This window comes from Ruegeria sp. H8 (genome assembly GCF_056532905.1).
In genome coordinates, this window is the sequence record NZ_JBQFNY010000003.1 from 279,405 (window position 1) to 336,178 (window position 56,774).

Annotated in this window: 56 protein-coding genes (2 of these 56 cut by a window edge); 26 read left to right on the top strand and 30 right to left on the bottom strand. The window is 57.5% G+C overall.

Annotated features, from left to right (window positions below; genetic code table 11):
• Positions 1-675, bottom strand: the 5' portion of a protein-coding gene (locus tag ACR0A2_RS10895) for an FkbM family methyltransferase (RefSeq protein ID WP_480835004.1). 78 nt of this gene lie to the left of the window's left edge; only the first 675 of its 753 coding nucleotides appear in the window; the start codon lies at positions 673-675; its stop codon lies beyond the left edge, outside the window.
• 153 nt (positions 676-828) lie between these two features.
• Positions 829-2,736, bottom strand: a complete 1,908-nt coding sequence (dnaK, locus tag ACR0A2_RS10900) for a molecular chaperone DnaK (protein ID WP_152459576.1) — start codon at positions 2,734-2,736, stop codon at positions 829-831.
• Positions 2,737-2,948: 212 nt separating this feature from the next.
• Here dnaK and ACR0A2_RS10905 point away from each other — a divergent pair, with 212 nt between their 5' ends.
• Positions 2,949-3,551: an alpha-ketoglutarate-dependent dioxygenase AlkB family protein gene (locus ACR0A2_RS10905; RefSeq protein ID WP_480835005.1), complete on the top strand. Its 603-nt coding sequence runs from the start codon at positions 2,949-2,951 to the stop codon at positions 3,549-3,551.
• Here the strand turns inward: ACR0A2_RS10905 and ACR0A2_RS10910 are convergent.
• Positions 3,548-4,372 carry an ABC transporter permease gene (locus ACR0A2_RS10910; RefSeq protein ID WP_152459578.1) on the bottom strand — a complete coding sequence of 275 codons (825 nt, stop codon included), beginning with the start codon at positions 4,370-4,372 and terminating at the stop codon, positions 3,548-3,550. The genes ACR0A2_RS10905 and ACR0A2_RS10910 overlap by 4 nt on opposite strands.
• Before the next feature lie 122 nt (positions 4,373-4,494).
• Here ACR0A2_RS10910 and cysQ point away from each other — a divergent pair, with 122 nt between their 5' ends.
• The 7 genes from cysQ (at position 4,495) to ACR0A2_RS10945 (ending at position 12,511) form a co-directional block, all read left to right on the top strand.
• Positions 4,495-5,292 (top strand): 3'(2'),5'-bisphosphate nucleotidase CysQ, encoded by a 798-nt coding sequence (gene cysQ / locus ACR0A2_RS10915; RefSeq protein ID WP_480835006.1) that lies wholly within the window; start codon positions 4,495-4,497, stop codon positions 5,290-5,292.
• Positions 5,292-6,092 carry a 3-deoxy-manno-octulosonate cytidylyltransferase gene (locus tag ACR0A2_RS10920; protein WP_152459580.1) on the top strand — a complete coding sequence of 267 codons (801 nt, stop codon included), beginning with the start codon at positions 5,292-5,294 and terminating at the stop codon, positions 6,090-6,092. The genes cysQ and ACR0A2_RS10920 overlap by 1 nt, the downstream gene beginning before the upstream one ends.
• A 70-nt stretch (positions 6,093-6,162) precedes the next feature.
• Positions 6,163-7,146: a UDP-glucose 4-epimerase GalE gene (galE, locus tag ACR0A2_RS10925; protein ID WP_171330630.1), complete on the top strand. Its 984-nt coding sequence runs from the start codon at positions 6,163-6,165 to the stop codon at positions 7,144-7,146.
• A 7-nt stretch (positions 7,147-7,153) separates the two neighbouring features.
• The gene (locus ACR0A2_RS10930; protein WP_480835007.1) at positions 7,154-8,197 is read left to right on the top strand and encodes a glycosyltransferase family 2 protein; all 1,044 of its coding nucleotides are present in this window, start codon (positions 7,154-7,156) and stop codon (positions 8,195-8,197) included.
• 184 nt (positions 8,198-8,381) lie between these two features.
• Positions 8,382-9,368: a glycosyltransferase family 2 protein gene (locus ACR0A2_RS10935; protein WP_480835008.1), complete on the top strand. Its 987-nt coding sequence runs from the start codon at positions 8,382-8,384 to the stop codon at positions 9,366-9,368.
• Positions 9,365-11,065 (top strand): DUF5927 domain-containing protein, encoded by a 1,701-nt coding sequence (locus ACR0A2_RS10940; protein ID WP_480835009.1) that lies wholly within the window; start codon positions 9,365-9,367, stop codon positions 11,063-11,065. The genes ACR0A2_RS10935 and ACR0A2_RS10940 overlap by 4 nt, the downstream gene beginning before the upstream one ends.
• A 6-nt stretch (positions 11,066-11,071) precedes the next feature.
• Positions 11,072-12,511 carry a nodulation protein NodH gene (locus ACR0A2_RS10945; protein ID WP_480835010.1) on the top strand — a complete coding sequence of 480 codons (1,440 nt, stop codon included), beginning with the start codon at positions 11,072-11,074 and terminating at the stop codon, positions 12,509-12,511.
• Here the strand turns inward: ACR0A2_RS10945 and ACR0A2_RS10950 are convergent.
• The 8 genes from ACR0A2_RS10950 to hslO all read right to left on the bottom strand — a co-directional run bounded on the left by ACR0A2_RS10950 (position 12,508) and on the right by hslO (position 21,747).
• The gene (locus ACR0A2_RS10950) at positions 12,508-13,026 is read right to left on the bottom strand and encodes a L,D-transpeptidase family protein (RefSeq protein WP_171230125.1); all 519 of its coding nucleotides are present in this window, start codon (positions 13,024-13,026) and stop codon (positions 12,508-12,510) included. The genes ACR0A2_RS10945 and ACR0A2_RS10950 overlap by 4 nt on opposite strands.
• 59 nt (positions 13,027-13,085) lie before the next feature.
• Complete coding sequence (locus tag ACR0A2_RS10955) at positions 13,086-13,871, bottom strand: ion transporter (RefSeq protein ID WP_152459586.1); 786 nt, start codon at positions 13,869-13,871, stop codon at positions 13,086-13,088.
• A gap of 21 nt (positions 13,872-13,892) precedes the next feature.
• Positions 13,893-15,122 (bottom strand): class I SAM-dependent RNA methyltransferase, encoded by a 1,230-nt coding sequence (locus tag ACR0A2_RS10960; protein ID WP_480835011.1) that lies wholly within the window; start codon positions 15,120-15,122, stop codon positions 13,893-13,895.
• Between the two features lie 39 nt (positions 15,123-15,161).
• Positions 15,162-16,994 carry an ABC transporter ATP-binding protein gene (locus tag ACR0A2_RS10965; protein ID WP_480835012.1) on the bottom strand — a complete coding sequence of 611 codons (1,833 nt, stop codon included), beginning with the start codon at positions 16,992-16,994 and terminating at the stop codon, positions 15,162-15,164.
• Complete coding sequence (locus tag ACR0A2_RS10970; protein ID WP_480620412.1) at positions 16,991-18,829, bottom strand: ABC transporter ATP-binding protein; 1,839 nt, start codon at positions 18,827-18,829, stop codon at positions 16,991-16,993. Before ACR0A2_RS10970 ends, ACR0A2_RS10965 begins: the two co-directional genes overlap by 4 nt.
• A 191-nt stretch (positions 18,830-19,020) precedes the next feature.
• Positions 19,021-20,175: a CCA tRNA nucleotidyltransferase gene (locus ACR0A2_RS10975; RefSeq protein ID WP_480446516.1), complete on the bottom strand. Its 1,155-nt coding sequence runs from the start codon at positions 20,173-20,175 to the stop codon at positions 19,021-19,023.
• Positions 20,172-20,786 carry a CoA pyrophosphatase gene (locus tag ACR0A2_RS10980; protein WP_480446515.1) on the bottom strand — a complete coding sequence of 205 codons (615 nt, stop codon included), beginning with the start codon at positions 20,784-20,786 and terminating at the stop codon, positions 20,172-20,174. The genes ACR0A2_RS10975 and ACR0A2_RS10980 overlap by 4 nt, the downstream gene beginning before the upstream one ends.
• Positions 20,761-21,747 carry an Hsp33 family molecular chaperone HslO gene (gene hslO, locus ACR0A2_RS10985; RefSeq protein ID WP_480835013.1) on the bottom strand — a complete coding sequence of 329 codons (987 nt, stop codon included), beginning with the start codon at positions 21,745-21,747 and terminating at the stop codon, positions 20,761-20,763. The genes ACR0A2_RS10980 and hslO overlap by 26 nt, the downstream gene beginning before the upstream one ends.
• A gap of 76 nt (positions 21,748-21,823) precedes the next feature.
• Here hslO and ACR0A2_RS10990 point away from each other — a divergent pair, with 76 nt between their 5' ends.
• On the top strand, positions 21,824-22,267 hold the full coding sequence (locus ACR0A2_RS10990) for an NUDIX hydrolase (protein WP_152459593.1): 444 nt from the start codon (positions 21,824-21,826) through the stop codon (positions 22,265-22,267).
• Here ACR0A2_RS10990 and ACR0A2_RS10995 read toward each other — a convergent pair.
• A complete protein-coding gene (locus tag ACR0A2_RS10995; protein ID WP_480835014.1) occupies positions 22,264-23,538 on the bottom strand; it encodes a PP2C family protein-serine/threonine phosphatase in 1,275 nt (424 codons plus the stop codon). The genes ACR0A2_RS10990 and ACR0A2_RS10995 overlap by 4 nt on opposite strands.
• A gap of 163 nt (positions 23,539-23,701) precedes the next feature.
• Here ACR0A2_RS10995 and ACR0A2_RS11000 point away from each other — a divergent pair, with 163 nt between their 5' ends.
• Entirely contained in the window at positions 23,702-24,031 is a 330-nt protein-coding gene (locus tag ACR0A2_RS11000) for an Hpt domain-containing protein (RefSeq protein ID WP_480835015.1), read from the top strand.
• On the opposite strand, the gene ilvA is transcribed toward ACR0A2_RS11000, so the two are convergent.
• Complete coding sequence (gene ilvA, locus ACR0A2_RS11005) at positions 24,028-25,254, bottom strand: threonine ammonia-lyase IlvA (protein ID WP_480835016.1); 1,227 nt, start codon at positions 25,252-25,254, stop codon at positions 24,028-24,030. The two genes, ACR0A2_RS11000 and ilvA, sit on opposite strands and share 4 nt — an antisense overlap.
• Positions 25,255-25,312: 58 nt before the next feature.
• Positions 25,313-26,020, bottom strand: a complete 708-nt coding sequence (locus ACR0A2_RS11010; RefSeq protein WP_480835017.1) for a hypothetical protein — start codon at positions 26,018-26,020, stop codon at positions 25,313-25,315.
• A 201-nt stretch (positions 26,021-26,221) separates the two neighbouring features.
• Here ACR0A2_RS11010 and ACR0A2_RS11015 point away from each other — a divergent pair, with 201 nt between their 5' ends.
• From ACR0A2_RS11015 to msrA, 4 genes are all read left to right on the top strand, one after another.
• On the top strand, positions 26,222-27,448 hold the full coding sequence (locus tag ACR0A2_RS11015) for an argininosuccinate synthase (RefSeq protein ID WP_171171502.1): 1,227 nt from the start codon (positions 26,222-26,224) through the stop codon (positions 27,446-27,448).
• Between the two features lie 32 nt (positions 27,449-27,480).
• On the top strand, positions 27,481-27,885 hold the full coding sequence (locus tag ACR0A2_RS11020) for a DUF1810 domain-containing protein (protein ID WP_480835072.1): 405 nt from the start codon (positions 27,481-27,483) through the stop codon (positions 27,883-27,885).
• Positions 27,886-27,964: 79 nt separating this feature from the next.
• Complete coding sequence (locus tag ACR0A2_RS11025) at positions 27,965-28,246, top strand: SCP2 sterol-binding domain-containing protein (protein ID WP_152459599.1); 282 nt, start codon at positions 27,965-27,967, stop codon at positions 28,244-28,246.
• Positions 28,247-28,505: 259 nt separating this feature from the next.
• The gene (gene msrA, locus ACR0A2_RS11030) at positions 28,506-29,108 is read left to right on the top strand and encodes a peptide-methionine (S)-S-oxide reductase MsrA (RefSeq protein ID WP_412103349.1); all 603 of its coding nucleotides are present in this window, start codon (positions 28,506-28,508) and stop codon (positions 29,106-29,108) included.
• On the opposite strand, the gene ACR0A2_RS11035 is transcribed toward msrA, so the two are convergent.
• Complete coding sequence (locus ACR0A2_RS11035) at positions 29,105-29,977, bottom strand: ribokinase (RefSeq protein ID WP_480835018.1); 873 nt, start codon at positions 29,975-29,977, stop codon at positions 29,105-29,107. The genes msrA and ACR0A2_RS11035 overlap by 4 nt on opposite strands.
• Positions 29,978-29,980: 3 nt before the next feature.
• Positions 29,981-32,236, bottom strand: coding sequence for an NADP-dependent malic enzyme (locus tag ACR0A2_RS11040; RefSeq protein ID WP_171230141.1), 2,256 nt, complete (start codon positions 32,234-32,236; stop codon positions 29,981-29,983).
• A gap of 161 nt (positions 32,237-32,397) precedes the next feature.
• Between ACR0A2_RS11040 and mutS the strand changes: the two genes are divergently transcribed.
• Positions 32,398-35,010, top strand: coding sequence for a DNA mismatch repair protein MutS (mutS, locus tag ACR0A2_RS11045; RefSeq protein WP_480835073.1), 2,613 nt, complete (start codon positions 32,398-32,400; stop codon positions 35,008-35,010).
• Positions 35,011-35,068: 58 nt separating this feature from the next.
• Here the strand turns inward: mutS and ACR0A2_RS11050 are convergent, their stop codons facing one another.
• Positions 35,069-35,632, bottom strand: coding sequence for a nucleotide exchange factor GrpE (locus ACR0A2_RS11050; RefSeq protein ID WP_171116719.1), 564 nt, complete (start codon positions 35,630-35,632; stop codon positions 35,069-35,071).
• A 10-nt stretch (positions 35,633-35,642) separates the two neighbouring features.
• Complete coding sequence (hrcA, locus tag ACR0A2_RS11055; protein WP_152459604.1) at positions 35,643-36,707, bottom strand: heat-inducible transcriptional repressor HrcA; 1,065 nt, start codon at positions 36,705-36,707, stop codon at positions 35,643-35,645.
• Between the two features lie 112 nt (positions 36,708-36,819).
• On the opposite strand from hrcA, the gene rph reads away from it, so the two are divergent.
• The 4 genes from rph to ACR0A2_RS11075 are packed head-to-tail and all read left to right on the top strand — an operon-like array spanning position 36,820 to position 39,644.
• Entirely contained in the window at positions 36,820-37,533 is a 714-nt protein-coding gene (gene rph / locus ACR0A2_RS11060; RefSeq protein WP_425079459.1) for a ribonuclease PH, read from the top strand.
• Positions 37,530-38,144: an RdgB/HAM1 family non-canonical purine NTP pyrophosphatase gene (gene rdgB / locus ACR0A2_RS11065; protein WP_480835019.1), complete on the top strand. Its 615-nt coding sequence runs from the start codon at positions 37,530-37,532 to the stop codon at positions 38,142-38,144. Before rph ends, rdgB begins: the two co-directional genes overlap by 4 nt.
• Positions 38,134-39,288: a radical SAM family heme chaperone HemW gene (gene hemW, locus ACR0A2_RS11070; protein WP_480835020.1), complete on the top strand. Its 1,155-nt coding sequence runs from the start codon at positions 38,134-38,136 to the stop codon at positions 39,286-39,288. Before rdgB ends, hemW begins: the two co-directional genes overlap by 11 nt.
• 2 nt (positions 39,289-39,290) lie before the next feature.
• The gene (locus tag ACR0A2_RS11075; RefSeq protein ID WP_152459608.1) at positions 39,291-39,644 is read left to right on the top strand and encodes a YbaN family protein; all 354 of its coding nucleotides are present in this window, start codon (positions 39,291-39,293) and stop codon (positions 39,642-39,644) included.
• Here the strand turns inward: ACR0A2_RS11075 and ACR0A2_RS11080 are convergent.
• From ACR0A2_RS11080 to ACR0A2_RS11110, 7 genes are all read right to left on the bottom strand, one after another.
• Positions 39,634-40,530 carry a ParB/RepB/Spo0J family partition protein gene (locus tag ACR0A2_RS11080; RefSeq protein ID WP_480835021.1) on the bottom strand — a complete coding sequence of 299 codons (897 nt, stop codon included), beginning with the start codon at positions 40,528-40,530 and terminating at the stop codon, positions 39,634-39,636. The genes ACR0A2_RS11075 and ACR0A2_RS11080 overlap by 11 nt on opposite strands.
• Before the next feature lie 20 nt (positions 40,531-40,550).
• A complete protein-coding gene (locus ACR0A2_RS11085) occupies positions 40,551-41,354 on the bottom strand; it encodes a ParA family protein (RefSeq protein ID WP_480835074.1) in 804 nt (267 codons plus the stop codon).
• On the bottom strand, positions 41,347-41,967 hold the full coding sequence (gene rsmG, locus ACR0A2_RS11090) for a 16S rRNA (guanine(527)-N(7))-methyltransferase RsmG (RefSeq protein ID WP_480835022.1): 621 nt from the start codon (positions 41,965-41,967) through the stop codon (positions 41,347-41,349). Before rsmG ends, ACR0A2_RS11085 begins: the two co-directional genes overlap by 8 nt.
• Positions 41,964-43,832: a tRNA uridine-5-carboxymethylaminomethyl(34) synthesis enzyme MnmG gene (gene mnmG / locus ACR0A2_RS11095; RefSeq protein WP_480835023.1), complete on the bottom strand. Its 1,869-nt coding sequence runs from the start codon at positions 43,830-43,832 to the stop codon at positions 41,964-41,966. The genes rsmG and mnmG overlap by 4 nt, the downstream gene beginning before the upstream one ends.
• 12 nt (positions 43,833-43,844) lie before the next feature.
• The gene (gene mnmE / locus ACR0A2_RS11100) at positions 43,845-45,131 is read right to left on the bottom strand and encodes a tRNA uridine-5-carboxymethylaminomethyl(34) synthesis GTPase MnmE (protein WP_480835024.1); all 1,287 of its coding nucleotides are present in this window, start codon (positions 45,129-45,131) and stop codon (positions 43,845-43,847) included.
• Positions 45,132-45,162: 31 nt separating this feature from the next.
• The gene (gene rho, locus ACR0A2_RS11105; protein ID WP_152459614.1) at positions 45,163-46,434 is read right to left on the bottom strand and encodes a transcription termination factor Rho; all 1,272 of its coding nucleotides are present in this window, start codon (positions 46,432-46,434) and stop codon (positions 45,163-45,165) included.
• 122 nt (positions 46,435-46,556) lie between these two features.
• Positions 46,557-47,006 carry a CopD family protein gene (locus ACR0A2_RS11110; protein ID WP_480835025.1) on the bottom strand — a complete coding sequence of 150 codons (450 nt, stop codon included), beginning with the start codon at positions 47,004-47,006 and terminating at the stop codon, positions 46,557-46,559.
• Between the two features lie 404 nt (positions 47,007-47,410).
• Here ACR0A2_RS11110 and ACR0A2_RS11115 point away from each other — a divergent pair, with 404 nt between their 5' ends.
• The 4 genes from ACR0A2_RS11115 to dnaQ are packed head-to-tail and all read left to right on the top strand — an operon-like array spanning position 47,411 to position 50,145.
• The gene (locus tag ACR0A2_RS11115) at positions 47,411-48,010 is read left to right on the top strand and encodes a Maf family protein (protein ID WP_171230149.1); all 600 of its coding nucleotides are present in this window, start codon (positions 47,411-47,413) and stop codon (positions 48,008-48,010) included.
• Complete coding sequence (locus ACR0A2_RS11120; protein WP_171640446.1) at positions 48,007-48,840, top strand: shikimate dehydrogenase; 834 nt, start codon at positions 48,007-48,009, stop codon at positions 48,838-48,840. The genes ACR0A2_RS11115 and ACR0A2_RS11120 overlap by 4 nt, the downstream gene beginning before the upstream one ends.
• On the top strand, positions 48,837-49,430 hold the full coding sequence (gene coaE, locus ACR0A2_RS11125; RefSeq protein ID WP_480835026.1) for a dephospho-CoA kinase: 594 nt from the start codon (positions 48,837-48,839) through the stop codon (positions 49,428-49,430). The genes ACR0A2_RS11120 and coaE overlap by 4 nt, the downstream gene beginning before the upstream one ends.
• Entirely contained in the window at positions 49,423-50,145 is a 723-nt protein-coding gene (gene dnaQ / locus ACR0A2_RS11130; RefSeq protein WP_152459619.1) for a DNA polymerase III subunit epsilon, read from the top strand. Before coaE ends, dnaQ begins: the two co-directional genes overlap by 8 nt.
• A gap of 24 nt (positions 50,146-50,169) precedes the next feature.
• On the opposite strand, the gene secB is transcribed toward dnaQ, so the two are convergent.
• A complete protein-coding gene (gene secB / locus ACR0A2_RS11135; RefSeq protein ID WP_152459620.1) occupies positions 50,170-50,670 on the bottom strand; it encodes a protein-export chaperone SecB in 501 nt (166 codons plus the stop codon).
• Between the two features lie 54 nt (positions 50,671-50,724).
• Complete coding sequence (locus ACR0A2_RS11140) at positions 50,725-51,225, bottom strand: FxsA family protein (RefSeq protein WP_480835027.1); 501 nt, start codon at positions 51,223-51,225, stop codon at positions 50,725-50,727.
• Between the two features lie 108 nt (positions 51,226-51,333).
• On the opposite strand from ACR0A2_RS11140, the gene ACR0A2_RS11145 reads away from it, so the two are divergent.
• The 3 genes from ACR0A2_RS11145 to ACR0A2_RS11155 are packed head-to-tail and all read left to right on the top strand — an operon-like array spanning position 51,334 to position 53,617.
• Positions 51,334-51,993 carry a Tim44/TimA family putative adaptor protein gene (locus ACR0A2_RS11145; RefSeq protein WP_152459622.1) on the top strand — a complete coding sequence of 220 codons (660 nt, stop codon included), beginning with the start codon at positions 51,334-51,336 and terminating at the stop codon, positions 51,991-51,993.
• The gene (gene mltA, locus ACR0A2_RS11150) at positions 51,990-53,030 is read left to right on the top strand and encodes a murein transglycosylase A (RefSeq protein ID WP_480835028.1); all 1,041 of its coding nucleotides are present in this window, start codon (positions 51,990-51,992) and stop codon (positions 53,028-53,030) included. The genes ACR0A2_RS11145 and mltA overlap by 4 nt, the downstream gene beginning before the upstream one ends.
• Entirely contained in the window at positions 53,030-53,617 is a 588-nt protein-coding gene (locus ACR0A2_RS11155) for a Smr/MutS family protein (protein ID WP_171230156.1), read from the top strand. The genes mltA and ACR0A2_RS11155 overlap by 1 nt, the downstream gene beginning before the upstream one ends.
• Here ACR0A2_RS11155 and ACR0A2_RS11160 read toward each other — a convergent pair.
• The 3 genes from ACR0A2_RS11160 to hslU all read right to left on the bottom strand — a co-directional run.
• Complete coding sequence (locus ACR0A2_RS11160; RefSeq protein WP_480835029.1) at positions 53,614-54,834, bottom strand: MFS transporter; 1,221 nt, start codon at positions 54,832-54,834, stop codon at positions 53,614-53,616. The two genes, ACR0A2_RS11155 and ACR0A2_RS11160, sit on opposite strands and share 4 nt — an antisense overlap.
• Positions 54,831-55,931 carry an alpha/beta hydrolase gene (locus ACR0A2_RS11165; protein WP_480835030.1) on the bottom strand — a complete coding sequence of 367 codons (1,101 nt, stop codon included), beginning with the start codon at positions 55,929-55,931 and terminating at the stop codon, positions 54,831-54,833. The genes ACR0A2_RS11160 and ACR0A2_RS11165 overlap by 4 nt, the downstream gene beginning before the upstream one ends.
• A gap of 98 nt (positions 55,932-56,029) precedes the next feature.
• Positions 56,030-56,774: the 3' portion of an ATP-dependent protease ATPase subunit HslU gene (gene hslU, locus ACR0A2_RS11170; protein WP_480835031.1), read on the bottom strand. It continues 563 nt past the right edge of the window; the window shows 745 of its 1,308 coding nt (coding positions 564-1,308); its start codon lies beyond the right edge, outside the window; its stop codon occupies positions 56,030-56,032.

Here is a 56,774-nt window from a genome sequence, read left to right on the forward strand (position 1 = left end):
GTAACCTGCCTTATTCAAGACCTCGTCAAGCCCGTCATCCGAATGCTTGATTTCTATCAGCAGCACTTCGGGCCAAATCTCTCGCGGTGCGTCTTCGAAAAAAGCGCGCAATACGCGGGTTTCCTGACCTTCGATATCCATTTTCATTGCATCAACCTTGGTCAGCCCGGCATCGCGTATAGCGTCCAACAACGGAATCGCCTGAACGCACAGATCGCCCGACTCGGCAACTTTGGCATGACCCCGATCGCCAAGGTTCGCGGATTCGAACCACACCTCACCCGGTTTGTCAGACAAGGCCTTGTCGCAATGGATGACTTCACTGGCTTGATTGGCAGCCAGATTGGTACCAAGGCGAGCCTTGTTGACCGGATCCGGTTCAACAGCCAGGGCTTTCAGGTTGCGCCCCAACTTCTGCGCAACTGATCTGACCCACAGGGTGTACAGCCCGACATTTGCACCGGCGTCGACAAAGACATAATCGCCAGAGCCCTGCGAAATATGGTTGGCCAGCGATTGACGCTCATCCAGATCAAAGAACTGCGAGCCGGTTATGACGCGACGTTCGGCCCAGTTGTCAGATGGGTGCAATCGGCATTTCTGTCCGCCAAACACCTCAACATCGTAAGGCTCTCGCTGAGAGGCCATTACTATCCTGCGAATTCCGGACGACATCCATTGACGCGGCATGCCCTCAGACCACCGGCGCAATATTTCCATCCGATGTGAGAGAGCGTAGGTGCCAAAAGAAGGTTTCGGAGACGCGTGCTGCATGGTGAAGACCGTTCCGGCAGGCCCGAACCAGGCCTGCCGGAACCGAGTAACACGTTAGGCGCGCTTGTCGTCGTCGAGGTCTTCGAACTCGGCGTCAACGATGTCATCGTCGCCTGGTGCAGCGTCTGCGGCAGCAGGTTCCTCTTCGCCTTCTTCGGCTTGCGCCTTATAGATGGCTTCGCCCAACTTCATCGCGGCTTCGGTGACGTTCTGGATGCCCGACTTGATCTTGTCGGCATTTTCGGTTTCCAGCTCGTCCTTCAGCGCGGCGATCGCCAACTCGATGGCTTCGATCGTGGTCGGGTCGACCTTGTCGGAATGCTCTTCCATCGACTTCTCGGTCGAATGGATGAGGCTTTCCGCCTGGTTCTTCGCCTCGATCAGCTCGCGGCGTTCCTTGTCGGCTTCCGCGTTCTCTTCGGCGTCCTTGACCATCTTTTCGATATCCTCGTCGGACAGTCCGCCCGATGCCTGGATGGTGATCTTCTGTTCTTTGCCAGTGCCTTTGTCTTTGGCCGAAACCGAGACGATGCCGTTGGCGTCGATGTCAAAAGTCACCTCGATCTGAGGCATGCCGCGCGGTGCCGGCGGGATGTCTTCAAGGTTGAACTGACCCAGGATCTTGTTGTCCGCAGCCATTTCACGCTCACCCTGGAACACGCGGATGGTAACGGCGTTCTGGTTGTCCTCGGCGGTCGAGAAGACCTGAGACTTCTTGGTCGGGATCGTGGTGTTGCGGTCGATCAGGCGGGTGAACACGCCACCCAGCGTTTCGATACCGAGCGACAGCGGGGTCACGTCCAGCAGAACCACGTCTTTGACGTCGCCCTGAAGAACACCTGCCTGGATGGCGGCGCCCATGGCAACCACTTCGTCCGGGTTCACGCCCTTGTGCGGCTCTTTGCCGAAGAACTTGGTGACCTCTTCGATCACTTTCGGCATCCGGGTCATACCACCGACCAGAACAACCTCGTCCACGTCAGCAGCCGACAGACCCGCGTCTTTCAGAGCGGCCTGGCAGGGCTTCAGCGACTTCTTGATCAGGTCCGACACCAGCGATTCCAGCTTGGCACGGGTCAGTTTCATGACCATGTGCAGCGGCTGACCGTTGGCGCCCATCGAGATGAAGGGTTGGTTGATCTCGGTCTGCGAGGTCGAAGACAGTTCGATCTTGGCTTTTTCAGCGGCTTCTTTCAGACGCTGCAGGGCCATCTTGTCCTGAGACAGATCGACACCGTGTTCCTTTTTGAACTCATCCGCCAGGTAGTTGACGATGCGCATGTCAAAGTCTTCACCACCCAGGAAGGTGTCACCATTGGTCGATTTGACCTCGAACAGGCCATCGTCGATTTCCAGGATGGTCACGTCGAAGGTACCACCACCAAGGTCATAGACCGCGATGGTTTGGGTTTCTTCCTTGTCCAGACCATAGGCCAGCGCAGCAGCTGTCGGTTCGTTGATGATCCGCAGCACTTCCAGACCGGCGATTTTGCCGGCGTCTTTGGTGGCCTGACGCTGGGCGTCGTTGAAATATGCCGGAACGGTGATGACCGCCTGGGTGACATCTTCGCCCAGATAGCTCTCGGCGGTTTCCTTCATCTTGCCTAGAATGAAAGCGGAAATCTGGCTGGGGGAGTATTTTTCGCCGCGGGCTTCAACCCACGCGTCACCATTGCCGCCATTCACGATGGAGTACGGCACCATTTTCTTGTCTTTTTCTACTTCGGCATCATCCACGCGACGACCGATCAGACGTTTGACGCCAAAGATCGTGTTGTCGGGGTTGGTGACCGCCTGACGTTTTGCAGGCTGACCGACCAGTCGCTCATCTTCGGTGAAGGCGACGATCGAAGGCGTGGTCCGCGCCCCTTCGGCGTTTTCGATGACCTTCGGCTGCGAGCCCTCCATAATGGCTACGCAGGAGTTCGTGGTTCCGAGGTCAATCCCGATTACTTTTCCCATTTTTGCAATCCCTTTCTCTTCAAGGCGATGTCCCGAGGGTCGGACCCTTTATGGCATCCCACCCCCGATCTGATGTGCGCGACAGCACTACCATCGCGCGTCCCGGCGTATATAAGGGCGAGGCAAGAGGCCTGCAAGCACCGTAGAGTGCAGGTTTTCGGGAATTTGAGGTCTTTTTTGGCAAGAAATTGGAAAGGTTTGGGGTTTCCGGAATGACGCGGGTGGTCTTGCGAGGGTTCGAAATCAGAAAAGGCTATATTGACCCTGCTGCCCAGGCACGGCTGATCGCGGCCCTTCGACCGATTCTGAAAGCGGCACCCTTGTTTCGACCCGTCACGCCTTCGGGCAAAGAGATGTCGGTAAGAATGACCTCGGCCGGGGATCTGGGATGGGTGACCGACAAGGCAGGCTATCGCTATCAGGATAAGCACCCGAAAGGCGGGGTCTGGCCTGAAATCCCCCCGGTCATTCTTGATATCTGGAATGATCTGGTCAGCACCGAGCGCGCGCCGGACTGCTGTTTGATCAACTACTACGGGGAAGGCGCCAAAATGGGCCTGCATCAGGACAAGGACGAGGCAGATTTTTCCTGGCCCGTTCTGTCGGTTTCCCTGGGCGATGACGCCCTGTTCCGAATTGGGAACACAACCCGTGGCGGCAAGACCGAGTCGATCTGGCTCGGCTCGGGCGACGTGGTGATCATGGGCGGTCCGGCACGATTGGCCTATCACGGGATCGACCGGATCAGATACGGATCATCCCGGCTGTTGCCAAAAGGCGGACGGATCAACTTGACGCTGCGGGTCGCATGTTAGCGGCGCGCGTTCCAGCTTTGTGAAACATGCTGGCGCGTGAAAAACTCAGCCATCAAACCGATCATCAACAAGGCTATCCCGACCCATAGCGCGTATTCCCAACTTGTGTTTCGCGGAAAGTAGTTTCGGAAGATGAAGCCCCGGCACTGGTCGATAATATGAAACAGCGGGTTCCAGGCGAACATCATCAGCAATCCGCCGCCCAGTGTGTTTGCAACGAACATCTTTCCCGAAAACACCATGTTCAGGCGACGGTAGATATTGGTGAGCATTCCCACAGTCGTCGGAAACCATGGTTTCATCGCCATGAACACCAAACCCACCGCGCATCCGGTAAACCAGGCCATTATCAGCATCGCGAAAGCACCGCCGGGATCCTGCACCTCGATCGGGGCGACCGCGACACTGTAGATGAACAGGATCACGAACATGGCCAGCAGTTGCTTGTAAAGAATACCGAGCGCCGCAGACAGGATCGTCACCATCACATTCATCGGCGAATGGAGCATCATCGGATTGTTCGCGGACCCAACCCCTGAAATCGCGCCTATCGACTGGATGTGCAGCATGAAGGGGAACACGCCGGACAGAACATACAGCAGAAATTCGCCCCTGATCTTCGGTATTCCACCCCGGCCCATCAGTGACATGAGCAGGTAGAAAGTGGTTCCCATCACCACAAGCTGCAAAACATTGATCAGGATGGCGACTATTGCATTCGGATGTTGCGAGCGCACCTTTCGTACGGTGGCATGGAATACCAGCTCAGCCGTCGTGAAAGCGCCGCCCAGCAGCGTTTGGTTGCGCTTGAAATAGAACATTCAAAGGGTCTTTTCTGCTTCGTCGCCTCTAAACTGGCATGAATATCTTGCCGTTCCGTAACCGCCGCATCATAAGTCGATCGCGATTTTGGATCAACAAACCACAGGAACGGAGCTTTTTTGTGACCTACGATGCGCTTATTCCCGTCATCCGGCGACTGGCTCTGGAGGCAGGCGACAAGATCATGGAAATCTACGAGGCGGATGATTTCGATGTCAAAGTCAAATCCGACTCCAGCCCTGTGACCGAGGCAGACGAAGCCGCTGACGCATTGATTTCGGCAGGCTTGCGTGCGGCATTCCCGGATATTCTTCTGGTCACCGAAGAACAGGCCGCTTCGCATTCTGAAAAAGGCGATACTTTCCTCATTGTTGATCCGCTGGACGGCACCAAGGAATTCATCAACCGTCGCGGCGACTTTACCGTCAACATTGCGCTTGTCGAAAACGGAGTGCCAACCCGGGGAGTGGTCTATGCCCCGGCGCGGGGTCGTATGTTCTTCACGCTGGCTGATGGCCGCGCGGTCGAGGAAACAGGCGCTTTCGACAAAACCGAGACCGGTCCCTTGACGCCCATATCAGTCTCTGAACCGGATAATTCCGGGCTTTTGGTCGTGGCGTCGAAGTCCCACAGGGATCAGGCCACCGAGGACTACATCAACAAATATCATGTGAAGGACAGCAAAAGCGCGGGTTCGTCGCTCAAGTTCTGTCTGGTTGCCACGGGCGAAGCGGATATCTATCCGCGCGTCGGGCGCACGATGGAATGGGATACGGCGGCAGGCCATGCTGTACTGGCCGGGGCCGGTGGCCGGGTTGTGCGTTTTGACGACCATACTCCGTTGCTTTATGGCAAGGATGGCTATGCAAATCCGTTCTTTATTGCTTACGCTCCGGGTGTTGAGTTGAAGGAAGCCTGATGTCTGTTCTGATTGCCATTCCCGCCCGTTACGCTTCGACCCGCTATCCCGGCAAGCCGCTGGTTCCCCTGACCGGCGCAAAAGGCGCATCCATGACACTGATCGAACGGTCCTGGCGTGCAGCCAGGTCAGTCTCGGGTGTCGACCGTGTTGTTGTTGCGACGGATGATGAGCGCATTCGCGACGTGTCCGAGGGCTTTGGGGCCGAGGTCGTGATGACCTCGGAAACCTGTCAGAACGGCACCGAACGATGCGCTGAGGCGCATGAGGTTCTGGGTGGCGGGTATGACATCATCGTCAACCTACAAGGCGACGCTCCGCTGACCCCGCATTGGTTTGTCGAAGATCTGGTTTCGGGCCTGCGCGCGGCCCCGGATGCCGGTGTTGCGACCCCTGTCCTGCGCTGTGATGGCAGTGCGTTGAACAGTCTGCTGAACGACCGCAAGCATGGCCGTGTCGGTGGCACGACGGCAGTGTTCGGACGCGATCACAGTGCGATGTACTTCTCGAAAGAGGTCGTCCCCTTCACGTCGCAGACATACGCCGGCGATGAAGCGACACCCGTGTTTCACCATGTCGGTGTTTACGCCTATCGGCCCGACGCCCTTGCGGCGTATCCGGGCTGGCCAGCCGGGCCTCTGGAACAGCTGGAAGGCCTGGAGCAGCTCAGGTTCATGGAAAACGGGCGCAAGGTTCTGTGCGTCGAGGTCGAGGCAAGGGGCCGTCAGTTCTGGGAACTGAACAACCCTCAGGACGTACCCAAGATTGAAGAGATGATGGCAGCCATGGGGCTGGAGTGACGTCTTTTCCCCATGACTCTGACGGCGCCTTTGGCGAAACTGTTCCTCAACCAGCCCCGATGGATATGCCATGAAGACAATTCTTGTCACCGGTGGTGCCGGGTATATCGGCTCACATGCCTGCAAGGCGCTTGCGCAGGCAGGTTACCTTCCTGTGACCTACGACAACCTGATCACGGGTTGGCAGGATGCGGTGCAATTTGGCCCTTTTGAACAGGGCGACCTTTTGGATCGGGACCGCCTGGATGAGGTGTTCGCGAAACACAAACCAGATGCAGTGATGCATTTCGCGGCGCTCAGCCAGGTTGGCGATGCTATGCGTCAGCCCGGCGTGTATTGGTCGAACAATGTCACGGGCTCGCTGACTCTGATTGAAGCAGCCGTTGCGGCCGGCTGTCTGGATTTCGTATTTTCGTCCACATGTGCCACATATGGCGAGCACGACAATGTGGTTCTTGATGAATCCACGGCGCAGTATCCCCTGAACGCCTACGGGGCATCAAAACGCGCGATCGAAGATATCCTCAAGGATTTCGAGGCGGCTCATGGGCTGCGCCATGTCATTTTCCGATATTTCAACGTTGCAGGTGCAGACCCCGAAGGCGAGGTGGGCGAGTTTCACCGCCCCGAAACCCATCTGATCCCGCTGATGTTGGACGCGATTGACGGCAAGCGGGACGGTCTGACCGTCTTTGGCACGGATTATGATACGCCCGACGGCACCTGTATCCGCGATTATGTACATGTTTGCGATCTGGTAGATGCGCATATTCTGGGGCTGGGCTGGCTGGAACAGGGCAAAGGCAGCCGTGTCTTCAATCTGGGCACCGGGTCCGGGTTTTCCGTTCTTGAGGTGATCGAGCAATCCAGGTCCGTCACCAACCGTCCCGTGCCGTATACTGTAGGCCCTCGTCGGGCAGGAGATTGCACCAAGCTGGTATCTGGTTCTGTGCGGGCTGAAAATGAACTGGGATGGAAGCCCAAAAGATCCACGTTAGAGACGATGATCGCAGATGCCTGGCGCTGGCACCAGAACGGCCACTACGAAAAATGAGGACCCGGTGACATCCAGCACTGCTTTGACACTTCCCCGGATCGGATGGGCACGGAAGTACAGGTTGCGCTGGAAACGTCGGCGGCTGCTCTGGAGGTCGCTGCGAAGTCGACATCAGTTGACCTGCCAGAAGGATCGGACACCCCAAATCCAGCGGGGTGACATATTGGCCTTTGTCACCTTGCGCAATGAAATCATCCGCCTGCCCTGGTTCTTTCGTCACTATCGCGCTTTGGGTGTCGATCATTTTCTGATCGTCGACAACGGCAGCGACGATGGATCATCCGAGTATCTGCAAGATCAACCGGATATCTCGGTGTGGAGAACCCATTCCAGCTATCGTGGATCGCGGTTTGGCCTGGACTGGCTGACCTGGTTGCAGATGCGCTATGGCCACCGCCACTGGTGCCTGATGGTGGATGCGGATGAACTGCTGGTCTATGCCCACTGCGACACCCGGTCCCTGCATGACCTGACAACCTGGCTGGACCGGCAAGGGAAGATCGGGTTCGGGACGCTAATGCTGGACCTCTATCCCAAGGGCCCCTTGGGTGATGCGGCTTATGACCCGGACACCGACCCAACAAATCTGCTGTGCTGGTTCGATGCAGGACCGTATCGCGCGCAGCGGCAAAGCCCGATGGGCAATCTTTGGGTGCAGGGTGGCGCGCGGGAACGGATGTTCTTTACGCAAACCCGGCAAAGATCGCCCACGCTGAACAAGATCCCGCTGATGCGCTGGTCGCGGCGCTATGCCCACGTGAACTCATGCCATTCCGCACTGCCGCGCCGTCTGAACGAAACCTATGATGGCCCGGGCGGCGATACCCCGTCGGGCGTGTTGCTGCACACGAAGTTCCTGCCGGACGTTATCGAGAAATCCAACACCGAAAAGCAGCGACGCCAACATTTTCATGATCCGGACCAATTCGGGCCATACTACGATGGGATAATCAACCAGCCGGACATGTGGACCCCACAGTCGGTGCGCTACACCGGGTGGAGCCAGCTGGAACGGTTGGGTCTGATGAACGGCGGAGGCTGGGATTGAAAATGAAAACAAGGGCATCAACCGCACGTTTACAGTTTGCGGGTTTTAAAGACGTTGCTTCAGAAGATGCAAAGATGGCATAAACCGGTAATGCCATGTCGTGCCAACGGTCACGGCTGGTTCGGGGAAAGCTCGCGTTATAAAAAGGTTGGGCAGTCACGTGAGCCTGTTTGAATCCTACAAAATGAGATTGCGGCGCAAGCGCCGTATTCTGCGCTGCCTCAGACGACGCCGCGAGCTCAAGCCAGTCAGCAACAACACACAGGCCATACGGCGTGATGATATCCTGCTGATGAGCGTTGTGCGGAACGAGAAAATTCGCCTGCCCTTCTTTCTTGAATATTATCGCAAACTAGGCATCAACCATTTTCTGTTTGTCGACAACAACAGCGATGATGGCAGTTTTGAATTTTTGAAAGAACAGGCTGACGTTTCGGTCTGGCGGACGACGACCAGCTACAAACGGGCAAGCTATGGCCTGGACTGGTCGAACTATCTGTTGCGCAAATACGCGCACGATCACTGGGTGCTGAGCGTCGATCCGGACGAATTCTTCATCTATCCGTTCTGCGACACCCGTCCAATCCGAGCCTTGACGGACTGGCTGGATGGCAGTGCCATGCGCAGTTTTGGCACGATGCTGATCGACATGTACCCTGAAGGTCCGGTGGACGCCGAACCCTATGCCGAAGGTCAGAACCCGTTCGAGATCGCACGCTGGTTCGATCCCGGAAATTACATGATCACCAAGAACCCCGAGTACAAGAACCTTTGGATTCAAGGGGGTCCACGGGCGCGCGTGTTCTTTCAGGACAACCCCTCCAAAGCACCGGCGCTAAACAAGATTCCGCTGGTAAAATGGAACCGGCGCTATGTCTATGTCAGCTCGACCCATTCGCTTTTGCCACGCGGGCTCAACCAGGTTTACGACGAATGGGGCGGCGAAAAGGCCAGCGGGTCACTGCTTCATGCCAAGTTGATCAATACTCTTGGGGAAAAAGCCCGCGAGGAATTGCTGCGCGGCCAGCATTACCGGGGCTCGGGCGAATACAAGGCCTATGCCACTCAGCTTGAGGACAAGCCTGTTTTCTGGTGCGAGTGGTCCGAGGCCTATATCAACTGGCGACAACTTGAGATCCTGGGCCTCATGTCGAAAGGAAACTGGGCATGAGCGGTCTGGGTATTGTCATGTTAGTTCATACCTCGCTGGACCGCGCCGAGCAGGTCGCGCGCCACTGGACAGCAGCGGGATGCCCGGTGGTCATCCATGTGGATCGCAAGGTGCCAGACTCTGTTTATTCCCGGTTTGTTGCGTCCTGTTCGAACAATCCATCGATCGTGTTTTCTGACCGACATCGGTGCGATTGGGGTGGCTGGGGTATCGTTGCCGCCTCGCAAAGCGCGTCCGAGTTGATGCTGGAGCGTTTCCCCGAAGTTCGGCATGTGTTTCTTGCCTCGGGGGCCTGCCTGCCCTTGCGACCGATTCAGGAGTTGATCGATTACCTGTCTGACCGGCCGCGTGTCGATTTCATCGAAAGCGCAACGACATCCGATGTCAGCTGGACTATCGGCGGGCTGGATCATGAACGGTTCACCCTGCGGTTTCCGTTTTCGTGGCGCAAGCATCGCAAACTATTCGACACATATGTAAAGCTTCAGCGTCTGATGGGGTTTCGCAGGAAAATCCCCGACGGACTGGTTCCGCATATGGGAAGCCAGTGGTGGTGCCTGACCCGCCAAACGCTGTCGGCAATCCTTCAAGACCCCAGGCGCAAGCTGTATGACAAGTATTTCCGTCATGTCTGGATTCCGGATGAAAGCTATTTCCAGACGCTGGCACGCTTGTATTCCACGCATATTGAAAGCAGGTCCCTGACCCTATCCAAATTCGATTACCAGGGCCGCCCGCACATCTTCTATGACGATCATCTGCAATTGCTGCGCCGATCGGATTGTTTTGTCGCCCGAAAAATCTGGCCCCGCGCAGAGCGATTGTACCAGGTATTCCTGACGGATCAGGCCGGGGCGATGAAACCGGCAGAACCCAATCCGGGCAAGATCGATCGCGTATTTTCCAAAGCGGTGGAACGGCGAACTCGTGGGCGCGACGGGCTGTATATGCAAAGCCGGTTTCCCCGCCATGGCAGTGAAAACGGTCTGACATCGTCACAATATTCCGTATTCCAAGGCTTTTCGGAACTGTTCGAGGATTTCGAACCTTGGTTGGCCGCAACCACCGGAGCCAGAGTCCACGGGCATCTTTTCGGGCCGGAACGCGCCGAATTTTCGCAAGGAGAAGCCATAACAAATGGTGCCCTCAGCGACAGTGCGGCGCTGCGGGACTACAACCCGACCGCCTTTCTGTCGAACCTGATCTGGAATACGCGCGGTGAACGCCAGTGTTTCCAGTTCAGCCCGCGGGACACTCAGGAAATCAACTGGTTTCTGGCGCGGGACAAGAACGCTCAGATTTCGGTCATCACCGGCGCTTGGGCGATCCCACTGTTCCGATCCAATATGAACTTCTCGGAAATCCGGAGTGAGGCGGCGCGCCTGCAACAAATTGAAACCAAGCAGCTGGAGGTGCTGACATCGGTCTGGACCAAGGCGCGGATGCGCAGTTGGACGTTGGCCGACTTCATTGAATCTCCGATGGATGCCATGCAGGGCATTCTAGAAGAAATCGGCATGCAGCAGACCAGCCATCTGACCGAAGTGCCAACCATGGTCGATCTGTCCGGATTCGGGAAGTTCTTGCAAAACCTCAAGAATCAGGGAATGCACCCATATCTGATGGGTGATTTCCCGGCGGACGATGTGTTCGGTCGCCAGGAAAAGCCATACCGAAAACCGTATCTGGTGCAGTGATTGCCCATGTCAGCCCATTTTGATTACTTCGTCATTCTGGCGGCCATGCGCACAGGTTCGAACCTGCTTGAGGCCAACCTGAATGCGATGGACGGGGTTACCTGTCACGGAGAGGCGTTCAATCCGCATTTTGCGGGCAGCCTTAAATCCGACCACCTGCTCGGCCTGTCGCTGGAAGACCGGGATGCGGACCCCATGCGAATGCTCAAGGCCATCAAATCAGCACCGGGTGACATCAATGGCTTTCGATATTTCGAAGACCATGACCCACGTATCCTGAAACCTATGCTGAACGACCCGCGTTGTGCCAAGATCATTCTGACCCGCAACCCATTGGACAGTTACCTGTCGCTGAAAATAGCACAGAAAACGCAGCAGTGGCTGCTGAAGAATGTGAAACGCCGCGTCGACGCGCAGGTTGACTTTGACGCCGACGAATTTTCGGATTACCTGAACCAGCTGCAAGACCATCAGCTTATGGTGCAACGGCACCTGCAAAAGACAGGCCAAACCGGGTTCTTCATTCACTATGACGACCTGACCGAGCTGGAGGTCATAAACGGGCTGGCTGCATGGTTGGGGGTTGAGGGTCGGCTGACCCGACTGGATGATACCCTGAAACCGCAAAACCCGGCGCCGGCTTTGTCGAAGGTCACCAATCCTGATGAAATGAAACAAGCCCTGTGCGATCAGGATCGGTTCGGATTGCATCGGTCAACAAGCTTTGAGCCCCAGCGCGGCGCGGCTGTACCGCTTTATGTTGCCGCTGCAAGGTCTCCTTTGATGTATTTGCCCATTCGGAGCGGAATAGAGCCTGTTGTCGTGCAATGGCTGGCTGATCTGGACGGATGTCAGACCGACAAGCTGATCACGGATCGAAATCGCAAACAGGTCCGTTCATGGAAACAGGGCCATCCCGGTCATCGGCAATTCACGGTTCTGCGTCACCCTCTGGCCCGGGCACATACGGCGTTTTGCAGTCATATTCTGAATACGGGGCCGGGCAGCTATAAGATGGTGCGGAATTATCTTCGCAACCGGCTCAAGCTGCCGATCCCGGGGCAAGTACGAGACAACAATTATTCTGTCGAACAACACCGCGACGCGTTTTCGGGCTTTCTGGACTTTCTGCGCCTCAACCTCAACGGGCAGACACCGGTCCGTGTGGACGGCACGTGGTGCAGCCAGTCCAGGACGTTGGAGGGAATCGCATCCTTCACCATGCCCGATCTGATTCTGAGAGAAGAGGATCTGATGACGGCCCTGCCGGATCTGGCGCGCAGCATGGGGCATTCAAACCCGCCTCAACCTGGCTCCTGTGCACCGGATGAACCCTACGCTTTGCACCAGATCTACGACGAAAACCTCGAAGCGCTGGCGGTTGACGCCTATCAGCGCGACTATGAAGCATTCGGGTTCAGTGACTGGGCGCCAAAAACGGCCTAAGGTCGCAGGGTTATCAGCGTACCTTTGTTGACCATCGCATAGATCTCTTCGATTTCGTCATTCTTGACCGCGATGCATCCAGCTGTCCAATCCCGCTTCTTTTTTGCGCGTCTCCGCTCAGAACGCAGATTGGGCTCACCGTGGATGAAGATATCCCCACCCGGATCAACGCCCGCAGCCTTGGCTTTGGCGACATCCTGCGAGTTGGGATAAGAAATGCCCAGGGATAGGTGATACCGGCTTCTGGGGTTGCGACGGTCGATCAGATAGGTGCCCTCGGGTGTTCGGCCGTCACCGCGCTGGTTCTTTGTTCCATTCGGGGCAAACCCCAAATCGACGTCATATTCCTTGAGGATCTTTTCGTTGTGCAACAAGTAAAGTTTGCGCGTGCCCTTGTTGACCACCAAAGAGGTCACCTCGGGTCCGTTATAAGTCAGAAATCTTGGGCCGCTAGAGGCACAAGCCGAAAGGCTCAGCGTTGCCAACGCGCCTAAACCGAATACTCGACGATCCATGTTTCACTGCCTGCTCTGCTTTTTTTCGATCATTATGCCAAAAATGAGAAAAACTGAAATCACTTTTTGATGTTCGACTGCTCGGCCAGTCGACGTTCGATGCTTTCCAGCCGTTCCAGAACCTCATCGCGATAGGCATCGGTTTTTACCTCATCCTCAGCATGATGGGCATCCTGCATCGAATTGACGATCAGACCCACCAACAGGTTCACCACCGCAAAGGTCGTGACCATGATGAAGGGAACAAAGAAGACCCAGGCATAGGGATAGACCTCCATCACCGGGCGCACGATACCCATCGACCAGCTTTCCAACGTCATGATCTGGAACAGCGTATAAGCAGACAGGCCCAGATCGCCGAACCAATCCGGGAACGATGCCGAAAACAGCTTGGTCGAGATTACCGCACCGATATAGAACAGAATTGCCATCAGCAGAAACACGCTGGCCATGCCGGGAAGGGCCGAGATGAACCCTTCGACCACGCGACGCAGACGCGGCGCCACGGAAATCACGCGCAACACCCGCAGAATTCGCAGGGCGCGCAGCACCGACAGACCTCCGGCGCTGGGAACCAGGGCAATTCCAACGATCAGGAAATCGAATATGTTCCAGCCATTTGTGAAGAACCTGCGCCCGGTGGCAATCAGTTTCATGGAAATTTCAGCCACAAAGATCGCCAGGCAAAGCCTGTCCAGCGCCACGATCAAGGGGCCGGCCAGTTCCATCAGGGTCGGCGATGTCTCCATCCCCAAAAGAATGGCATTGAAAATGATCACGGCCGTTATGAACCGCCCGAAAACGGGCGCTTCGATAATATTCAGCAAACGCTGTTTGGACCCCATGTGTCAGTTTCCCCGGTAAGATCAAGATGCTGCGTTCAGAACAAACCGCGCAGCAAGTTCCGTGTGTGTTGACCATCGAAATTGGTCAACGACCTGTACCCATTCAAGGGTGTAACCCGCGTTAACCAGCGTTTTCGCATCACGCGCAAAGGTGACGGGATTGCACGAGACATAGGCGATCACCGGGCGTTGCGCCTGTGCAATCTCATCTACCTGAGCTTCGGCACCGGCACGAGGCGGATCCAGAACAATGGCGTCGAAAGATTTCAGCTCGTCCGGCATCAGCGGGCGGCGGAACAGGTCACGGGCCTCGGTCGTTACGCGTTTCAGCCCTTGTGCCCTGCGCCAGCCCTGATCCAGCGCCTCGATCATGGCGGCCTCGCCTTCAACCGCGTGAACTTCGGCGCTTTCCGCCAACGGCAAAGAGAACGTTCCGCTGCCCGCAAACAGGTCAACGATACGTTTCGCACCCCGTGTAGCCTCGGAAACTGCCTTTGACAGAGCCTTTTCTCCGTCCTTTGTTGCTTGCAAGAAAGCCCCGGGGGGTGGCGTGACTCCGGCTGCTCCAAAGCGCTGAACCGGCGCATGCCGCATGGCAATAACCTCGTCATCCCAGCTGAGCCGGGCCAGCCCATGTTTCTCGGTCGCCTGCGCCAACGCCAGTTCCAAGGGGCCGTCCAGCGGTTTGCCACCTGTTACGGCCACATCCAGACCAGCTTCGGACAGTGTGAGCGTGACAGCCAGAACGCCCTTGCGGCTTGCGCCCAGGTTGGCCAGCGCCTCGGCCACCGGAATGGCCGCGATCAAGGCCGGATCAAGCAACCGGCAATCGGGTATCTCGGTGATCGTGCCGGATGCACGACCGTGAAACCCCGCCAACGTGCCCTTTTTTGTACGCCTTACGGCAATCGTAGCCCGCCGACGTGACTGTTCGGGCGATGTGTGTATCGGCCGCAGGGGTGCTTCGAGATCCTGCGCCATCAGCGCCTTGCGGACGACTTGCAATTTCCAGTCGGTCACAAATGCATCGGATGCGTGCTGCAATTGGCAGCCACCGCACGCTTTGTAGTGGCGGCAAGGCGCTTTGACACGGTGTTCGGACGGTGTCTCGACCCGGATATCGGTCAATTGCTGACCGACAAGGGTGCCGCTGACGATTTCGCCGGGAAGGGTACGAGGGGCGTAAACAGGGCCATCGGCAATACCGTCGCCCTGATGTCCAAGCCTTGTGATTGTGAATTGCTGCGTCATGAGAGGCCTGATAGCCGGGCTTTCGCAGCAAAAAAACCCTTATTCCGCAGCTTCCGCCTGAATGAACCCGCCCGACTGGCGGTGCCAGAACCGCGCATACAGGCCGCCCAGGTCCAGCAGCGCCTCATGCGTTCCGGTTTCGACGATCCGGCCCTCGTCCAAAACAACAATCCGGTCCATTTCGCTGAGTGTCGACAGCCGGTGCGCGATGGCCAGAACCGTTTTGCCCTGCATCACCCGATGCAGCGCGGTCTGAATCGAAGCTTCAACCTCGGAATCCAGCGCCGATGTCGCTTCGTCGAGAACCAGAATCGGCGCATCTTTCAAAATGGCGCGCGCCAGAGCGATCCGTTGTCGTTGCCCGCCGCTGAGTTTCACGCCCCGTTCACCCAGATGAGCATCATAGCCTTTTCGACCATGAGCATCTTCAAGACTCAGGATGAAATCATGCGCTTCGGCCTTTTTTGCGGCCTCGATCATCTCGGCCTCTGAGGCGTCCGGCCGGCCATACAGAATGTTCTCACGAGCAGACCGGTTGAACATCGCCGTTTCCTGCGTGACCATACCTATCTGTCGGCGCAGGCTGTCCTGCGTTACCTGAGACACGTCCTGGCCATCGATACAAATGGCGCCACTTTCCCTGTCATAGAGCCTAAGCAACAGTGAGACGAGCGTGGATTTCCCCGCCCCTGATGCACCGACAATGCCCAGTTTTTCGCTCGGGTTGACGGTTAGGCTCAAATCCGTGACGCCACCGATATCGCGACCGTAAGCAAAGCTGACGCCTTCGAAAGAAATCGACCCTTCGGTCACGTCAAGGTCCTTCGCCCCGCGCATATCTTCGACCCGGTCACGCTTGGCCAGCGTTTTCATCCCGTTTTCGATTTCACCGACATTGGCATACAGCCCCATCAGGGTGAAACTGACCCAACCGGTCATCTGAGCAATACGGATCGAAACCGCCCCAGCAGCCACGATATCTCCGGCGGTCGCCATGCCGCCCCGCCACAGCCACAAGGTCGCGCCCAGCAGCAAGACAGGCAGGACTCCGGCCAGCGTCATGAGGATGAACCGGAAACTTGCCGACAACTTACCGAAATCCAGCGATTTTTCACGCAGATCCACCATCGATTCACGCGCCGCCTGATCTTCGAATTCCGAGTGGGCGAACAGCTTCACGGTTTTGATGTTGGTGATCGTATCGACCACCTGCCCGGACACCATCGCCCGCGCCCCGGCCCGCGCGGCGGAACGTTTGCGGATGCGTGGCAGATACCAGCGCACCAGCATGAAATACACCGCCAGCCATGCCGCGAAAGGCAGCATCACCAAATGATGAATAGACCCTAACAAAAGCAAAGACCCCACCAGAGACGCCAGGGCAAACACAATCGCGCTGATCGTTTCCGACACGACCGAGGCCATGGCGTTCGATGTCTGCATCTGCTTTTGCGCGATCCGACCGGCAAAATCATCGTCGAAATAGGTCACCGACTGACCCAAGGTCCAACGGTTCAGCTTGGCCAGAACCAAAGGTGTGATGTTTGGCATGACAATATAATTGTTCGACAAGGATGACAGGCCAAACAGGATCGGGCGAAGCAACATGAAGAAGGCGACCGCACCGAGGATCATCCACATATTTTCAGTGGTCAGAAAGTTCTCGGGCCCGCTGGCGGTCGCTACATCAATCACGCGGCCCAACATCCATGCCGTGACCGCCTCCATCGCGCCCGCGGCGGCCGAGAAGAACGCCGCAACAAACAACATCGGCCACGCCCCGGACAGGCTCCAGCAGATGAACGCCCCCAACGTCTGCGGTGGGGGCGTTTCGGTGTTCCTGAACGGATAGATGAGATCGGCAATCCTCATTCAGCGGCCTCCGGGTTCATGAAGCCACCAGATTGCCGCGCCCAGAATTGGGCGTAAAGGCCACCTTGCGCCAGAAGATCGGAATGCGTGCCTTCCTCGACGATACGGCCTGCATCCATCACCAGAATGCGATCCATCTGCGCGATGGTACTGAGCCTGTGGGCAATGGCGATCACGGTTTTTCCTTGCATCATGCCGTAGAGGGTTTCCTGAATTGACGCTTCGACCTCGGAATCTAGGGCGGATGTCGCCTCATCCAACAACAAGATCGGCGCATCTTTCAGGATCACCCGCGCCAGCGTCACACGCTGCCGCTGGCCACCAGACAGCTTCACCCCCCGTTCACCGACATGCGCGTCGTACCCGGTCCGTCCCTGCGGATCCTGCAAATCGAGGATGAACTCATGTGCTTCGGCCTGTTTGGCGGCGGCGATCATCTGCGCCTCGGACGCATCTGGCCGGCCGTAAAGGATGTTGTCGCGGACCGAGCGATGCAGCAAGGCGCTGTCTTGTTGAACCATACCGATATGGCTGCGCAGACTGTCCTGGGTGACATGCGCAATGTTCTGACCGTCAATGTAAATCGCACCGCGTTCGACGTCGTAGAACCGCAAAAGCAGCTTTACCAGTGTCGATTTGCCAGCACCGGAACGACCGATCAAACCAATCTTTTCGCCGGGCCGGACGGTCAGGTCGATATGGTCCAAACCGCCGGCCTCGCGACCATAGTGATGCGAGAGGTCGCGGATCTGGATCTCACCTTTGGTAAGCCGCAAGGGTTTCGCGTCAGGCGCATCAAGCAAATCGATGGGCTGGGCAATGGTCTCCATCCCCTCGGACACGATACCAAGTTGGCGGAAAAAGCTGGTCAGGGCCCACATGATCCATCCGGTCATGGCATTCAGGCGCAGGGTCAAGGCCGTAGCCGCCGCAACAACACCTACCGAAGCGCTGCCTTGCATCCACAAGGCAATCGCCCAGCCCACAACACCCACGATCAGCATACCGTTCAAAGTGACCAGAACGGCATCCATAATAGTGAAAATCCGCATTTCGATCTGAAATGTCCGACGGGTTTCCTCGATCGCCTCGCGGGCATAGTCCAGCTCTTGCGGGCCATGGGCAAACATTTTGACCGAATGGATGTTGGTATAGCTGTCCACCACCCGCCCCGTGACCGTCGAACGCGCATCCGAGGCCGCTTTTGACGCCGGACCAACACGCTGAACGGTCCAGCGCACCAGCATGGCGTAGAATCCGAACCAGATCAGCAGCGGGATCAACAGACGCGGATCCGCCGCGTACAGCAGGATCGCCGCACCGATCAAATAGGCCAGCGAAAAGGAAATCGCGTCAAAAACCTGAAACACTACTTCACCCGCCGCAGGAGGTGTCTGCATGATCCGGTTGGCAATCCGCCCGGCAAAGTCGTTCTCGAACCAGCCAACCGACTGACGCAACACGTGTTTGTGCGCACGCCAACGGATCAGCGTACCAAAGTTCGGCAAAATCGTATTGTTCAGCAGAAGTACGTCGACCAAATGCAGAAGCGGACGCAACAGCAACACAAAGGCTGCCATCAACAACAATTCCGTTCCGTGATTTTGCCAGACCTCTGCCGGCGTGCCGCCCAACAGATCCACTACGCGACCCATGTAGTAGATCAGCCCGATTTCAACACCCGCGACGATTATGGAAACCAGCGCCGCCCAGAAAAATACCTGGAAAAAGGGCCGCGAATAATCCAGCATGAAGGGCCACAACCGCGTCGGCGGTGCGTCAGCCTCACGATAGGCAACAAAAGGGTCAACAAGGTTTTCGAAATAGCGAAACATGGAAAGTGCTCCGATTGAGCAGGAAAATAGACGTGCGAAGAAAGATGGCGCCCGAACACCACCCTTTACGGGGCAGGTGTCCCGGCTTTAGCCGAACCAGATCCCGTAATACATTCGCATTCCTCCATCCATGTGACAGGCGAACCTAAGCACAAAGGATCCGAGATGTCATCCCCTTTTGAGACTTCGCGCTAATGTGCCAGCAACTCTTCGCGTGACAGCGCAAAACCGGATGCGATCCAGCGTTTTTCCAGCTCAGCCAGCTTCTTGCCCAGCGCCGGGCCGGTGAAGTTGGGGATCAGATCTCTGGCCTGGACAGGGAAACGCGCTGCTGCGCCTGCATGCAGATCGCGCCGCAAATCTTCGGACCAGGGTTGTTCCAGAAAGGCGCAGCGCAAAAGCGTCTCGTGCAACCCCCCTTCATCGCCATAACGGTATCCCAGTTCAGCAATACTGGTTGTGGACTGTGCCTCTTCACGCATCCTGATCAGGCGTTGCAACTGCGAACGGCTCAACCGCAATGTCGCGGCTTCATCGGGCGAGGCAATGGCTGCGAGGCGTCGCACCGGATCGGGATCGGCTCCAGCTGCCTGTTCCAGCGCGATCAAAGGGGCCAAAGACCGATCGTCCGCCCCCGGCAACACCCGGGCCAAAACACCGGTACTGCGCATGGTCGCAACGGCAGGGGCCGGATCAGGTGACGCCAGCAATTTCAGCAGCTCTGCCCCGATCCGCTCGCGCGACAACGACTCCAGCCCGTCAAGATTGGCGCCGATGGCGGCCAGGGCATCGGGGTCGAAACCGCCATCCGGATCCCCGTACCAGGCGTGAAAACGGAAGTAGCGAAGCGAACGGAGATAGTCTTCGCGAATGCGGTTCTCGGCGGTTCCAATGAACCGCACCAACCGGGCCTCAAGGTCGGGAAGACCATTGAGAGGGTCCAGCACGGTGCCATCGGGTTGGGCATAGAGCGCGTTCATGGTGAAATCCCGTCGCGCCGCGTCTTCTTCGACGTGATCGGAAAATGCCACGACCGCGCGGCGGCCATCGGTTTCCACGTCACGGCGGAAGGTGGTGACCTCGTGCGGGATGCCCGCGCTGACCACTGTGATCGTACCATGCTCGATGCCGGTCGGAATGGCCCTGAGCCCGGCAGCCTGCGCCAGTTCGACGATCTGCTCGGGCCTTGCATCGGTGGCAATGTCGATATCCGACACTGGTGCGCCAAGCAGCGCGTTGCGCACGCATCCACCCACGAAAAGCGCCTGAGCCCCGGAAGAGGTCAGAGCCGAACAGACCCTTTGCGTCGCTGGTTCACTGATCCATGCTTCGTCAATCTGCATCATTCATTCACCCGTGCAGCAAGCCCGCGCAATATGCGGGCGGTCGCGCCCCAAATGTAATAGGGGCCGTACGGAACTGCGTAGTATCTGCGTCTCTGGCCGCGCCATCGGCGCGACTCGATCAGATAATTCTCAGGATTCAAAAGATGGGCAAGGGGGGTCGCGAAAACTTCGTCCACTTCGCCGGGTTCAGGCACGGGTTGGAACCTGTCCCGCAAAACCGCGACAACCGGTGTCACAGTGAACGAGGTCACGGTCTCATGCGTCGGCAGAAATCCCAGGATCTCGGGCATTTCCGGGGGCAGGCCGATCTCTTCCTCAGCTTCCCGCAGCGCCGCAGCCGTAACGTCAGCATCGGTTTCGTCCTGTTTGCCACCGGGAAAGGCGATCTGGCCCGGGTGATGCTTCAGCGCGGATGAGCGTTTGGTCAGGATGACCTGCGGTGTGTCATCAGCCAGTGAAATGGCCACCAGAACACCGGCGGGTCGCAACCGTCGTCCGGGCGGCAGAACGGTATCCGGGTTCAGGTCAAAGTCGCTGGACCCGTGACCGGGGCGGCGCAGGGCCGCCCGGATCTTTTCAACCGGGTCATGCACCTTTGGGGTCTTCGGCATCGAACCCGACAGTTGCCGGGTCCAACACATAATGAGCCCCGCAGAACTGACAATCCGCGGTGACTTCGCCCTCGGGCGTGGTCATCTTTTCGATATCCTTGGCCGAATAGATCGACAGGCTCTGTCGCACACGATCCTCGGAACAGGTGCAGCCAAATTGAACGGACTGCGCATCATAGACACGCGGCTGTTCCTCGTGAAACAGGCGAACCAGAAGGTCGGTCGGCGCAACAGAGGGGCCGATCATCTCCAAATCCTCGACGGTATCCAGCAGGATATTGACGCGACCCCAGTTTTCACCTTCTTCGCCATCGACCAGATCGGCAGCGGTCAGGATGTCACCGGTTCCTTCACCCGACGCGGCAAAGGGCGACGCTTTGGGCATGTGTTGCAGCATGATGCCGCCTGCACGCCAATGCTCGCCCACGCCCGGCTCGGTCGATTTGCCGAAGCTCAGCGAAAACCGCGTCGGCAGCTGTTCGGATTGCGCGAAATATGCCTCGGCGCAGGCGCTCAGCGATCCACCGGCCAGCGGAGTGATGCCCTGATACGGCTGCGTGCCCTCTCCCTGATCGATCATGATGGCAAAATACCCTTCGCCCACCTGATCGAAAGGCGTAGAATTGGAAAGCCGGTCCCGGTCAAAGCTGGCATAAGCCCGTATCTGGGCGGGCTGGCCCTCTTCCTGCGGCGCATAATAGTCGGTTGCGATCATGCGCACCGCCCCTTTGGACTGTACCTGCAACGACAGTTTCCAGCGCAACGCAACCGTTTGGCCGATCAACGCGGTCAGCAAGGCCATCTCGGCCACAAGCGCCTCGACCTGCTCGGGATAGTCATGCTGTTTCAGGATACCATCCAGCACGCCATCCAGACGGGCCACGCGGCCGCGCATGTCGGATGCATCAAGTTGAAAGGGCAGGACGGTATCGTCCCACGCGATTTTTGTTCCAAGAGACATGGGGTTTCCTTACACGCCACGGGTTGGCATACCGGCACCATATAGGTCGTACAGATCGGGTTGAAAGGGGCCATACATGATCAGGCGGTTCGGTGAAACCCCCGAGACGGGGCGGAAATACACCCGAAGGGTTGGCGTATATGCCCTTTTGCCACGTGGCGGCCAATTGCTGTTGACCTGTCAGACCGAACCGGGCCCGGATCTGCAATTGCCGGGTGGAGGCATCGATCCGGGCGAATCACCGATTTCGGCCTTGCATCGCGAAGTCTATGAAGAAACCGGGTGGCATGTTGCCAACCCGCGTCGCATCGGCGCTTTTCGCCGGTTCACCTATATGCCCGAATACGATCTGTGGGCCGAAAAGGTCTGCCTGATCTACCGCGCCCGTCCCGTACGCCGCAAAGGCCCGCCGAGCGAGGCATTCCACGAAGCACTGTGGATGGAAGCCGCCGATGCCGTTGAATTGCTGGGCAATGACGGTGACCGGCACTTTGCGGAAATGCATCTCAGTTCGCTTTAAGGCCCGTAATATTCAAAGAAAACGGCGGATACGTCATCCCCAATGCCATCTTTGGGCGAAATCTCCTGGGTCAATCGCCAGAACATGTCGTCCAGAAACTCCGACCCGCCCTTTTCAGAAATGCACTGCTGGGCCATCTGTCGCAAACCGTCTTCCTCCAGCAAACCGCCTTCGGCAAGCTGACATTCGGTAAATCCGTCCGAATACACCAACAGTTTGTCGCCGGGTTTCATGTGAATCTCGATTTGCTGAAAACTCGCATCTTCGATCAGCCCGATCGGCAACCCGCCATCGCCCAGAAATTCAGTGCTGCCATCCTGCCGCAGCAGAAGCGGATGCGGATGCCCGGCCTGCACCATTTTGAGATGCCCGTTTCGAAGATCCACAATGGCGTAGACCATCGTGAAATATTCCTCGATCCCTTCATCCGCCATCAATCGGGAATTGAGCATGCTTGCGACGTCTTCCGGAGGCAGCAGTGCGTAGAATTTGTTGAACCTCTTCTCCATTGCGAGGTTTTGATCGAAATGCTTGCTGGAAAGATAACCGCCCAGACGCGCCGTCATCATGGCCGAGGTGATGCCATGCCCGGATACATCTATGCTGTAGAACCCCAGCCGATTGACCCCGGGTGAGAACATGCCAACAAGGTCCCCACCGATATGGCCGCAGGGTTTCAACAACAGGCTGACCCGGGATTTTCCAAAGCTCCGCGTAAATTCCGGGACCAGCGATTCCTGGATTTTTCGGGCCTGAATGAGGTCCTTGTCGATCGCGTCATGCGCCAGCCTGAGTTCTTCCAGCGCGGATTCGATCAGGCGGTTTTTCTGTGAAAGCTCGCGCTGCATGTCCAGAATGCGCGCGCCTGCGGATATGCGCGCCCGCAATTCATCCGCCTCAAGGGGTTTGATCAGAAAATCGTCTGCCCCGGCATCAAGTCCGCGCGCAACCTCCTGCTTTTCACTTTTGGAAGTCAGAAGGATGAAATAACAATATTGATCGGTATCCAGGGCGCGAAACGCATTGCAGAACTCAAGCCCGCTCATCCCCGGCATGACCCAATCGCTGAGAACAAGATCGGGCGGATCGTCTAGACAATGCGCCAGGGCGGCATCGCCCGTATCGGCCTCGACCACCTCAAAGCCCCATTTTCTGAGCGATGCGACCAGGATGCGCCGCTGCAGACGGCTGTCATCAACCACCAGCACTTTACGGATCGCGCCGAAATCCAGATCTGATCTGGTTTCCTCAAGACTCGCCCTTGGCACCATTTACCCTCTGACCTGATGCGTTCATTCACACAGGGCGATCCTAGTAGCGACGGTTTTAACATCCGGTGAAGACCGAAGGCCTCAATCCCGCTTGGCCGTTAACCCGGTTTTTACTGGTGTTGCCTATTCCTGAAAACGCATGTTCAACGGCAGGTGACGCGGTATGATCCACTGGGGCAGAGTCCGACAATTGCGGGACGAGGTTGGCCCGGATGAGTTTGATGAGGTGGTCGACATCTTTCTGGAAGAAGTGCAGGAGGTCATCGCCCGCCTGCATCAGGATACAAGCCGGACCGAGCTGGAACAGAATCTGCACTTCCTGAAGGGCAGCGCGCTCAGTCTTGGATTCGACCAGTTCTCGAAACTCTGTCAGGACGGCGAACGGCAGGCGGCCGCGGGTCAGGGCGAGGATGTCGATCTGCCCGCTATTCTGGCCGTATTTGACAGCTCGAAACAGAAATTCGAGGCTGAGCTGCGCCAGAATCTGGATTAAATCACGAACTGCGCCAGCGTTTCGTCTTCGGTTATATCGGTGTAGGTGAACCCTGCCTCATCCAGATGCGCAAACAGACGCATGAAGTTCTCAGGCTTACGGGTTTCAATCCCGATCAGGACCGAACCGAAATTGCGGGCCGATTTTTTCATGTATTCAAAGCGGGCGATATCGTCCTCGGGGCCGAGAATACCCAGAAACTCTTTCAACGCGCCGGGGCGCTGCGGCAGGCGCAGGATGAAATACTTCTTCACTCCGGAATAGCGTTGGGCGCGTTCTTTGACCTCGGGCAGGCGTTCGAAATCGAAATTGCCACCGGATGTCACGCAGACCACGGTCTTGCCCCGCACAAAGCTTTGAATATCGCCCACCGCTTCGATCGCCAGCGCGCCGGCGGGCTCCAGAACGATGCCTTCGACATTCAGCATCTCGATCATGGTGGTGCAGATTCGGTCCTCGGACAGAACCAGCACATCCGACAGGTGGCTTGATTTCAACAATTCGAACGGTTTCTCGCCGATGCGGCCGACCGCAGCGCCATCGACGAAGGTATCCACATGATCCAGCGACACTGGATGCCCCGCAGCCAGTGCAGCGCGCAAACAGGCACCACCAGCCGGTTCGACAAACAGACAATGGCTGCGATCCCCGAACCATGTTGCCACGCCCGAGGACATGCCGCCGCCGCCAACCGGCAAAACGACGTGATCCGGCACACCGCCCATTTGCTCTTCGATCTCGACCGCCAGTGAGGCCTGGCCTTCAATGACATCAGCGTCATCGAAGGGTGACAGGAAATACCCGCCCTGCTGCGCGCACCATGCTTGCGCGGCGGCCAGAGTATCGTCGAAATAGTCGCCAGTCAGGTGGATCTCGATATTGTCGCCGCCGAAAATGCGGGTCTTTTGAATTTTCTGCTGCGGCGTCGTCACCGGCATGAAGATCACTCCGCGCACGTCCAGATGCTTGCACATGAACGCCACGCCCTGCGCGTGGTTGCCAGCACTGGCACAGACGAACAGGTCCTGCCCCTGCTGCTTGCGCATGGCATTGAACGCACCACGGATCTTGTAAGACCGCACTGGGCTGAGGTCTTCGCGCTTGAGCCAGATATCGGCCCCATAACGGTCAGACAAATGGGCATTCCGTTGCAACGGTGTTGCCGGAAACACGGTGCGCATCGCCTGTTCGGCAGCGCGGGCGCAGGTCATGAAATCAGTCATGTCGATTTCCCTGCCCCATCATCGCGATAAGGGCAAGGAATACATATGTGTACGCCGCTCAGGACAGTTCGCGTTTTTCGATGAAGATTCCGTACATCGTGGTCAGGATACTGACATTGATCATCGGCAGAATGAGCGTGCCAAAGAACACGGTCAGCAATACGCCCAGCACAGGTATTATTGCCAGAAGGGCGAAAGCCAGCTGCACCAGAATCTGGAAAAGGAGGGCGACGAGTAGCAGCAACAAGATTGCACCGCTGACCCCGGACGTGTTGTTCCATGCCTCACCGATCGATATGGGATTTCCTATCGCCGCCGCGGGCAGAATAATTGACAGGCGATAGAAGCACACGACCAGAAAAACGGTGTAAACAATCATCAGAATGAACCAAAGCCCCGCAAGACCTTCGCCTTGTGCAGCAGCGACCAGACCCATGGGGATATAAGCGATCACCATCAAAATCCCCAACATCAGAAAGCGACCGAAATAGGCAAGAATCCTGTCGAAGCGGAATGTCGGGAGTATTCCCGTGGGATACTCCTCCAACAGGATGAAGCGGTGCCATGACACCGCAATCCAGAACATCGTGACGGACATTACCGCCAGCAAAACGACCACAAAAACAAATACTGAACCTGCGGTTGCACCTGACGGCAACGCGCCTGCGTTGTCTTCAAGTGCCTCAAGCGGAATACCAAGCGCCAAGAACACGCCCACGATGATGATTGTCGCAATAAGAGCAGGGCCAACCGTAATCTGCAGCACCTGCTTGATGTTTCCAAATACCATCCGCACAGAATGCAAGAAAATCTGCCATCCCAACATTTGAAACCGCCCCTTCAACCAATGCTTGTTATTCTCTGCACCCGTTTCACCCCAATTCAGGTACTGCGTCAATCCTCACAACTTGCCCCCGCGCGCAAAACCCGCTAGGGGCCAATCGTTCTACGCATAAAGGGAAGTCAGATGTCCGCGCCCAAGAAAGTTGTTCTGGCCTATTCCGGTGGCCTTGATACCTCGATCATCCTGAAATGGTTGCAGACCGAATATGGTTGTGAGGTCGTCACCTTCACCGCCGATCTGGGTCAGGGTGAAGAGCTGGAGCCAGCCCGCAAAAAGGCCGAGCTGCTGGGGATCAAGCCCGAGAACATCTATATCGAGGATATCCGCGAAGAATTCGTGCGCGACTTCGTCTTCCCGATGTTCCGCGCCAATGCGCAGTACGAGGGTCTGTACCTTCTGGGCACGTCCATCGCGCGCCCCCTGATTTCGAAACGTCTGGTCGAAATCGCCGAAGCCACCGGCGCGGATGCCGTCGCGCATGGCGCAACCGGTAAGGGCAACGATCAGGTGCGGTTCGAACTGGCGGCCTATGCGCTGAACCCCGACATCAAGGTGATCGCACCCTGGCGCGAATGGGATTTGACCAGCCGCACCAAGCTGCTGGAATTCGCAGAACAGAACCAGATCCCGATTGCCAAGGACAAGCGCGGCGAGGCGCCCTTCTCGGTCGATGCCAACCTGCTGCACACCTCGTCCGAGGGCAAGGTTCTGGAAGACCCCGCCGATATGGCGCCCGACTATGTCTATCAGCGCACCGTCCACCCCGAGGACGCGCCGAACGAGCCGGAATTCATCGAGATCGGCTTTGAAAAAGGTGACGCGGTCAGCATTAATGGCGAGGCGATGAGCCCCGCGACCATCCTGACCAAGCTGAACGAATATGGCGGCAAGCACGGCATCGGCCGTCTGGACCTTGTCGAAGGTCGCTTTGTTGGCATGAAGTCGCGCGGTATCTACGAGACGCCGGGCGGCACCATCCTGCTTGAGGCGCATCGCGGCATCGAATCCATCACCATGGACCGCGGCGCGATGCATCTGAAGGACCAGTTGATGCCGCAATATGCGGAACTGATCTACAACGGCTTCTGGTACTCGCCTGAACGTGAAATGCTGCAAGCCGCCATCGACAAGAGCCAGGAACACGTCACCGGCACCGTGCGGGTGAAACTGTACAAGGGTCTGGCCTCGACCGTGGGCCGCTGGTCGGATCACTCGCTGTATTCCGAGGCGCATGTGACCTTCGAAGAAGACGCGGGTGCCTATGATCAGAAAGACGCCGCGGGCTTCATCCAACTGAACGCGCTGCGGCTGAAACTGCTGGCCGCGCGCGACAAGCGGTTGTCCAAGTGACCGAAGATGACGGTCTGAACGATGAACTGGAAATGTTCATCGAAGCGCAGGATACGGTCTGGGCCGATGTCCTGCGCGAACTGGAACAGGGGCAGAAGACCAGCCACTGGATGTGGTTCGTGTTTCCGCAACTGGCCGAGCTGGGCCAGTCCCATATGGCGCAGCTTTACGGCATCGAAGATCTGGACGAAGCCACGCGCTATCTGAACCACCCGGTACTGCGCCACCGTCTGACGCAAGCGGCCTCGTTGATGTTGCTGCATCAGGGGCGCGACGCCACCGACATTCTGGGCGGAGTTGACGCGAAAAAGCTTCGCTCTTCGATGACATTGTTTTCCTCGGTGGCAGATGCTCCGGCCGAGTTTCAGGCAATTCTTGATGCTTTCTACGATGGCGAGCCTTGCGCGCGAACCGTTGAGAGCCTTGGCGCATCGTGATCGGAAGTTCCAGTCGGGTCAGCCTTGCCTGTTCGATACCTGACGTTTTACGCATTCGGAAACTGCGAAAGGAACCCGGATGCTTCAGCATATCGCCGACGAAATTCAAAAAGGCCTGAACGGCAAAACCTTTGACGGCTCATTGAAATTCGATTGTGGCGAGGACGGCGTGATTGTTCTGGCCGACAGTCAGGCATCGACACAGGACCAGGAAACGGATTGCACGATCCGCATCTCGCAGGACAACCTGACCAAGCTTCTGACCGGAAAACTGAACCCGATGACAGGTGTCGCTTTGGGCAAGCTCAAAATCTCGGGCAATATGGGCGTTGCGATGAAACTGGGGCAGTTGCTGGGTTAAGCCGAAGGCGGGTTCACCGCGGAATTCCACCTCGCCGGGGCGCCCTATCCCACCGCCAAGACGGCCTGCGCAAGCTGTTCCACCGACATCCGCCGCCGATAAACTTGCCTCACCAGCCCGTGACATCAGATGTCAGGCAATTGAATGTCATTCGGGTTCGAGTCACCTTGGTGCCGAAAGGAGACCCGACATGTCACGAACCGCTTTTCTGGAAGCCTTCAAACCGGCCATTCTGTTCACCCTGATCACGTTGGCTGCGATGTTGCGCGCTCTGCCCGCCCCCGCGGCAGGGACCGAAACGCTGACAGTTGCGGGGGGCTGTTTCTGGTGTGTCGAGTCCGATTTTGAATCGGTACCGGGCGTTGTCGGGGCCGTGTCGGGCTATACCGGCGGCAAATCGGCCAACCCCACCTATGATCAGGTCTCCAAAGGTGGAACCGGCCATTATGAAGCGGTTCAGATCACTTTCGATCCGGCCCGGGTGTCACGTGAAACGCTTCTGAACATGTTCTTCCGCTCGGTTGACCCCACGGATGCCGGTGGTCAGTTCTGCGACCGGGGCGACAGCTATCGAACCGCAATTTTCGTCTCTAACGCGGGCGAAAAGGCGTTGGCGGAACAGGCAAAGAAAGACGCAGAACGGGCATTGGGCCAAAAGGTGGTCACCCCGATCCTGAACGCGGGCACGTTTTACCCTGCCGAGGCCTATCATCAGGATTACTACAAAGGGAACAAGCTGATCTTTACCCGCTTTGGGCCCAAACGTCAGCAAAACGCCTATAAAGCATATCGCAAAGCCTGTGGCCGTGACGCGCGTGTCAAACAGCTTTGGGGTTCAGATGCGCCTTTTGCCGGTTCTTAATCGAAGGTCGCGTCGCGCACTTCTCTCAGATCTGGAATAACATCCGCAGTCCCGTGCCGCGTGACCATCAGAGCAGCGGCGCGGTTCGCTTGAAGAATGGCCTGTTCCATCGGCATTCCCCGATCCATTCCAGCCAGCACGTAGCCGGTAAAAGTATCACCTGCCCCGGTGGTATCCACGGCCTGCACCTTGTGGGCCGAAAATTCCACCGGGTCATTGCCCTGCTGCAAATACCGTGCCCCTTTTGAGCCCAGCGTGACAATGACATGCCGTACCGGCAGGTCAGCCGCACCCATCCCGGTTTCCTGCCGCAATTGTTCGGCCTCGATCTCGTTCAGGATCAGGAAATCCAAATAGGGCAAAACCGCCTGAACCGCCTGTGCCTGAAAGGGTGCAGCGGCATAACACACGGTCAATCCAAGTTTACGCCCGAACTGCGCGGCTTCGACCTGTGCGTTGGTTTCATTCTGCAAAATCAGCAGATCACCGGTGCTAGCCGATGACAGCGCCCGCCCCAGATGGCTGATATCCAAGGCATGGTTAGCCCCCGGATAGAGGATGATCAGGTTCTCACCCTCGGCGTCCACCGCAATGATCGCGTGCCCCGTCGGCAGATCCACCTCAGAGATATAGCGTGTGTCCACGCCATATTCCGTCAGTCGATCCTTCGCCCAGCGCCCATCATGCCCAACGGCGCCGATATGGCTGACGCGTGATCCGGCCCGCGCAGCCGCCACTGACATATTGGCACCTTTTCCGCCAAGAAACCGGTCCAGCCCGTGGGCGGCCAGAGTTTCCCCTGGCGCAGGCAGATGCGGCAGGTCATAGACCATATCCGCGTTGATCGAGCCGAGGTTCCAGATTGTCATAACTTATCCGATGTCGCACGAGGCCAGAATGGCCATGTTCAGAATATCGTTCGCGGTTGAGACGGTCGAGCAAATCTGAATCGGCTTGTCGACGCCCGACAGGATCGGCCCGATCACGGTGGCACCGCCCATTTCCTGCATCAGCTTGGTCGAAATCGACGCTGAGTGTCGTGCGGGGACGATCAGGATGTTCGCAGGCCCAGTCAGGCGTGAAAACGGATAAGCCGCTTGCTGATCCACGTTCAGGGCAACATCCACTGTCATTTCGCCCTCATACTCGAAATCGACACCGCGCTGGTCCAGAACCGCCGGCGCTCGGTGCATCTTCTCGGCACGTTCCGAAACCGGGTATCCAAATGTCGAGAAGCTGACAAAAGCAACCCGGGGCTCCAGACCCATATGTCGGGCCACTGCAGCGGAACGTTCGGCAATGTTGGCCAAATCGTTTTCATCCGGCCATTCATGCACCAGTGTATCACCGATCAGAACGATCCGGCCTTTATGCAGAAGTGCCGTCACACCGGCAGCACCATGGGCGGCATCGGCGTCGAATACATGATTGATACGATCAATTACGTGTGCCGATTTTCGTGTTGCACCTGTGACCAACCCGTCTCCGTGGCCATGAGCCAGCATCAGGGATGAGAACACATGGCGGTCCCGCGCGGCCAGTCGGTGAATATCCTTGCGGTCAAAGCCTTTACGCTGCAAACGCTCATAGAGGAAATTCGAATAGGTCTCGAGATGCGCGGTGTTGGCAGCGTTCACAACCTCGATTTCCCGCACAGCATCACCAAGACCGGTGGCTTCCAGTTTGTCTTTAACATCATCTGCCCGACCGACCACGAGCGCCTTACCAAAGCCTGAACGTTGGTACATGACGGCGGCACGCAGCACGCGGGGATCATCGCCCTCGGCAAAAATCATGCGGCTTTGCGCCTGTCGCGCCCGGGCATTCAGCCCGCGCAGGATGCTTGCGGTCGGGTCCATCCGGGACTTCAGGCTCAGCTCATATGCGTCCATGTCGATGATCGGACGGCGGGCCGCGCCGGTATCCATTCCCGCCTTGGCAACAGCGGGCGGGATACGGTGGATCAGGCGCGGATCAAACGGCGTGGGAATGATGTAGTCGCGCCCGAAGGTCAGCGATTTGCCATAAGCCATCGCGACCTCATCCGGTACGTCTTCGCGCGCCAGATTGGCCAGTGCATGGGCACAGGCGATCTTCATCTCGTCATTGATGGCACGCGCGTGAATGTCCAGCGCGCCGCGGAACAAATAGGGAAAGCCCAGAACGTTGTTGACCTGGTTGGGATAGTCGCTGCGCCCGGTCGCCACGATGGCGTCCACACGGACCTCGTGCGCCTCTTCCGGGGTGATTTCCGGATCGGGGTTGGCCATGGCGAAGATCACCGGATTGTCGGCCATGCTTGCGACCATCTCCTGCGTGACCGCGCCCTTGACCGACACGCCCAGAAACACGTCCGCGCCCTTCATGGCCTCTTCCAGAGTCCGCAGATCCGTGGTGATCGCATGTGCCGATTTCCACTGGTTCATGCCCTCAGTCCGGCCCTGATAGATGACGCCCTTTGTGTCGCAGACGATGCAGTTTTCATGGCGGGCGCCCATCGCCTTGAGCAATTCGATACAGGCGATCCCCGCCGCCCCGGCCCCGTTCAGAACGATCTTCACATCCTCGATCTTCTTGCCCGAGATATGCAGCGCGTTGATCAGCCCGGCCGCACAGATCACGGCCGTGCCGTGCTGGTCGTCGTGAAAGACGGGGATGTCCATCTCTTCCTTCAGGCGCTGTTCGATGATGAAACACTCGGGCGCTTTGATATCTTCAAGGTTAATGCCACCAAAGGTCGGCCCCATCAGTCGAACCGCCCGGCAGAATTCATCCGGGTCTTCGGTGTCCAGCTCGATATCGATCGAGTTCACGTCGGCGAACCGCTTGAACAGAACGGATTTCCCCTCCATCACCGGTTTCGAGCCCAGCGCGCCAAGGTTGCCAAGACCCAGAACCGCCGTCCCGTTCGAGATCACAGCGACCAGATTGCCCTTGTTGGTATAGTCATACGCGGTTTCCGGCGCCTCGGCGATGGCTTCACATGGGACGGCCACACCCGGGCTGTAGGCCAATGACAGATCCCGCTGCGTGGTCATCGGGACGGTGGCCTGCACCTCCCACTTGCCGGGGGTCGGGTCGAGGTGAAAGGCCAGCGCCTCTTCTTTGGTAATCTTCGCTTTGGGCATCGGATATGTCGTTTCTTTACATCTGTTGGGCTTTTGCCTCATAGCGCAGGCAAAGGCGCGTCTCAACGACAATACGTTTTCACCTTTCGTCGCAGGGGCCGGGTTTGTAAGGTCGCGCCGGAATACGCCAGAGGGGAGCAGCCTTGTCCAACGTCACGCCGATGATGGCGCAATATCTGGAAATCAAAGAGGCCCACGCAGATGCCCTGCTGTTTTACCGCATGGGCGACTTCTACGAGATGTTCTTTGAAGACGCCGTGAACGCCGCCGAGGCGCTGGACATCGCCCTGACCAAACGCGGCAAGCACAATGGCGAAGACATTCCGATGTGCGGAGTGCCGGTGCATTCGGCCGAAGGCTATCTGCTGACGTTGATCCGCAAGGGCTTTCGCGTCGCCGTCTGCGAACAGATGGAAAGCCCGGCCGAGGCCAAGAAAAGAGGCTCTAAATCGGTGGTAAAGCGCGATGTGGTGCGCCTTGTCACCCCCGGCACCCTGACCGAGGACGCGCTGTTGGAGGCGCGCCGCCACAACTTTCTGGCCGCCTATGCCGAGGTGCGCGACGAGGCCGCGCTGGCCTGGGCGGACATATCGACCGGGGCGTTTCACGTGATGCCGCTGACCTCGGTCCGGCTGAGCCCCGAGCTGGCCCGGCTGGCCCCGTCGGAACTGATCGTGGCCGACAGCGTGCAGGAAAAACTGAATGAGCCGGTCAGCGATTTGGGTATTTCTCTCACCCCTGTCGGACGGGCCAGTTTTGACAGCACGGCGGCTGAAAAACGCATCTGCGGGTTGTTTCACGTGGGCGCGCTGGACGCGTTCGGAAGCTTTGGACGCGCCGAAGTGTCCGCGATGGGCGCGCTGATTGATTATCTGGAGATCACACAGAAGGGCAAATTGCCCCTGTTGCAAACGCCGCTGAAAGAATCCGAAGATCGCGTCGTGCAGATCGACGCGGCCACCCGCCGCAACCTTGAACTGACACGATCTTTGTCGGGCGGGCGGGCCGGATCGCTGCTGTCGGTGGTGGACCGGACCGTAACCCCGGGCGGTGCGCGCCTGCTGGAACAACGCCTGTCCAGCCCCTCGCGCAATCTGGATGTCATCCACGCGCGGCTGGACGCGGTCGATTTTGTCGCCCAGGACAGCCTGATCACCGCCGATCTGCGCGAGGCGCTGCGCAAGACGCCCGATCTGGACCGCGCCTTGTCGCGCCTGTCGCTGGACCGAGGCGGCCCGCGCGACTTGGCCGCCATCCGCAACGGGCTGGCGCAGGCGCAGGCAATTGCCGAGATCTGTGCCGGTCAGGACCTGCCGGTGCTTCTGGCGACCGCGGCGCAGAACCTCGTGGGCTTCGACGATCTGCTCGACCTGCTGGATCAGGCGCTGGTCGCCGACCCGCCGCTGCTGGCGCGCGATGGCGGCTTCATCGCGCCGGGCTTTGACGCCGAACTGGACGAGGCCCGCACCCTGCGGGACGAAGGCCGCTCGGTCATTGCCGGGTTTCAGCAGAAATACACGGAACATACCGGCATCGCCTCGCTGAAAATTAAGCACAACAACGTGCTGGGCTATTTCATCGAAACCACGGCCACCCATGCCGAGAAGATGCTGAACCCGCCATTTTCCGAGACCTATATCCATCGTCAGACCACCGCCAACCAGGTGCGCTTCACCACGGTTGAGCTCAGCGAGATCGAAACCCGCATCCTGAACGCCGGCAACCTGGCTCTTGAAATCGAAAAAAGGCTCTATCAAAGGCTTTCTGATGAGATTTTGAGCTTCGCTGCGCGACTTAATCAAGCCGCCCGAGGGCTGGCCGAACTGGATCTGACCACCGCGCTGGCAGATCTGGCCCGAGGAGAAAACTGGTGCAGACCACAGGTAGACGCCTCCCGGGCGTTCAGCGTTCAGCGCGGTCGGCATCCGGTGGTAGAGCACGCGCTGCGCCAGCAAAACGGTAATGCCTTCATCGCCAATGACTGCGACCTCAGCGCAGAGGACGGCGCTGCCATCTGGTTGCTGACCGGCCCCAACATGGCCGGTAAGTCGACCTTCCTGCGCCAGAATGCGCTGATCGCCCTGTTGGCCCAGATGGGCAGCTACGTCCCGGCCGAGCAGGCTCATATCGGCGTGGTCAGCCAGCTTTTCAGCCGCGTGGGCGCCTCTGACGATCTGGCGCGGGGCCGGTCGACATTCATGGTCGAGATGGTCGAAACCGCCGCCATCCTCAACCAGGCCGATGACCGGGCGCTGGTGATCCTCGACGAAATCGGGCGTGGCACCGCCACCTATGACGGCCTGTCCATCGCCTGGGCCACGCTGGAACATCTGCACGCCGCCAACCGCTGCCGTGCGCTGTTCGCCACGCATTACCACGAGCTGACCGCGCTGGCCGGCAAGCTGGAAGGCGTCGAAAACGCCACCGTCGCGGTCAAGGAATGGGACGGCGAGGTGATCTTCCTGCACGAGGTCCACAAGGGCGCCGCCGACCGCTCCTATGGCGTGCAGGTCGCGCAATTGGCCGGGCTGCCCGCATCCGTGGTCGAACGCGCCCGCGTGGTTCTGGACCAGTTGGAGAAAACGGAACGTGAGGGCGGCAAGCAGAAGGCGCTGATTGACGATCTGCCGCTGTTTTCCGCCGCACCGCCCCCGCCGCCGGTCCCGAAAGCGTCGCCCGTCACCGATATGCTGGATCAGATCCTGCCGGACGAGCTGACCCCGCGCGAAGCCCTCGATCTGATCTACAAACTGAAAGAGGCGGCCAGATCCTGACCGCCCCTTCATCTTTTCCCAAATACTCTCGCCGAAGGCACGCGCCCTTGGGCGCGTTTCAGCTTGCCGGGGTTGACGACACGCCCACTTGCGCCGGGCGCAGCAGACGATCGTGCAACATAAACCCTTCGGCGGACACCTGAATGATGTCTCCTGCCTTGGTTCCGGGAACAGGCGCCTCGAACATGGCCTCATGCACGTTGGGATCAAACCGGTCGCCCACTTCGGGTGTGATCACTTCGATTCCGTGCTTCTGGAACACGTCTTTCAAAGCGCGCATGGTCAATTCGACGCCTTCCAGCAATCCAGCAGCCACTTCTTTTTGCTCATCCGTCGCAGCTTCAAGGGCGCGCTTCATGTTGTCATAGACGGGTAGCATATCGCGGGCCAGCTTGGACCCGCCATACTGTTCCGCATCACGGCGCGCCTTGTCGCTGCGCTTGCGCATGTTTTCGGCATCCGCCAGCGCGCGCATGAACTTGTCTTTATAGTCATCCCGTTCGGCCCGCAGCGCGTCCAGTTCCAGTTCTTCTTCGCTGATATCCATCAGCTCTTCGGCCAGCTCTTCGGCCTCGGCGGTTGCGATATCGTCCAGAAAATCTTCGTTCTTCGGCTCTGCCATCTTTTACCCTCTAGCTCCGGTCGGATATCAGCTTGCCGACCAGTTGCGCCGTATAATCCACGATCGGTACGATCCGCCCATAATTCAGACGTGTGGGTCCGATAACCCCCACCGCACCGATTATCTTTCGATCAGCGTTCATATAAGGAGACACCACCAAAGAGGAACCCGAAAGTGAGAAAAGTTTGTTCTCAGACCCGATAAAAATGCGCACACCCTCGCCTTCTTCGGTCAATTCAAGGAATTCGGCGATGTCTCGCTTGCGCTCAAGGTCATCGAACAGGGTGCGGATGCGGTCAAGTTCCTCGGCCTGACCGGGTTCGTTCAACAGATTCGCGCGCCCGCGCACGATCAAACGGGCCGAGTCGCTTCCGTCTCCGTCCCAAACGGCCATTCCGCTTTCGACCATCTCACGGGCCAGAGTGTCGATTTCCTGCTTGCGCGCATCGATCTGCGTCTGCATTTGCCGCCGCACTTCGCTGAGTGTCCGCCCCTCGATAAGTGCGTTCAGGAAATTCGCGGCCTCGCGCATGGAACTGGGCGTTTGCCCGGGTGGCGGCGTGAACAGCCGGTTTTCCACATGTCCGTCCGAGAAAACCAAAACCACCAAAGCCCGATCATGGCCCAGAGAAACAAATTCGATATGTTTGATTTCCGATTCATGCTTGGGCGTCAGAACCAGCGAGGCCCCTTGTGTCACGTTTGACAAGGCAGAGCCGACACGGTCCAGCATTCCACCAACATCACCCGTGTTAGAGCCTAATGTCTGCTCCAGTTTCTGCCGGTCATCGGCACCCAGGTCGCCGACCTCAAGCAATCCGTCCACAAACATTCGCAGGCCTTGCTGCGTCGGGATTCGGCCGGCGCTGACATGGGGGCTATCCAGAAGGCCCAGAAATTCCAGATCCTGCATCACATTGCGGACAGTTGCAGCGCTGACTTTTTCTGACAACGTACGCGTCAAAGTACGGCTGCCGACGGGCTCTCCGCTTTCCAGATAGCTCTCGACTATCAGCCGGAACACTTCTCGTGACCGGTCGTTCATCTCGTCCAGAATCTTGCTCGCTTCGCTCATCCGTGTTCCCCTGCTCGTTCGTCATTAAATAGCAGGCAAATGAAAGGTCAATCGGGGTTGCATCGTAACGCTGCGGGGCGTTATCCCCAACCCAGCAAACAAAGGAATTCCGATGCGACCCTCTGGAAGAGATTTAAGTGAAATGCGCGCCGTTTCAATCGAGACGGGAGTCACGAAACATGCCGAAGGTTCCTGCCTCATCAAAATGGGCGACACGCATGTTCTGTGCACCGCTACGATCGAAGATCGCGTGCCGCCGTTTATCAAGGGCTCGGGCCTGGGATGGGTCACAGCCGAATACGGCATGCTGCCCCGTGCCACCAATACGCGGATGCGGCGCGAGGCGGCCGCGGGCAAACAAGGGGGCCGCACGGTCGAAATCCAGCGCCTGATCGGCCGCGCCCTGCGCGCCGGCGTCGATCGGGTTGCTCTGGGCGAGCGTCAGATCACCGTGGACTGTGATGTGATCCAGGCCGATGGCGGCACCCGCTGCGCCTCCATCACCGGCGGCTGGGTCGCGCTGCGGCTGGCGGTGAACAAGCTGATGAAGGCAGGCGACGTGATCTCGGACCCGTTGGTTGATCCGGTTGCAGCCGTGTCTTGCGGTATCTACGCCGGTCAGCCGGTACTGGACCTTGATTACCCCGAAGACAGCGAAGCGGGCGTAGATGGCAACTTCATCATGACCGGATCCGGCAAACTGATCGAAGTGCAGATGAGTGCTGAAGGTTCGGTCTTCAGCCGCGCCCAAATGGATCAACTGATGGATCTGGCGGAAAAAGGCGTGTCCGAACTGGCGGCCGCGCAAAAGGCCGCCACCGCATGACCCGCAAATTCGACGGCGACAGGTTGCTGGTCGCCACCCACAACAAAGGCAAGCTTGAGGAGATGGCCCACCTGCTCGAGCCCTTTGGTGTGACGGTCGTAGGCGCGGCCGAGATGGACCTGCCCGAGCCGGAAGAGACCGAGGACACATTTGTCGGCAACGCCCGGATAAAGGCTCACGCCGCCGCACAGGCCACCGGACTGCCCGCCCTGTCCGACGATTCCGGGATCACGATCGATGCGCTGGACGGGGCGCCGGGCGTGTACACGGCAGATTGGGCCGAAACCGGAAATGGCCGTGATTTTCTGATGGCCATGACCCGCGCCCATAATGAGCTCGAAGCAAAAAACGCGCCGCATCCCCGCACGGCCCAATTCCGCTGCACTCTGGTTCTGGCCTGGCCCGACGGCCATGACGAAGTCTTCGAAGGCGTCGCGCCCGGTCATCTGGTCTGGCCGATCCGCGGCAAGGATGGGTTCGGCTATGACCCGATGTTTGTCCCCGAAGGATATGACATTACCTTTGCCGAAATGGATCGCTGGGAAAAGAACAGGATCAGCCATCGCGGTCGCGCGGTGGAAATGTTCGTGAAAGGCTGCTTTGGCGGATGATTGGCGCAACGGGGGCTTTGGCCTGTACGTGCATTGGCCCTTTTGCGAGGCCAAGTGCCCCTATTGCGACTTCAACAGCCATGTTTCCAAAAATATTGATCAAAAACAATGGCTTGACTCCTATCTATCCGAGCTTCACCGATCTGCTGCCGAAACGCCCGACCGGGTTCTGAAAACGATCTTCTTTGGCGGCGGCACCCCGTCATTGATGGCGCCTGAAACCGTGGCCGCCGTGATCGACACCGCCCGCGCCCTTTGGCGGCCCGCCAATGACATGGAAGTCACCCTCGAGGCCAATCCCGGTTCGGTCGAGGCCGGACGGTTCGCCGCCTATCGCGATGCGGGCGTGAACCGGGTTTCGATGGGCATTCAGGCGATGAATGACGAAGATCTCAGGCGACTGGGCCGCATCCACACCGTGGCAGAAGCACGCGCCGCCTTTGACATCGCCCGCACCTGTTTCGACCGGGTCAGCTTTGACCTGATCTATGCGCGCCAACACCAGACGCTGGACGCCTGGCAAGAGGAGCTGACCCAAGCGCTATCGATGGCCATCGACCACCTGTCGCTCTATCAATTGACGATCGAAGACGGGACGGCCTTTGGGGATCGATACGCCGTCGGTAAGTTACGTGGCCTGCCCGAAGATGACAGTACCGCCGACATGTATCTGGCCACGCAGGAAATCTGCGAAGCACATGGCTTGCCGGCCTATGAAGTTTCGAACCATGCCCGACCGGGCGCAGAATCGCAGCACAACCTGATTTACTGGCGATACGGCGATTATGTGGGCATCGGCCCCGGCGCTCATGGGAGGATTACCCTGAATGGTCGGAAATACGCGACCGAAACCTATCTGAACCCCCAGCGTTGGCTTGATGCTGCCAATCAAGGCAATGGTGAAAAGAACCGCAGCGCGTTGCCCCTTGAAGATCAGGCAAATGAATACCTTATGATGGGTATGAGAATTACTGAGGGACTAGATATGGACAGGTGGCAAAGTTTGTCTGGCCGCTCTCTTCCCTCTGAAACCATAGATCATCTGACCGAAATCAACATGGTTCGGCGCAGCAACGGGCGCCTCATCGCCACATCAGATGGGCGCGCCGTATTGAACGCAGTCATCCGGGAGCTGTTGGACTGAGCATGCAGTATCTTTGGGCCGGACTGGGATTGCTTTGTGTTGCCATGGCGGCTGTTGGGGTTGTCCTGCCCCTTCTTCCTACGGTTCCTTTTCTTCTTCTTGCCGCGTTTTTCTTCGCCCGCTCATCCTCGCGGCTGCACAATTGGCTTGTGACCCATAACCTTTTTGGGCCACTGATTCTTGATTGGCAAAGCTCCGGCGCCATTCGACCAGCCGCAAAAAAGGCGGCAACCGTCTCGATCGCCGCCGTTTTCGGACTCTCTGTTTTGTTGTCCGCTCCGCTTTTCGTGTTGATCATTCAGGCGGTTGTGCTGGGCGGTGTCATGATCTTTATCTGGTCACGGCCTAACGGCTGAGCTTGGCGCACAAGTCGTCCAGCTGATCCAGATTTTCGTAGGTCAGAACAACTTGTCCCGTTTCCGTTCCGGCCTTGTGATTGATTGACACTTTCATCGCCAGGATCGCGGACAGGTCTTTTTCCAAGGCACGTGTGTCTGCATCCTTTCCGGCATCCAGATTTCTGGAGCGGGGTGCAGAACGCTCGGCACTGCCTTGCTGCTGTTTTTTGACCAAAGCCTCGGTTGCGCGCACCGACAAGCCATCCTTGACGATCTGTTTCGCAAGCTCCGACGGATTTTCCGCCGTAATCAGTGCCCTGGCGTGCCCCGCAGACAATTTACCTTCAATAACAAGGGTTTGCACATCCAACGGCAAGGATAGAAGCCGCAAAAGATTTGCGATGTGGCTGCGGCTTTTGCCCAGGGCCTCGGCAAGCTTTTCCTGTGTATGACCAAATCGGTCCATCAACTGCTTGTAGCCGGCGGCCTCTTCCACCGCGTTCAGATCCGCGCGTTGGATGTTTTCGATAATCGCAACTTCCAACACTTCCGTATCATCAAAATCACGTACAATAACCGGGATATCATGCAACTGCACCATCTGCGCCGCACGCCAACGGCGTTCTCCCGCGACGATTTCGTATTCATCGGACCCCGTCGCGCGAACGATCAACGGCTGAATGATACCTTTTTCCTTGACCGACGCTGCCAGCTCGTCCAACTGCTCGGGCATGAATGTCCGGCGCGGCTGGTTGGGGTTGGCTTTCAACTTTTCAATCGGGACTTTTAGATCCGGTCTGCGTGCATCCGTTGAAATCCGGCCTTCTGATTCAGGATTCACATCCGCCATAAGGGCAGACAACCCCCGCCCCAAACCTCTGGACTTTGCTTTCTTGGCGCTCATGTCGCCCTCCTCGTTCCCGCTCAGGCAGCGGTCTTATTATTCTTGTGCAAGATCTCACGAGCAAGATGCCGGTAGGCCATGGCCCCAAGCGATCCCGAGTCATATTGCAAAACAGGCAGCGCATATGACGGCGCTTCGCTGACCCGCACATTTCTGGGTATCTTCGTTTTAAAAACCATCTCACCCAGATTGTCACGCGCGTCCTTTTCAACCTGACGGGACAAGTTGTTGCGGTTGTCATACATGGTCAACACAATACCTTCGATTCTCAGATCTGGATTCGCCGTTTGACGGACCTCTCGAATCGTCAGCATCAGTTGTGAAAGCCCTTCAAGGGCAAAGAACTCGCTCTGCAGCGGCACAAGCACCGAATGCGAAGCAACCATTGCATTCACGGTCAGCAAGTTTAAGGACGGCGGGCAGTCGATAAGCACAAAATCCAGTTCAAACACATCTATGGCTGGCTGCCTCAAAGCATCATGCAAAAGATAGCTGCGCTTTTCGTTGGAGATCAGTTCAATATCGGCGGAACTCAGATCAACGGTCGCCGGAACAACGAAAAGACCTTCGATTTCAGTCTCCTGAACGACGGCTTCCAATGGCGCGTCGTCTAGGATCAGATCATAAGTTGTCCAGTCTCGATCTTCGACACCCAAACCCGTCGAAGCGTTCCCCTGCGGGTCTAGGTCAACCACCAGGACCCGACACCCGGATTCGGCCAATCCTGCTGCAAGGTTGATTGCTGTGGTTGTTTTTCCGACCCCGCCCTTCTGATTGGCAACAGCAATTATCCGAGGCCCTGAAGGTCGAGATAAATCAACCACGTGATACTCCATTTATCTTAAGGATAACGGCTTGAGGTTCAGTTAAACTTGTAATCGCCTCAGCCTTGAAATTCCATTCCTCACGTGCGTCTTCCAGCTCTTTTTTCCAATTTGCGCCTTTGGGCAACAACGCTGTCCCGTTGGTGTGTAAATGCCTGTCACAAAAGGACAACAGGGTGCGCAAGTCAGCCAGCGCTCGGGCGGAAACTATGTTTGCAGCCAAAGGATCAACCGATTCAATCCTTTTTGAATTCACCGTGCATTTTATGCCGCATTCCCGCGCAACGCTGCGCAAGAAAGCTGATTTCCGCTGGTCGCTCTCGATCATATTGAATGCGGCGCCTGGATTTTCTTCCGCGGCGATGATGGCGCAGACCATACCAGGGAATCCGCCTCCGCTTCCCAGGTCTGCCCAGGTGTCAAACCTGTCAGCGCACCGATAGACTTGCACGGAATCAAGAATATGCCGGTCCCAGATATGCTCCAAACTGTTCTTAGACACGAGGTTGATCTTGGGATTCCAGCGCTTCACCAGATCAACATAGGTCACGAGGCGATCGAATGTTTCACGTGAAACATTCAGGTCTTCAAACTTCGAAAAATCAACCTTCATGCGTGGCGAGCTCTTTGATCCCGGCGTAGTTTTGCCAGAACAAGCGTCAGCGCTGCTGGCGTGACGCCCTCGACTCGGCTTGCCTGTGCGATATTTGCGGGCTTCGCTTGCGACAGCTTCTGTTTCATCTCCGACGACAGGCCGTCCAAGGAAAAATAATCGAACTCATGCGGGATAACGTAGGATTCATCCCGCTTCATTGCTTCGACGTCCCGCTTTTGCCTGGCAATGTAGTTGGCATACAAGGCGTCCCGCTCGATCTGGAGCCTGATTTTTGGGTCGACGTCCTGCAAATCAGGAACGAGAGGCAACAAATCTTCAAACGAGGTATCAGGGAATGCCAGAATTGCCATCCCATCCCTCCGGTTTCCGTCCTGATTAACGTTTATACCGGCAGCGAGAACTTCCTTGGGCGTATAAGTCCGTTTCGTCAGCTTTGACTTCACACACTCAAGTTGGTGCATTTTATCTTCGAACTGTACCTTGCGCTCTTCTCCGACGCACCCCAATTCCAAACCAATTGGTGTCAGCCGTTGATCAGCATTGTCGGCGCGCAGAGATAGCCGGAACTCCGCGCGTGACGTGAACATGCGGTAAGGTTCAGCAACTCCTCGAGTTGTCAAATCGTCGATCATTACGCCTATGTAACTGTCGGATCGTGTAAAATGGATGGGCTCCCGCCCTTGGGTCTCCAACGCTGCGTTGAGGCCGGCCACCATGCCCTGAGCCGCGGCTTCCTCATATCCTGTGGTCCCATTTATCTGGCCCGCTAGATATAGTCCGGAAACATCCGGCAAGGATAAAGAAGCGCTCAGGACACGCGGATCAACATAGTCGTATTCGATCGCATATCCCGGTTGCAGAATTTCTGCATTTTCCAAGCCTTTGATTGAACGCACATAGTCCAACTGAACATCCTGGGGCAGAGATGTCGATATGCCGTTCGGATAGATTGTGTGGTCGTTGACACCTTCGGGTTCAAGGAAGATTTGATGCGATTCCTTGTCGGCGAAGCGTACGATCTTGTCTTCGATCGAAGGACAATAACGCGGGCCTATCCCATCGATGTGACCGCCATACATGGCAGATTTCGAAAGATTTGCCGCAATGATTTCATGTGTTTGCGCATTTGTATGCGTAATTCCGCAAGAAATCTGAGGCGCGACAACGGATTTCGACATGAAAGAAAACAGGGTTGGTTCATCGTCGCCGTCCTGCCTTTCAAGATCGGACCAATCAATGCTCCGCCCATCCAGACGCGGCGGTGTGCCGGTTTTCAATCGCCCCATAGGAAGACCGTATCCATCCAACCGCTCTGCCAGTTTGATGGAGGGCCGATCCCCCATTCTTCCGCCTGGGCGAGACGCGTCACCAATATGGATGACGCCCCTTAAAAAGGTACCGGACGTCAGAATAACGGCGCGGGCGGAAAGTTCTGATCCATCGGAAAGAACAACACCTGCAACCTTTTCGCCGTTCATCAGGAAATCGACAACCTCTCCGACAACGACGGACAGGTTATCCTGTTTCTCCGTTACCTGTTGCATGGCATGACGATAAAGGGCGCGATCCGCCTGCGCTCTCGGCCCCTGAACGGCGGGCCCTTTTCGACGGTTCAACAAACGAAACTGAATGCCCGCCTGATCCGCCACGCGCCCCATGACGCCATCCAAAGCGTCAATCTCACGCACAAGATGGCCTTTCCCCAAACCACCAATCGCCGGATTGCAGGACATGACGCCAATGTCGGTTGCAGACAGCGTTACCAGCGCAGTTATCGCGCCCATTCTGGCTGATGCATGAGCAGCCTCGGTTCCGGCGTGACCTGCGCCGATGACGATGACATCAAACTTCGAATGTTTCACGTGAAACACTCCTTATTTTCCCAAACAGAAGCTGGAGAAGATTTCATCCAACAGAGTTTCCACGTCTATTCTGCCCACCAGGGATTCAAGGGCACGAATGGCGGTTCTCAGCTCCTCTGCCGCAATATCATACAGGTCTGGGCCTGATTCCAGAACCGAGATCGCAGATGTAAGTGAGTCCAATGCTCTGGTGATTGCAATGCGGTGACGTTCCCGAGTTGCAATACCATGGGTAGTAGTTCTCTTACGCAGCACACACGATATCTGGTCTACTAGCGCATCTATTCCCTGACCTGTTTTCCCTGACACACCCTTCCCCTCGATCCCCCGAAGGTCTGCTTTGGGCAAAACATGTATATCATCTTCCCGCATCTCCACCCCCAGGTCCTTCGGCGTTTCAGACAGGAAAACGCGAAGATCGGCGGCCTCCGCTCTGCTGCGCGCAAGCTCGATGCCCAGGTTTTCGACATGATCTTCGGTCTGTCGCAACCCCGCCGTATCCAGCAAGGTCACCGGTAGACCAGCCAGATCCATGCGAACTTCGATCACATCACGCGTGGTCCCGGCATATTCTGAAGTAATGGCCGCCTCACGGCCTGCCAATGCGTTCAAAAGAGTGGATTTTCCCGCATTTGGAAGGCCGACGATCGCAACCTCGAACCCTGTACGTATTCGCTCGGCAATCTTGACGCCATCTGCTTCGCGATGAAGGTCCGACATGACGCCTTGGATCAGCGCGCGTACTTCCGGCGTCACATCGGTTGGAACTTCTTCATCAGCAAAGTCGATGACAGCCTCCAACAGGGACGCAGCCCGTATCAGATCCCGACGCCACCGTTCGGCCAATGTGCCCAGCTCGCCCGCCAGAATGGTCTGAGCCTGCTTACGTTGTGCTTCCGTTTCTGCATCAATTAGATCGGCCAGGCCTTCAACCTGAGTCAGGTCCATCTTGCCGTTTTCCAGTGCCCGGCGTGTGAACTCACCCGGTTCAGCGATGCGCAATCCTTCCGTATCCGACAGGCAACGCAGCACGGCGTTGACCGAGGCGGTGCTTCCATGAATCTGAAGCTCGGCCACGTCCTCACCGGTAAAGCTCGCCGGGGCCTGGAAGGTCAAGATCAATCCGTCGTCCAAACGTGCTCCGCCATGATCGGTCAGAGTGCGCAGGACCATGCCACGCTTTGGCAGCGCACCACCCGTCAGGCGCGCCGCTGCTGAATGGGAGTCCGGACCCGAGAGGCGGATGACCGCCACCCCGGCTTTGCCCTGCGCGCTGGCCAAGGCGAATATCGTATCCATTCGAAGGCCTCGCTAGAGTTAAAGACCAGTGTCAGGTGTTCATGGAATCGAAGAATTCGCTGTTTGTCTTTGTCTGCTTCAACTTGGACAGCAAGAACTCGATTGCGTCGGTCGTGCCCATCGGGTTGAGGATACGCCGCAGAACGAAGGTCTTGGCCAGGTCTCCCTTGTCGACCAGCAGGTCCTCTTTCCGGGTGCCGGATTTGAGGATGTCGATGGCCGGGAACACACGCTTGTCTGCGATCTTGCGATCCAGAACGATTTCCGAGTTACCCGTACCTTTGAATTCTTCGAAGATGACTTCGTCCATCCGGCTGCCGGTATCAATCAGTGCGGTTGCGATGATGGTCAGCGATCCGCCTTCCTCGATGTTCCGCGCCGCACCAAAGAACCGCTTAGGCCGTTGCAGGGCGTTTGCGTCCACACCACCGGTCAGAACCTTACCCGAGGATGGGACCACGGTGTTAAAGGCCCTACCAAGTCTTGTGATCGAGTCGAGAAGAATAACAACATCTCGTTTATGTTCGACCAAACGCTTGGCTTTTTCGATGACCATTTCCGACACGGCCACGTGGCGCGTCGCGGGTTCATCAAAGGTCGAGGATACGACCTCGCCCTTCACTGAACGCTGCATGTCGGTGACTTCTTCCGGGCGTTCGTCGATCAGCAGGACGATCAGGTAGCATTCCGGGTGGTTCCGTTCGATCGAATGCGCGATGTTTTGCAGGATCACCGTCTTACCGGTGCGCGGCGGCGCCACGATCAACGACCGCTGGCCCTTGCCGATCGGCGCGACCAGGTCGATCACCCGTGCGGACTTGTCCTTGATGGTCGGATCCTCGATTTCCATCTTCAGCCGCTCATCCGGATAAAGAGGCGTCAGGTTGTCGAACAGGATCTTATGCTTGGCCTTTTCCGGGTCTTCGAAGTTGATCTTGGTCACCTTCGTCAGCGCGAAATAGCGCTCATTCTCATCCGGGGCTTTGATCTCGCCTTCCACGGTATCCCCTGTCCGCAATGAGTGCTGGCGGATCATCTCGGGTGAGACATAGATGTCATCCGGGCCGGGCAGATAGTTCGCCTCGGGCGAGCGCAGGAAGCCGAAACCGTCCTGAAGCACTTCAAGCACGCCATCGCCACCAACGGTCCAGCCTTCATCAGCGCGTTCGCGCAGGATCTGGAACATCATCTCGCCCTTGCGCATGGTCGAGGCGTTTTCGATCTCCAGCTCTTCGGCCATCGCCAGAAGGTCTTTGGGGCTTTTGGCTTTCAGATCAGCGAGATTCAGGGATTCGGTTGTCATGATATATACCTTCACCGCTGACAGTGCGGCACGAAGTGGAATTTCAGTATGGAAGATACGCCGCCCGGACGGGCGTGTTGATCCCTACATAAGCGCAGTGCCGGGCGGAGTCAAACAGGCCCTCAGAACTTCAGAACAACCGCCAGAACGATGGCAACCATCAAAACGGTCGGGACCTCGTTCATCATGCGAAACTGCCGCCCACTGAGCATGTTTCGCCCTTCCAGAAAATCCTTGCGTCGCGCCATCAGCCAGTGATGGAACCAGGTCATGCCGATTACGGCAGCGCCCTTGACCCAAGGCCAGCTCCAATCCCATCCCACGATGCCCGGCGTAAACACCATGATCAAACCACAAACCCACGCAACGATCATCGCCGGTCTCATGATCACACGCAGCAGCTTTTCTTCCATTTCAAAGAAAATGTCCTGTGCGCCGTCTACGGCCTGTGCCTTTTCGACGTGATAGACAAACAACCTGGGCAGATAGAACAGGCCCGCCATCCACGAAATCACTGCCATGATATGGAGCGATTTCACCCATGGGTACAAAGTGAACAGAAGATCGGTCATTTCGGCTCCGGGCGTTGTTCGGGACCCTCCCTAATAAAAAAATAAGAAAAGAAAAAGGATGATGGTTTTGTAGGGTGAGTAAAATCCGTGGATTACTTTTTTACAAAAGTGTTTTCCCCAGGTGGACAGAACACGGAATTTTTCATGTGATTCTGTTGGCGGATATTTTTATCATTTAAAATCAGTTATTTATTATCAGTATTCCTTGTTCCACTTGGGGATAACTGGTAGGAGAATTTGGGATATCGGGCTTTTCCAGAGAAACTGACTTATCCTTGTCCGGACGGGATGGGATTTGAGCGACTCGGGGATCTCTGGCGCGAAATCCCCGGGGTTGCGTGTCAACTGGAAAACCATACAAAGCACCCCTGAACTCTCAATGATTTGCACACGGGGTTTTCCACATGTCTGTCCCCATTCTTCTTGCTTCCGGGTCTGCTATTCGCGCGCAGCTGCTTGAAAATGCAGGCGTACCGTTTTTGGTTCAAGCCGCGCGCGTGGATGAAGAGACGGCCAAACGCGCCCTGCTGGCTGAAAACGCATCTCCGCGGGACATTGCCGATACACTCGCAGAAATGAAGGCACGGAAGGTCAGCGACAAAAACCCCGGTGCCATGGTGCTGGGATGCGATCAGGTTCTGGATTTTGACGGTCAGCTGATGTCAAAGCCGGAAACCCCCGAACAGGCGTTGGCTCAGCTGAAAGCCATGCGTGGCAAGCGGCATATGCTTTTGTCCGCAGCGGTGATCTATCAGAATGCTCAGCCGGTCTGGAGGCATGTGGGGCAGGTACGATTGCGGATGCGGGCCAGTTCCGACGCCTATCTGAAAGATTACGTCGCGCGAAACTGGGACAGTATCCGCCACGCCGTCGGAGCTTACAAGCTGGAGGAAGAAGGTGTCCGCCTGTTCGCCACCATTGACGGCGACTATTTTAACGTTTTGGGTATGCCCCTGTTGGAACTGCTCAACTTTCTGGCTGTCAAAGGGGTAATCGATCAATGACGGACTATCGGGTTCCTTTGGCCGGTGTGATTGGACATCCCATTGGTCACTCACGATCCCCCAAACTGCATGGTCATTGGTTGAAGACATACGGTCTTGCCGGTCATTACATCCCGATGGATGTGGCACCCGCCGACCTGGAAACTGTGCTGCGCACCCTACCCAAGGCGGGTTTTGTCGGCGCCAATGTGACCGTTCCCCACAAGGAAGCCGCTCTGAAGATCGCGGATCATGCGTCTGACCGCGCAACGGTGATAGGTGCGGCGAACACTCTGGTGTTTCGTGAAGATGGCTCGATCCACGCGGATAACACTGACGGGTACGGGTTCATGGAGAATCTTCGCACCGGTGCGCCAGACTGGAATGCAAAGGACGGACCGGCTGTTGTCTTCGGGGCCGGAGGGGCCGCGCGCGCCGTGTTGCAGGCATTGTCTGACGCGGGTGTTCCGGAAATCCTGCTGACCAACCGAACCCGCGCCCGAGCGGATCATCTGAAAGAGGAATTCGGTCAACGTATCCACGTGGTGGATTGGGTTCAGGCCGGAAATGTCATCGAAAACGCAGAACTCGTGGTGAACACCACTTCGTTGGGCATGCAAGGCCAACCGGAATTGCGGGTTCCCCTTGACGGGTTGCAGCCCGGTGCCGTGGTGACGGATCTGGTTTATGCGCCATTGAAAACCCGCCTGTTGCAAACCGCTGAACAGGCTGGATGCACCGCAGTCGATGGGCTGGGCATGTTGTTGCATCAGGCAGTGCCCGGTTTCGAACGCTGGTTCGGCGTGCGCCCCGAAGTTGATGCTGATGCACGTGCGGCGGCCTTGGCATGAGTTTTGCGCTTGGCCTGACCGGTTCCATCGGCATGGGGAAAAGCACAACGGCGCAGATGTTCGTCGAAGAAGGTTGTGCCTTGTGGGATGCGGACGCGGCGGTGCATCGCCTGTATTCCAGGGAGGGCGCGGCCGTTGGCCCCATGGAACGATTGTTTCCGTCAGCCATTCAGGACGGAGCGGTCAACCGGGAGGCGCTGAAACAGATAATTGCCGCCGATCCTGCTGCGCTGAAGGCCATCGAAGCCATTGTCCACCCTCTGGTCGCTGCTGACCGCGCTGCATTTCGTGAAGCCGCGACAAACGACATCTTGGTGTTCGACATTCCGCTTTTGTTTGAAACGGGCGGTGACGTGGCGATGGACGCGGTGGCTTGTGTTTCGATCCCGGCCGACGAGCAAAAGCGGCGTGTCATGGAACGGGGCACAATGACCGAGGCGCAGTTCGAGCAAATCCGAGCCAAGCAGATGCCGAATGAAGAAAAATGCGCGCGGTCGGATTACGTCATCGTGACCGACACTCTGGACCACGCCCGCGCGCAGGTGCAGGATGTGGTCAGGCAGATACGGGTAGGGATGGCAGATGCGTGAAATTGTACTCGACACCGAAACCACGGGTTTCGATCCCGAAAGCGGTGATCGGATCGTGGAAATCGGTGCCGTTGAACTGTGGAACCACGTCGCAACGGGTGAGACGTATCACGTCTACATCAACCCCGAACGCTCGATGCCTGAAGAGGCATTTGGCGTGCATGGCATCGGCCCGGACCTGTTGGAAAACCCACGTCCGCCGGAAAAGGGTGAAGTGACGCTGAAAGACAAACCGGTTTTTGCCAAGATCGGTCACGCTTTTCGCGAATTCGTCGGGGATGCGCGGCTGGTGATCCACAATGCATCTTTCGACATGAAGTTCCTGAATGCCGAACTGAAGTGGATGGGTGCCCCGCTCATCCCGATGGAACAGGCGCTGGATACGCTGGCGATTGCGCGCAAACGGTTTCCCGGTTCGCCGGCCTCACTGGATGCGCTTTGCCGTCGTTTCAATATCGACAACTCGAACCGTGTGCTGCACGGCGCGTTGCTCGACTCGGAAATCCTGGCCGAGGTTTATCTTGAGCTGATAGGAGGACGACAGCCCGATTTTGGACTGTCAACATCTGCATCATCCGTGGCAGGCGGCGGCGATGATTGGCGACCGGCACCACGAGCAACGCCACTGCCGTCTCGTATTACCGAGGATGAACGCGCGGCACATGATGCATTCATAGAAAAACTGGGCGACAATGCCCTGTGGACCCGCACCTGACCCTGTCAGGCACGGGCCAAACCCTCAGGCATCTGTCTTCTGGGACTGTTCGGCCTGACGACGCATCAGTTCGTTGCGGTACAGGGCGACGAAATCGATATTGTCCAGATTCACCGGTGGGAAACCGCCGTCGCGGGTGATGTCGCTGACGATGCGGCGCAGGAACGGGAACAGCATCCGCGGGCATTCGATCATCAGGAACGGGTGCAACTGGTCTTCCGGCACACCTTCCACGTGGAACAGGCCGCAATAGTCCAGTTCACAAAGGAACAGAACGTCTTCCAGGCCTTTGGCTTTGGATGTCAGGTTCAGCTTGATCGACACTTCGAACTGGTGGTCAGCCGGGCGCTTCTTGGCATCCAGATTCACCTGAACCGCGATTTCGGGCTGTACGTCACCGGAAACACCCTTCTGGGCCATCACGTTCTCAAAGGACATGTCGCGGATGAACTGCCCCAGAACACGCATCTGAACTTGCGGGGCGGCTTTGGCCGCAGTGTTTTCTGCAGCTTTTTCTTCGGCCATGGATCTACTCCAAAAATGAAATTCGCCACTGCTTATCAAGTTGGGCGCGGCACCTCAATGCCGGTGGGGGCCTTCCACCCATTTAGACGGCTTTGACGGATCATTTTTTGGGCGGACCTCGGTAAAGTCACCATCTATGATGTCACCCTGATCGAACGGATTTCCCCGAGACTGAAAACCGGGGCCTTGGCCCATCTGAAACTGGGTAACGATGACTTTCGATCTGAGATACCTGAAAACCGCAACCCGCACGCCGGGAACAAGCAACGCAAATCCAATGGCATCAGTAAAGAATCCCGGTGTAAGCAACAAAGCGCCCGACAACAGGATCATCGCACCATGGGCCAGCGGCTCGGTCGGGTCGTCCAGTTCGGCAAACGACCGTTGCAGGTTTCCCAACGCCATGCGACCTTGTGTCCGCACCAAAACAGTGCCCAAAACCGCCGTCAGCACTACGATGGCAAGGGTTGGCCACAAGCCGATCAACCCGCCAACCTGAATAAACAGCGCGATCTCGATGATGGGCACCAACAAAAATGCCAAGAACAGATACATTTGCGTTATCCTTTCCCTTAGGCCGGGCTGTGGACTTGCCACCTACGGTCACCTACATAGTGGCATGAGGCCGCGTATACAAAGCCGCGGTTCTGAAAAGAGGATGAAATGAACGAACCCATGATCCAGTTGCTGGTCCTGGCCGGAATTGCCGTTTTCCTGATCCTGCGCCTCAAGAGCGTGTTGGGCACGCGTGAAGGTTTTGAGAAACCGCCTGTGCAGCAGCAGCCCGAAGCGCATAAGTCGCGCCGCGATTTCGAAGTGATCGAAGGCGGCCCGGATCATGACATCACAGACCATGTCCCGGAAGACAGCGAGCTGGCACAGACGCTGGCGGCGATGAAACGCGTTGAACCCGGTTTTTCCGTCACCGAGTTTGTTCAGGGTGCCCGCGGTGCCTATGAAATGATCGTGATGGGGTTTGAGAAGGGCAACTTGGACGAGATCCAGCCATTCCTGTCGGAAGAAGTTTTTGAATCCTTCGTTGCGGGCGTCGCCGCACGAGAAGATCAGGGCCTGACGATCGAGGCCGAGTTCATCGGTGTCCGAGAGACGACCCTGACGGATGTGAAATTCGACAAGGATACCAATCAGGCCGAGATCACCATGAAATTCGTGGGTGAACTGACATCGGTCGTGCGGGATCGCGGTGGCGATATCGTCGAAGGCAGCCCCAACACCGTGAAACGCCAAAAGGACAGCTGGACCTTTGCCCGTGTGATGGGCAAGGACGATCCGAACTGGCTGCTTGTTGCCACGGACGCATGATTGCCACGCTCCGGTCGCTTTTACTGGTGGGTGCAATGACCACTGCCAGCGCTGCCGGGGCCGAGGCAACGCGATCCATTCTGTCGTTCGATGATCTGCGTGGCTGGGCCGAGGATGACCACGGTGCAGCCCTGTCAGTTTTTCTGAACACCTGCGGGGATCTGAAGGATCCCGATTGGCGGGCCCTGTGCGGTGTGGCAAGAACCTATGATGCCGAAGCGGCACGGTCGTTCTTTGAGCTCTTTTTTCGCCCTGTTCTGGTCGAGGATGGTGAGGATGCCCTGTTCACGGGGTATTTCGAACCCGAACTTGATGGTGCGCGTACCCGGACGGATCGTTTCAAGTATCCCATCTACAAAATGCCGCCCGAGGCCCGCGCTGAGGGGCCCTGGCTGAGCCGGCGAGAAATCCTGACCAGTGATGTCATGCAGGGCCGCGGGCTTGAGATTGCCTGGGTCGATGACCCCGTAGAGTTGTTTTTTCTGCAAATCCAGGGTTCGGGCCGCGTTCGATTGCCGGATGGCGGCGCTTTGCGCGTCGGGTATGGCGGTGCGAACGGGCATCCCTATAGGTCAATTGGCGTGGAACTGGTGCGGCGCGGCATTCTTGGCGCGCATGAAGTCAGCGCGCAGATGATCCGCGCCTGGGTGCGCAAGAACCCCGAGGCCGGTGCGGAACTGCTGTTCCACAACCCATCATACGTGTTTTTCCGCGAAGTTTCGCGTGTCGCGCCCGAGCTTGGGCCGCTGGGCGCCATGAACCGATCTGTCACGACCATGCGCAGCATCGCGGTTGATCCCGCCTACACCCCGATGGGCGCACCGGTTTGGGTGGAAAAGGACGGCAAGGAACCGATCCGCCGCCTGATGATTGCGCAGGATACAGGTGCGGCCATCAAAGGCGCGCAGCGGGCCGATATCTTTTTCGGAACGGGGGACGAAGCCGGTCAGGCCGCAGGCAAGCTGAAGGATCCCGGTCGGATGGTGCTGTTGCTGCCCATCCAGCGTGCCTATGCCCTGCTGCCGGATGAATTCTGATGACCCGGCGCAAACTGACAAGCGAAGAGATCGAGCTGTGGCGCAAGGTCGCCAAACAGGCCGAGAGGCTGCACCCCGAGATCCCGCAGACGATCCATCCGACCTCTTTGCCGAAACCCAAGCCCAAGAAAACGCCGAAACCGCGTTTTCAGGCATTCGAACTTGGACAGGCCCATCAGTCGAAACCGAAACCGAACGACCTGAAGCCGACGGTGACGGATGCGTTGCGCAATGCACCGGTTCAGATGGACAACAAGGCCTTTGGCCGGATGAAGCGCGGCAAGCTGAAACCCGAAGGCAAGCTGGATCTGCACGGTATGCGGGTGGCTTCGGCCCATCCGGCGCTGATCCGATTCATCCTGAGCGCGCAGGCACAGGGTAAGCGTTTGGTTTTGGTCGTGACCGGTAAAGGCAAGGATCGGGACGAGCCCGGTCCGATTCCGACGCCGCGCGGCGTTCTGCGAAATCAGGTTCCCCATTGGTTGTCGATCCCACCGCTGGCCCAGGCAGTGTTGCAGGTCACGCCGGCTCATATAAGCCACGGCGGAGACGGGGCGTATTACGTGTATCTCAGGCGGGTGCGTTAAAGGTCGCGACGCGCGCGGGAAATACCGACCCAAACAAGGCTGCATACCAGCACGAAGAACAGGCCAATCCAGAAAAACTGAATGCTCAGCGGGATACCAAGGTCAATCAGAACACCGGTCAGACCGGGGCCGATGGCTGACCCCAGTACCATGACAGCCGCAGCCATCGCCTTGATGGCCCCGATATGCCGGGTCCCATAGAATTCTGCCCAGAACGCGCTGGGCAACGTGCTGTTCGCTCCGACCGTCAGGCCAAGAAACACCAACCCAATCGTCGCGCCGCTGATTGATTCAGTCATGCCCAGAACCACAAACCCAACCGCCATCGGAAGCTGATAGAATGGCATGATGCGTGCAGTGCCCCATTTGTCCAATGCCCAGCCCGCAGCAAACATCGACAGCAGTGATACTCCGGTAAAGATCGGGAACAGAGCGACCAGTTGGATATGCTGCCAGCCTTTGACCTCGGCGAAATAGACCTGATGGAAGAAAAACGCGGTGATGAATGCCGATGGCGCAAGCACGGCGGGCACCATGAACCAGAACAAGGGGTCAAACAGCGCGTCGCGACGGCTCCAGTGGCGACCCTGCATCCCAATGGCAGAGGATTCGCTGGCAAGGCTTTGCGGTGTTCGTTCCTCGCGCAACAGCCGCATCAACACGGGTATTCCCAAGGCAGTCATCCCTGCCGCGACCACCCACAGCCAACGCCAGTCCAGGTAAACCATGGCTGCAACAAAGATCAGGGGCAGCAGGGCCTCACCGATGGCATAGCCGATGGATGCAATGGAAAGCGCCTTGCCCCGCGTGACCGTAAACCACCGCGCCATGGCGACCGCGGCCAGATGTGTGCTCATCCCCTGACCCAGCAGGCGCAACAGAAAAATCACCACCGGCAACAGCAGAAGCCAGGTATTCAGCGCCATGGCAAGGGCGGCCAGGGCCAACCCAGCCAGAACCGCCGGACCCAGCACCCGGACGCGAAAGATATCCGTCAGCCCTCCGGCCCAAATCATCACGATGGCCGACAGGGTTGTGCCCAATGTGTATAGCCCACCCCACGCACCGTGGCCGAGGCCGAATTCCGCGCGGATTTCACCGGCAAAGATCGAGATGAAGAATGTCTGCCCGAAGCTGGATAAAAACGTCAGAAGAACGCCGGCGCCAAGCCAGGTGGCATTGTCCAGAAGATACCGACGCAGCTTGAACCGCGTCACGGAGTGGTAACCTGTGCCTGCCCAGTTTCCGTCAGAACAATTTCAGTGGCCCCGTCTGGATTGCGCTCGCTGGGTGGCACCAGAATATCAATGGTCGGTCGATCTTCCCGCCCGAAGGTATTGTTGACACGCCGCAACGAGTTGAGGATCGACAATAAAGCCGGAGAGGTCGCGGCAACGAAATGCGAGGATGCCGCGTCACTGTTGAAAGCAGTCGTGTCGATCACGCTGATCGGGAATTCCTCGAGCGAGTCAACCGAACTGATGTTCCCCAACCGCTGGCCCTCATCCGTGCCACGCAAACGGCCCGAGATGTTCAGGATCTTGTCCTTTTGCGACACCATTACGATGAACGGATCGGGGGGGTTGTCGATACGTTTCATCTGCGAGCGAAACAGATCAAGATCAAGGTCAGGCGAGATCAGAACGACCCCTTCGATGTTTCGCTTGGCCCAGCCGGGTTCCTGCAATTCGGTTTGCCGCATCATCTCCATCGTCAACGCGCCGCCCATGGAATGCGCGACCAGAATAACGCGTTTGACACCCATGGCTTTCAGTTCGCGGATGGTCTGTTCCAACCCGTCGCGGGCGAACAGCATACTGTCCAGATCATAGGCATATCCATAGCCCGTCGCGCGGCTGGGCCAGGAATACACCAGCGTTGATCCGGGGAGGCCGATGTCATGTGTCAGCTGCGCCGCGCGGAAGATCGTTTCGGTCTGGGTCGAATTGTAGCCGTGCACAAAGATAGTGACGTCATCCTGTCCTCGCAGGTGTTTGCGCAGCCCCTGCGGTCCATCCAACTCGGTCACGTCTGCCAGAACGAATTCTTTCCGCGGATTCGGGTTCGCGTAGGAGAAGCGGAGCGTACCCGGAGTGTGCGTGGGTGGAATAGAAACCGTCGTTTCCAGGAACCTGAGCGTTTCACCGCGTCGGAATCCATAGGATCCATCGGCCTCACGCGCGCGGGTCGTGCTTGCGAAGATGGTTTCAGGTGTTCCGATGTTCACGGCACCGGGCACGACCTCGGACACCGTCCGGTCGACACAGGCGCTGAGCGAAAAGGATATGAACAGAATGACTAAGTATCGCAGCACGGGCCAGACCTCGGGGTGACTTGTGCACACGCTAGCCTATTCCTGCGCGACGTCCAGCATGGCAAGACCAAAACAACGGCAAAAAACGGCTGGCCGTGTTACAAAACGTAACGGCTCAGATCAGAGGACTTGGTCAATTCACCAAGATTGTCGCTGACGAACTTTGCATCAACGGTGATCTCTGAACCGGCTTTGTCCGGTGCAGCGAAGGACAGTTCTTCGAAAACCCGCTCCATGACGGTATAGAGCCGCCGCGCGCCGATGTTTTCGATGCTCTGGTTCACGTCAGCCGCAATCTTCGCCAACGCCGCGATGCCGTCCTCGGTAAAGCTGACGGTCACGTCTTCGGTGCCCATCAACGCCGTGTATTGCAAGGTCAGGGCATTGTCGGTTTCGGTCAGGATGCGCACGAAGTCTTCTTCGGTCAGGGCGCGCAGTTCGACGCGGATCGGCAGGCGCCCTTGCAATTCCGGCAACAGATCCGACGGTTTGGCGATGTGAAACGCACCCGAGGCGATGAACAGGATATGATCCGTTTTGACCGGGCCGTGCTTGGTGCTGACTGTGGTTCCCTCGATCAAGGGCAGAAGGTCGCGCTGCACGCCTTCGCGGCTGACATCGCCGCCGCGTGCGTCAGAGCGGGCGCAGACCTTGTCGATCTCATCCAGAAATACGATGCCGTTCTGTTCGACGGATTCCAACGCGGTGCGGGTGACGGTTTCATCATCCAGCAGCTTGTCGGCCTCTTCCCCGATCAGCGCATCATAGCTTTCGGCGACGGTCATGCGTTTCTTGACGGTCCGTCCACCAAAGGCCTTGCCGAAAATGTCGCCCAGATTCATC

Bases quoted from the DNA above. Each gene is read 5' to 3' on its own strand.
- dnaK (WP_152459576.1), bottom strand. From the start codon at position 2,736: ATGGGAAAAGTAATCGGGATTGACCTCGGAACCACGAACTCCTGCGTA.
- ACR0A2_RS10905 (WP_480835005.1), top strand. From the start codon at position 2,949: ATGACGCGGGTGGTCTTGCGAGGGTTCGAAATCAGAAAAGGCTATATT.
- ACR0A2_RS10910 (WP_152459578.1), bottom strand. From the start codon at position 4,372: ATGTTCTATTTCAAGCGCAACCAAACGCTGCTGGGCGGCGCTTTCACG.
- ACR0A2_RS10920 (WP_152459580.1), top strand. From the start codon at position 5,292: ATGTCTGTTCTGATTGCCATTCCCGCCCGTTACGCTTCGACCCGCTAT.
- galE (WP_171330630.1), top strand. From the start codon at position 6,163: ATGAAGACAATTCTTGTCACCGGTGGTGCCGGGTATATCGGCTCACAT.
- ACR0A2_RS10935 (WP_480835008.1), top strand. From the start codon at position 8,382: ATGAGATTGCGGCGCAAGCGCCGTATTCTGCGCTGCCTCAGACGACGC.
- ACR0A2_RS10940 (WP_480835009.1), top strand. From the start codon at position 9,365: ATGAGCGGTCTGGGTATTGTCATGTTAGTTCATACCTCGCTGGACCGC.
- ACR0A2_RS10945 (WP_480835010.1), top strand. From the start codon at position 11,072: ATGTCAGCCCATTTTGATTACTTCGTCATTCTGGCGGCCATGCGCACA.
- ACR0A2_RS10950 (WP_171230125.1), bottom strand. From the start codon at position 13,026: ATGGATCGTCGAGTATTCGGTTTAGGCGCGTTGGCAACGCTGAGCCTT.
- ACR0A2_RS10955 (WP_152459586.1), bottom strand. From the start codon at position 13,871: ATGGGGTCCAAACAGCGTTTGCTGAATATTATCGAAGCGCCCGTTTTC.
- ACR0A2_RS10960 (WP_480835011.1), bottom strand. From the start codon at position 15,122: ATGACGCAGCAATTCACAATCACAAGGCTTGGACATCAGGGCGACGGT.
- ACR0A2_RS10965 (WP_480835012.1), bottom strand. From the start codon at position 16,994: ATGAGGATTGCCGATCTCATCTATCCGTTCAGGAACACCGAAACGCCC.
- ACR0A2_RS10970 (WP_480620412.1), bottom strand. From the start codon at position 18,829: ATGTTTCGCTATTTCGAAAACCTTGTTGACCCTTTTGTTGCCTATCGT.
- ACR0A2_RS10975 (WP_480446516.1), bottom strand. From the start codon at position 20,175: ATGATGCAGATTGACGAAGCATGGATCAGTGAACCAGCGACGCAAAGG.
- ACR0A2_RS10980 (WP_480446515.1), bottom strand. From the start codon at position 20,786: ATGCCGAAGACCCCAAAGGTGCATGACCCGGTTGAAAAGATCCGGGCG.
- hslO (WP_480835013.1), bottom strand. From the start codon at position 21,747: ATGTCTCTTGGAACAAAAATCGCGTGGGACGATACCGTCCTGCCCTTT.
- ACR0A2_RS10990 (WP_152459593.1), top strand. From the start codon at position 21,824: ATGATCAGGCGGTTCGGTGAAACCCCCGAGACGGGGCGGAAATACACC.
- ACR0A2_RS10995 (WP_480835014.1), bottom strand. From the start codon at position 23,538: ATGGTGCCAAGGGCGAGTCTTGAGGAAACCAGATCAGATCTGGATTTC.
- ACR0A2_RS11000 (WP_480835015.1), top strand. From the start codon at position 23,702: ATGATCCACTGGGGCAGAGTCCGACAATTGCGGGACGAGGTTGGCCCG.
- ilvA (WP_480835016.1), bottom strand. From the start codon at position 25,254: ATGACTGATTTCATGACCTGCGCCCGCGCTGCCGAACAGGCGATGCGC.
- ACR0A2_RS11015 (WP_171171502.1), top strand. From the start codon at position 26,222: ATGTCCGCGCCCAAGAAAGTTGTTCTGGCCTATTCCGGTGGCCTTGAT.
- ACR0A2_RS11020 (WP_480835072.1), top strand. From the start codon at position 27,481: ATGTTCATCGAAGCGCAGGATACGGTCTGGGCCGATGTCCTGCGCGAA.
- ACR0A2_RS11025 (WP_152459599.1), top strand. From the start codon at position 27,965: ATGCTTCAGCATATCGCCGACGAAATTCAAAAAGGCCTGAACGGCAAA.
- msrA (WP_412103349.1), top strand. From the start codon at position 28,506: ATGTTGCGCGCTCTGCCCGCCCCCGCGGCAGGGACCGAAACGCTGACA.
- ACR0A2_RS11035 (WP_480835018.1), bottom strand. From the start codon at position 29,977: ATGACAATCTGGAACCTCGGCTCGATCAACGCGGATATGGTCTATGAC.
- ACR0A2_RS11040 (WP_171230141.1), bottom strand. From the start codon at position 32,236: ATGCCCAAAGCGAAGATTACCAAAGAAGAGGCGCTGGCCTTTCACCTC.
- mutS (WP_480835073.1), top strand. From the start codon at position 32,398: ATGATGGCGCAATATCTGGAAATCAAAGAGGCCCACGCAGATGCCCTG.
- ACR0A2_RS11050 (WP_171116719.1), bottom strand. From the start codon at position 35,632: ATGGCAGAGCCGAAGAACGAAGATTTTCTGGACGATATCGCAACCGCC.
- hrcA (WP_152459604.1), bottom strand. From the start codon at position 36,707: ATGAGCGAAGCGAGCAAGATTCTGGACGAGATGAACGACCGGTCACGA.
- rph (WP_425079459.1), top strand. From the start codon at position 36,820: ATGCGACCCTCTGGAAGAGATTTAAGTGAAATGCGCGCCGTTTCAATC.
- rdgB (WP_480835019.1), top strand. From the start codon at position 37,530: ATGACCCGCAAATTCGACGGCGACAGGTTGCTGGTCGCCACCCACAAC.
- ACR0A2_RS11075 (WP_152459608.1), top strand. From the start codon at position 39,291: ATGCAGTATCTTTGGGCCGGACTGGGATTGCTTTGTGTTGCCATGGCG.
- ACR0A2_RS11080 (WP_480835021.1), bottom strand. From the start codon at position 40,530: ATGAGCGCCAAGAAAGCAAAGTCCAGAGGTTTGGGGCGGGGGTTGTCT.
- rsmG (WP_480835022.1), bottom strand. From the start codon at position 41,967: ATGAAGGTTGATTTTTCGAAGTTTGAAGACCTGAATGTTTCACGTGAA.
- mnmE (WP_480835024.1), bottom strand. From the start codon at position 45,131: ATGGATACGATATTCGCCTTGGCCAGCGCGCAGGGCAAAGCCGGGGTG.
- rho (WP_152459614.1), bottom strand. From the start codon at position 46,434: ATGACAACCGAATCCCTGAATCTCGCTGATCTGAAAGCCAAAAGCCCC.
- ACR0A2_RS11110 (WP_480835025.1), bottom strand. From the start codon at position 47,006: ATGACCGATCTTCTGTTCACTTTGTACCCATGGGTGAAATCGCTCCAT.
- ACR0A2_RS11115 (WP_171230149.1), top strand. From the start codon at position 47,411: ATGTCTGTCCCCATTCTTCTTGCTTCCGGGTCTGCTATTCGCGCGCAG.
- ACR0A2_RS11120 (WP_171640446.1), top strand. From the start codon at position 48,007: ATGACGGACTATCGGGTTCCTTTGGCCGGTGTGATTGGACATCCCATT.
- coaE (WP_480835026.1), top strand. From the start codon at position 48,837: ATGAGTTTTGCGCTTGGCCTGACCGGTTCCATCGGCATGGGGAAAAGC.
- dnaQ (WP_152459619.1), top strand. From the start codon at position 49,423: ATGCGTGAAATTGTACTCGACACCGAAACCACGGGTTTCGATCCCGAA.
- secB (WP_152459620.1), bottom strand. From the start codon at position 50,670: ATGGCCGAAGAAAAAGCTGCAGAAAACACTGCGGCCAAAGCCGCCCCG.
- ACR0A2_RS11140 (WP_480835027.1), bottom strand. From the start codon at position 51,225: ATGTATCTGTTCTTGGCATTTTTGTTGGTGCCCATCATCGAGATCGCG.
- ACR0A2_RS11145 (WP_152459622.1), top strand. From the start codon at position 51,334: ATGAACGAACCCATGATCCAGTTGCTGGTCCTGGCCGGAATTGCCGTT.
- mltA (WP_480835028.1), top strand. From the start codon at position 51,990: ATGATTGCCACGCTCCGGTCGCTTTTACTGGTGGGTGCAATGACCACT.
- ACR0A2_RS11155 (WP_171230156.1), top strand. From the start codon at position 53,030: ATGACCCGGCGCAAACTGACAAGCGAAGAGATCGAGCTGTGGCGCAAG.